Below are 57,671 nucleotides of genomic sequence, written 5' to 3'. Positions count from 1 at the left end.
CTGGATTGGGTGTAGATCGTTTTTTCCATGACAATTATTCCTGAACACCAATAAGATACAGGAGAATTATTCATCAAACTGCTCGCATTTATTCAGCGAATATCGTAACAATGCATGGTATTGTTAGTGGAATAAATCAAATAGACACAGTTTAATAACGGAAACCGGCAGGGAATAATGGATAGAATCGATCGACACATACTTTCAGTACTTCAAAAAGAAGGCCGCTTATCTACCGCCGATTTATCTGAACGCGTTGGGCTTTCCCCCTCCCCTTGTGCAAGGCGATTAAAAAGATTAGAAGATGAAGGCTATATTGAGGATTACCAAGCAAACTTAAGCCGTGAAAAAGTCGGTATTGCGATGAGCTTTTTTGTCGAGGTTAGCTTAAACAACCACCAAGCTGACTCGATAGAAAAGTTTGAGCAAGAATTGGCGAATATGGAAGAAGTGGTCAACGCCCATATTGTGTCGGGTGGCTACGATTACCTTCTTGAAGTCGTTAGCCCCAATTTGGCTGGCTATGAAGCCTTCACCAAAAAGCTTCATCGAATCACCAGTGTTAAAGACATTCATACCCACCTTTCTGTAAGGCAAGTGATCAACAAGAGCCCGCTGCCTATATTTGTGTGACTCTATAGCGCGCTAAAAAGACCAAGCTGGTTACGCTCACAATTCGTTTTTAGGAACAAATTCGATCTGATGTCGAATTTGTTCAATCAATCAAATTCTCCGTTCTTTAAGCTAAACGCATCTACTAAAGGAGAAATTCTAATGACGACTAGATTGGACTATTTCAACGCAGCGCCTGAAGGTATTCAAATTCTATTGGAGCAAGAAAACTACCTGCGAACGCAATTTGAACAACAGCAAACTCTCTCAATTCCTTTGTGGGAACTTGTAAAGTTGCGCGTTTCACAAATCAACCAATGTGCATTTTGTATCGATATGCACAGTAAGGATGCTTTAAAAAACAGCGAATCTGAACATCGTTTAATTGGTTTAAGCGCATGGAGAGACATGCTCCTCTACAGCGAGGAAGAAAGAGCAGCATTACATTGGGCAGAAGTTGTCACAGAAGGTAAAGCAATATCAGAGCAAGACTACACCTCAACGTTAAACACGTTTGGAGAGCAAGGTATCGTTACATTAACGCTCGCTATTAACGTGTACTAATTCAAACCTGATCTGACAGTTACCCACTTTTAGACTTGGTGCCTGTCAGATTATATTTGGGCTAAATTCTTTTCAGCCCAGATTGATTTCCCATCCTCTAATGTCTCTATTGGCGTTCTGCCACAGCACATTTTTCCTTGATGGGTACGATGATTGTTGTAGTAGTCCATCCATTCGTCCAGATCTTTCTGTAACTCTTCTATCGAACCATACAGTTTCTTTCTGAATGTGACTTGGTAGAACTCATTCAATATGGTCTTGTGGAAGCGTTCGCAGATACCATTTGTCTGCGGTGACATCGCTTTCGTTTTCGTGTGGTCGATATCATTGATGGCTAGGTAGAGTTGGTAGTCATGCTGATCAACACGGCCACAGTATTCAGTACCTCGGTCAGTCAAGATTCTCAACATTGGCAGCTTATGATTCTCGAAGAACGGCAGAACCTTGTCATTCAACATATCTGCTGCCGTGATTGGTGTTTTTGTCGTGTAGAGCTTTGCGAACGCTATTTTGCTGTAGGTATCAACGAACGTTTGCTGATAGATACGCCCAACACCTTTAAGGTTACCCACATAGAATGTGTCTTGAGAGCCTAGATAGCCTGGGTGTGCGGTTTCTATCTCACCACAAGCTTCATCATCATGCTTCTTGCGTTCAAGAGCAGCGACTTGCTCTTCCGTTAGAATGATACCGTCCTCAGCAACTTGTTTTTCTAAGGCAATGAGGCGTTTTTTGAAGTTTTCTAGGTCGTTGCGAAGCCAGATTGAGCGCACGCCACTTGGAGAGATAAAGACCCCCAGTTTACGCAGTTCATTGCTTGTTCGAACTTGCCCATGATCAGGGAAGTCGATGGCGTAATTCAGGACGGCTTGTTCAGTTTCACTATCGACTCGGTTCTTTAAGTTTGGTGCTCTTCTGCTCTGATTAATCAGAGCATCAATACCGCCAGTTTCAACCAGTTCTTGATAGCGATAAAACGTGTCTCGAGAGACACCCATAACTTTGCAAGCTCTAGATACATTGCCAAGTTCCTCTGCAAGATTGAGAAGCCCAGCTTTGTGTTTGATGATTGGATTGCTAGTATGAAGCATGAGAGTTACCTCTATTGTCTTTGATTAGTGATTAAGCACCTTTAATCAAAGTGGGTAACTCTCTTCTTTTCAAATTGAAGTGTCAGATCTAGTCTGAACTAATACAATTAACGCAATCAATAGCTGGAATCGCATTGCCAAAATATTCAAACCCGAGATAGGAAGTTTATCCAGCTAGATTTTAGTTAGGGTCTGTTAACCTTTCGTGGTTAAATTTTGTTCGAGTTCTATGCCTTTTAATCGCGACGCAAGGTGTGTAGCCTAGTCACTCTAAGCAAATACCTTGTAACAAAGAGTAAATGGCATAGAAGCGAACCCTTTGGGCAGCATTTGTGGCTTATTTCTACTGCGTTATCGCTCATTGATGTAGAGCGACTACACCGAATAAGCTCTGCCTTGTATAAATCACCCACAAATTGCTGCAAAAATCATCTCGAAAGGTCAACAGACCCTGATAATCGAGCAAGAATAATAAATGGATTTCGAAATTGTAAAACCCAAACATAAGCTTGCCGACCATGTTCAAGAGATATGGTCGGCTGCCATTGTGAAAGGAAAACATCAAACAACGCTTAAACCATTGCATAGCGACGGTGGCTCGGGAGTGATGTTTGTTTTGCAAGGAAGCGTACGGCTATCTGATTCAGAAATATCACACCCTATTTATCTTCAGCAATACAGTAAAGCAACGCAATTCATAGAGTTCGACGAAGGTACTCAGTTATGTGGTATTCGATTCCACCCCGGTATGATGCCAACCTCACTTCTTGCCCATTCCGCTGCCACGCACGCTCATTCCCAACCTTCAACTTTGTCCAGCCTGTATTCCTTGCTGTTAGAGAAAACAAGCCACAGTAGTCGATTAGCCACAATGTACCGATGGTGTAATGAGAACATCGACCTAAACAACCCAGTAATGAAGAAACGTGCATCGCTAATTAGCCAAGCCATAAGTGGGAAAATAGGTGAACAATTCCAGCACAACCAAAGGCAGGTAGAACGAAACTTTCGTGAGTGGGTAGGTATGAGCCCGAAATACTTCCAACGCTTGCGCCGAGTTTATTCCAGTGTAGCCACATTAAGGGAAAACCCCGACGTTTCACTCAGTGATTTTGCCTACGCACAGGGCTTTTCAGATCAAGCGCATATGACAAGAGAGTTTAAAGCATTTGTGCTAACAACACCGGGGGAGTTGAGTTCACGGCTGAGAGGGAAAGGAAGCCCGAGATACTACAGAAAACTCAACTAAGGTTAAGCACTGATACATGCGGTTGATTTGCTTCCCAAAAATCACTATCCACTCTTTATTAGAAAGTAAATTGGTACTATTTCTCTGACATAATTTAAGAACCACACAACGAAATATAACTTAAGTTACGGTACTTATTTGTTGTGTCTTTCCATAATGATTTCTTCTCTAATTATCATTAATATTCGTCCTAACAAGTTTTTTCCTCGATTCTCTGTGATATCGTATCCCCAGTAAGTATCACACCAAACATTTCCCTCGATCAAATTTTTAGGGTACGTATCCACTAAATAATCTCTTAAAGGTCCATGACTGAATTTTTGCCTCAAAAGCTCTATCATTATATTTGTCTTTATAATATGCCAATCTGCTCTAACGAAACCATATTGTCTCAATTCTTTCGAAACTTGCTTAACTGTACCAGCTCCGAAATCACCTTTGAATAATAATTCCAACCCATCCTTTATATTATACCTTTCATCTCTAGAGTGAAGAATACTTTGAATAGATCGTTGATGATCCTTAGTTAGCTTTATATTTTCGAAGCAAAATTTTGCTCGTAAATATGCGTGTTCAACTGACTTATATATCGTCCCATCATAAACAATTTCACAAGGATGAAAATTTGACAATTCATTTTTTCTGAAATCAGATATAGAGTTAGGATCATCTAGGTTGTAATTCACTTCATTAAAAATACAATCAATAAATGCTTCATATTTATTTTTTTTGACAATTGAATTCGTATTACGTTTTTTACGCTTGTAATACTGTACTAACATATGTTTTTCAGCTATTTCTTTTAAATCTCTTTTTGGGTATCGTCTCTTTGACACAGGAAGAACACTTACAGTACTTGAAAATAAGTCTGGAGAAGCCACGTTTTTTCTATTAGGGCAATCAATATCAACTCTAGTACGAACAAGATCCGCTTCAGCTACAGTGCAATAAATATGGTGACATGAAAATATTTCAGAAAACGCTTTTCTTACTGCCTCTATAGTACTCCCTGTTGACGAATTATCATCAACTATGATGACACTTTCCATATTATTATCTTCACCAACAATCATTTTTATATTTCGATTGGCCAGCTTATTACTATCAACTTCTTCGCTATAGTCATTCTTCATTGAATGAAAAGATATCGGTATTAGTAATAGGCTTGGGTTTGAGTTAAACCAGCGGTAGATACATTTCAATAAACAAGCCAATTCAGTCCCTCCAGAAGGCATGCCAACTACCGCATCTGGCGAATTTTTATGGCTTGAAACTATACTGTAAGCTGCTGAGGCCATGACTATCGGATGCGCAGCTTCAGGCCTAACTAACGTCCTTGAAGAAAGACTGAAATTTTTATATTCACTTTCTAACATTTTCAAGACATCAGTTAGAAATAAGTATTTTGAAATCTTGAAAGAAGAAATATCAGTTTTTTCGAGGATACCTAAAATTGACTTATAATATAAGTCAACAGATTCAACCATTATTTTTTGAAGTTGTTTTCTTAGTCTCCAATATTCAATCTGTACAATCCGATCAAATCTATGTGTTTTTTCAGATTGAACAAAGCAGTTAAAAATTGTTACAATTGCATTTTTTAAATAATCTAACATTGGAGACAACTCTAAAGTTTGGTTAGATATTTCTTCAAGTTTCACTTTCTTTAGAATTAATGCGGAATCAAATATATCATCTCGATATATTGAAATCTTGTCTAAGAACTCAACTGATGGATCAATGGCAACAATATATCTTGGTCCTCTTAAATTATATTCATTTTTATTTTCTTTCTTATTTTTCTTCTTAAAAAACCTACCTTCCCTTAAAGTAAGAAATTCCTTTGACTTACCGATATCGTCTAAATTATCAACTATCAATCCACCGCTAAAATGGAATTTAAAAGGTTCTAGTTTCTCTATATATGATGCAAGCTTAGGTTCTCTGTATAAGTCTGAAATGTTTTCATTTAACCTAGCCCTTACGATATCTTCATATTCCGATAAAGACATCAATGTTTTCTTATCCATAGAAAGCATAATTTCCTCCTTTCACGACAAAAATCAATTTACATATTTTAACTTTTTAATTACATTTAAATAAAAATTGATATTGTTAATATTTAAAAACCATAACAAATAAAATATGTAAGTTTATAAAATAAAAAACATTGCATAACCGTACAAAAACAGAGCGGAAAAATATATAAGATAAATAATATAAATCTTATATATTTTGTTTTTTCGTATCATTTCAAGTTATATATGCAACAATATTAATTTCTTTGCATACATAGCTATCTCTAGAGCTGGATTGCAAGCGAGGTGTTTTCAACACGTAACATTTCTATTCGAAAGAAGCCTATAGTCTGTTCAAACTAGTGTGACGATTTAATATTCGGCACCCTCAATTCATTACAGATACGTGATCCTCCATTGATTCCTGCGCAAGATCACTTTCTCTTCACATAAAATCTAACATTTAATCTCTCTTGATTATGTCATTTATGGAAAAATACAATGTTATTTATTCCAATAATGCAATAATAAAAAATCATTAACCTATTGATTTAAAATGCATCCGAAGTTTTAACAAACATATTTAAATCGCATTTTTGGAAATTATGCGAAGCGCGCTTCTGGTTCGTATTGGGATTCGAATTTAAGATGAGTGCATAACAATGATTAACAAGCCGATCACAAGGACGCTATGAGTACCCAAGAGCTAATTAACACATTCACCGAAATTGTCGGGCACGAACACGTTTTAACTCAGGAAAAGAAAACGGAGTATTACCGCTCTGGTTTTCGCTCTGGTAAAGGCAAAGCGCTAGCGGTGCTTTTTCCGGGTACGCTAGTAGAGCAATGGCGCTTGTTAAAAGCGGCAGTGGCAGCGAACTGTATCGTCATTATGCAAGCTGCAAAGACTGGTCTTACTGAAGGTTCCGCCCCCAGCGGTGAAGACTACGATCGTGAAGTGGTGATCATCAATATCATGCGCATGAATGCTTTGCACTTAATAGACAATGGCAAGCAAGTCGTGAGCTTACCCGGTGTTAGTTTGCATCAGTTGGACAAAACATTGAAAACGGTTAACCGAGCCCCCCACTCTGTGATTGGTTCCTCCTCTATTGGTGCGACAGTGGTCGGTGGTATTGCGAATAATTCGGGGGGTGCACTCGTCAAGCGAGGCCCTGCGTACACAGAACTATCTTTATTTGGGCAAGTAACCAAAGACGGTGAACTCGTACTGGTTAATCACTTGGGGATAGAGGGGCTTGGCGATACGCCGGAGGAAATCCTGACCAATGTCGAACAAGGCAACTTTGACCCAAGCAAGATTACCCATAATGATGCAATGGCATCGGACAGAGAATACGACGAGCGAGTACGAGATGTAGATGCAGTAACCCCTTCTCGCTTTAACGCAGATTCTCGTCGCCTATACGAAGCGAGTGGTTGTGCGGGCAAACTGGCAGTATTTGCCGTGCGTGTAGACAGTTACCCCGTACCTGAAAAAGAGCAAATTTTTTACATCGGTTGTAACGATCCTGCCAAGCTCACTATGTTGCGACGAGAGATGCTAAGCAATTTTAAGCATCTACCGGAAATGGGCGAATACATGCACCGCGATATCTTTAACCTATCCGAAACGTATGGCAAAGATGTGTTCCTTTCAATCCATCACTTAGGAACGGATAAGTTACCCAAATTTTTTGCTTTGAAAGCGAAAGTCGAAGCAACGTTAAAACGCATTCCTTTTGTTTCAAAAGATTTACCCGACATTTTGATGTACTGGGCAACCAAATTATTCCCACAACACCTCCCTCAGCGCATGCTCCAATTTAGGGATAAGTATGAGCATCATTTGATTTTAAAAATGAGTGATGGCGGCATTGAAGAAGCCAAACAGTATCTTGAAAACGTTTGGTCGAAACAAGAAGAGTGCGAGCACTTTGAATGCACTCCGGATGAAGGAAAAAAAGCTCTGTTAAACCGGTTTGCAGCAGCAGGCGCTGCCATTCGATATGAAACCATCCATTCTAAAGAAGTAGAAGACATCTTAGCTCTGGATATCGCATTGCGCCGCAACGATATTGATTGGGTTGAGCAACTGCCAGAAGAAATCACCAAAGATATGGTTATGGCACTCTACTACGGTCATTTCATGTGTCATGTATTCCACCAAGATTACGTCTTCAAGAAAGGGGCAGACACGAAGAAAATCAAAGCCAAAATGTTAGAGCTTCTGACCCAAAAAGGGGCGAAATACCCTGCCGAACACAATGTTGGGCATTTGTATGAAGCTGAGCAGCAACTCCAAGCCTTTTACCACTCATTGGATCCCACCAATACATTCAATCCAGGTATTGGCAAAATGAGTAAGTACAAGCGCAATTGCAGTTGTTGTGGGTGATTCACTCAATTCATATATGCAACAAAAACCAACATGAAAATCAGCCAGAAATTAGAGTCTGGCTGATTTATTTTCAAACAAGCCATATTGACTTAAATGCTTATAAATAAATAAGTTACGAACAAAATTCAATCACAGAAAAACAGGAGTGAAGTACTAACTGCGACAATCAAAAAGTTATATAGATTTTTAAACGCCGCGAAATTAAAAAACAATCCACCATATATCCAGCACCATACTGTTTAATTCCCTACAAAAGCAGAATTATGCAGCAAAAAAGCGTTTTTAAATGACTCCTTCCAGTAAATAGCAGAAGTGTTTGACAGCTCATACTTTCCGACAGACATGTTGCGAACATGTTATAGGGGTGAATAATACGCTCCTGACTACGCCTATAAAAACACAACATAAAAAACACAACATATAAAAACTCTAAATCTCAATAAGTCTTTTTGACAGGAAGGAAACTTATGGACAAACGAATTCCACTTGCCTTATTGGCAAGTACCACAGCATGCAATGCTGCTGCCTCAAACCTTGATGACAAAATCAATGAAATCGTCGCACCGATCGTTAACCCTTTTGTAGGAATGATCTTTTCGAGCATTCCTTTCCCTTTTACTGACGTACAGGTGCCGTGGATTGTTCTTTGGTTAGTTGTTGCAGCGATCTTTTTTACTGTTTACCTTGGCTTCATCAACGTTCGTGGATTCAAACACGCGTTGCAGTTGGTTTCGGGCAAATTCTCCGATCCAAAAGCCAAAGAGGAGGGTGAGGTTTCCCACTTTCAGGCATTAACCACAGCGCTTTCTGGTACGGTTGGCTTGGGTAACATTGCGGGTGTTGCTGTTGCTGTCTCTATTGGTGGTGCGGGTGCAACCTTCTGGATGATTCTTGCAGGCTTACTTGGTATGTCGAGTAAGTTTGTAGAATGTTCTTTGGGTGTGAAGTACAGAAACACCAACCCTGATGGGTCGGTTTCTGGTGGTCCGATGTACTACCTCAGCAAAGGCCTAACAAAACGCGGCAATGCGGCTCTTGGTCGCACGTTGGCAGTATTGTTCTCTATCTTTGCGATCGGTGGTGCGCTGGGCGGCGGTAACATGTTCCAAGCGAACCAAGCATTTAAACAAGTTGTTGGCGTAACAGGCGGCGACGCTTCGTTCCTAGCAGATAAAGGCTGGTTGTTTGGTCTTATTCTGGCAGTCATCGTAGGTATCGTGATCATCGGTGGTATCAAGTCCATCGCTAAAGTGACCGAGAAAGTGGTTCCGTTCATGGCGGCTATCTACGTTGGTGCAGCACTTATCATCATCCTGCTTAACTTCGACCGTATCGACGATGCATTTGGCGCTATCTTCAATGGTGCATTTACTGGCGAAGGCGTAACTGGTGGTGTTATTGGTGTTCTAATTCAGGGCTTCAAGCGTGCGGCGTTCTCGAACGAAGCCGGTGTGGGTTCTGCCGCTATTGCTCACGCAGCAGTTAAAACGAAAGAACCTATGTCTGAAGGTTTTGTATCGCTTCTAGAACCGTTCATCGATACTGTCGTAATTTGTACAATGACAGCGTTGGTTATCATTATCACGGGTTACCTAGACACAGATACTGGTTTAGCGGGCGTTGAATTGACTTCTGCTGCCTTTGGTAGCGCCATTGGTTGGTTCCCGTACATTCTTGCCATTGCCGTTGTTCTGTTCGCGTTCTCAACTATGATTTCTTGGTCTTACTACGGCTTAAAAGCATGGACTTACCTATTTGGTGAAAGCAAAACAGCAGAACTTATCTTTAAGTTTATTTTCTGTACCTTCGTTGTCATTGGCGCAGCAATGAACCTAGGCCCTGTTATCGACTTCTCTGATGCGATGATCTTTGCAATGGCATTGGTGAACATTGTTGGTCTATATATTCTGGTTCCTGAAGTGAAACGCGATCTAGCGGATTACCTAGAGCGCTTCCAAGCAGGTAAAGTATACAAAGTGCAAGACAACGCTGCTCAAGACTAAGCAGCCTTAGGCGAGTCAATTCAAAACAGCAGGCTTCGGTCTGCTGTTTTTCGTTTCTATACCTCTGTTTTTTCATTTCAATACCGTTGTTTTTTATTTCTATACCGCTGTTTTCTATTTCTATACTAAAGGCGCCTCAAGATGTTCGGGGATATGTGTATCTATCTCAACTCAATCCCTGTTAGGATAAGACGTGCCACAGTATTCCATTCAAGGATTGATAGGAGATAACGGTATGACAGAAAAAAGAAAGGTGCCTAAGTTTGCCGCAAATTTAACCCTACTCTTTACAGAAGAACCCTTTCTCGACCGATTTGCACAAGCTCAAGCGTCTGGATTTCACGCTGTGGAGTGTTTATTCCCGTATGCTCACCCACCACAAGACATCGCAGAAAAGCTTGAAAAGCACCAACTTGAGTTAGCTTTGTTCAACCTGCCGCCCGGAAACTGGTCACACGGAGAAAGAGGATTAGCCGCTCTGCCGGATCGCGAACAAGAGTTTCGAAATAGTGTTGAACTGGCTCTGAAGTACGCTTTGGAGCTTCGATGTAAGAAAGTACATGTTATGGCAGGCATTGTTGAATCGTGTTTTTCTCGCCAACAACACATCGCCACTTTCATCAAGAATCTGCGATACGCTGCCGACGCTTTTTCGCCATACGGTATTGACGTTATGATTGAGCCTTTGAACAGCCGCGATATGCCTGGTTATCTAATTTCACACCAAAAAGAAGCGGTTGAACTCATCAATCAAATCGACCGCCAAAACGTTAAGCTGCAGTTCGATATTTACCACGCTCAAATCATGGATGGCGACATCACCACCCTACTTCGTAGATGCGCACGTCATATTGGACACGTTCAAATCGCCTCCGTGCCCGACCGCAACGAACCCAACTTAGGCGAGCTTAATTTGCCTTACTTGCTCGATGTATTAGACGAGGTTGGCTACCACGGCTGGATAGGCTGCGAATATCGCCCCAAAACCAATTCCTATGACGGGTTGGATTGGTTGAAGCGATATCATTGCCCTACATAAGTTCACGCTTGATTGATCTGTTTACCGCTTTCACTTTTGAGATAGCCTAGCCAATCATCAACAGGTAATGGTTTGGCGAAGTAATAACCTTGAGCGCAGCGGCAACCGATTTGCAACAGCGTATCGACATGGCTTTTGGTTTCTACCCCTTCCGCTATCACCGCTAAATCCAGAACCTGTGCCATTTTGAGAACAGCACTGGTGATTTCATAATCGAGCTTGGATGAATTCACATCTTGAATAAAGCCTCTGTCGAGCTTAATGCAGTCTGCAGATAGGTTTTTGAGAACAGAGAGTGAGGAATACCCTGTTCCAAAGTCGTCGATGGCAATCTTATAACCTCGCGCTCTCAACGTTTCAATGGTGCGTACGCAGGTTTCAAAATCACGCATCATGTCTCGTTCGGTTATTTCCAACAGCAATTGATGCGGCTTGCACTCCGTTTCGTCGAGAATACTTTGTAACTGTTCGGCTAAGTCCGTCATGTAGAACATTCTCGCTGAGAAGTTTACCGAGAATATGATGCCGTCTAAATTCGTTCCTTCGTTTTGCCATTCAGATATCAAACTGGCTACTTCCCTGAATACCCACTTGTCGATATCAATAATCAGGTCCGTTTTCTCTGCCACTTCGAGGAAATCGATAGGCGGAAGTAATCCCAGCCTTGGATGTTGCCAGCGCACCAAAGCTTCCGCTCCGATGACTTTTTGAGAATGTAAGTCAATCTTGGGTTGGAAATAAACGACCAGCTCATCATTCTTAATCGCTTGGTGTAAACCGACATTGGTTTCAATCAAGTCGGTTACTTCTAAGGTCATCTTATCCGCATACACTCGGTACTGATCCCGACCGTTTCGTTTGGCGTGGTACATAGCCGTGTCTGCATTTCGAATGAGAGTTTCACCATCGGCACCATGATTAGGGAATTGACAAACCCCAATACTGGCCGAAACAAACACCGTTTTATCTTGGATGTAATAGGGTTTTCTTAACGCTTTGTTGATGCGGTCGGCTAGGACTTCACCACTCGATAAACTGTCTACTTTGGTCAGAACCACCATGAATTCATCCCCTCCCATTCGAGCGACAAATCCAATTTCTGAAATCAACTGGTCAAGAATTTCAGCAATGCTCGCCAACAAGTTATCGCCAGAAGCGTGACCTAATGAGTCGTTGATCGTTTTAAACTCATCAACATCTAAGTAAAGCAGTAGAAATGAAGTCTCTTCTTCGGTCGCTTTAGCAATTTCCTCATCCAGCCTTTTGGTCGCCAGTAGCCTGTTTGCCAAACCGGTAAGGGGATCGTGATGAGCCAAGAAGTCGAAATTTTTCTTCTCTTCATTCAAATCAGAATACGCTTGGGACAGGCGAACAGCCATCTTGTTAAACGCGTTCTCTATGTGGCTCCATTCATCTGTTCTTCCTAGGTTGATCGGTTTATTCGCGCCTTGAGACTCGAGACCTTCAAACCCTTCTTTTAAGTCATCAAGCGGTTTTCGAATGTGTCGTTTCACAACTTGGCTGATCAGTAGCAAGGAGGTAAGAAACGCAAGAATACTGATGATGATGGCATTAAATCTGGACTGGCTAATTTCATGCTCTAGCTGCTGGGTAAGTTGCAGAGCTTGCTTTTGAACGCGTGCTTCTGTTCTTTCCACCATATCGAGCAATTCATTTTGCGCGCTCACCAACGCTTGCATCACTACCCAACGCTGTTCTAAATTCGCGCTAATGCGTCTCAGTGCCGCGTTGTAACGCCTTACGGTGCGCTTCATTCGTTTTTTTTGCGCTTTGACTTCAGTGGTGTCGATGTCGACATTTTCCAAATGCAGTAAAAAGATATCGAGTTCTTTTTGAATCTCGATTATTAACACTTTTTCTGTTTCTGGTGTGATACGGCTGTGAATGCTACCAACCATTTTACCCACAGTGAGAAACACTTCGCGCAACATGTTCACCAAATCGAGTTCATTGTTGTAACGAATATAGTTTGGCTCGCGAATGTGAGTGAGTTTGCTGTCGGCAACAACTAATTCAAGTTGATCAAGCTGTTCGGCTAAAGAGTCGTCAATTTCTTGGGTCTGTTTCAGGATTCGATTCAGCGCCAATGAACTCCCCAAAAAACGGTGAAAGTTATCGATAAATGAGTCCATTTTTTTCGAGAAATCTCGGTTAGTCGATAGATCTCTCAAACGCTGCAATTGAAGATCGATATTGAATGCTTCCTCGGACAACGTGGTTTCACTGAACAGAAACGTTTGCTCTAGCAATTTCACTCTTGAAGTCAGGGCGAAAACTCGGCGGCTGATTTCCGAATTCACCGTCAGCACAGAAACGTGTTCGGATGCTTCCGTTTTTAGTGTGGATTCAACGTAATATAACGAACGAATAACGGTGAACAAGGCGATACTAAGAATGGCCAATAGTAATAGATTGGAGAATATAATGCGCTGAGTAATACTGGCTTGATTTAATTTCATCGACCCTTCCATATTTTTAGGTAGGCGTCACGGTAACCATTTTGGGGGTCATAAATACCCGTATCTTCCTGATTGATAAGTTCCGCTACGTTTTCCGGTGTCACTAAGTGTACGGGTGCCGAATACCCACTTGGTGGCATGCCATGAAAAGCCCGGTTTAGCTCATCAACTGTCTGCCAACCTTGTAGGTAAAGAGGCTCTGGAACGGTGGCTAACTGGAAATAATCTTGATCAATGCGCTTATACGCCGCTTTACTTCCATCACCCGCAGAAATATTGTCTGAAACGGGCTTCCCTTTCTCTATATTGGACTCTAGTGATGGGATTGCGTAGTCGATGTATAAGTCATTAATAGCCAAAATGTGAGTGATCTGTTCTTCATGTTTATCCCAAAGGTACTCGAAGGTTTCTGGCATCTCCTCGGCTATTTTATCCAACGGTAGCGGTTGTACTTCCAACAGAGTACAAGTTTGACAACGCGTAATGGTATCTGCCATCACGTTGGCTTTTATGGTGGCAATCTCGTAGTTAGGGTCCGTGAATACCACAGCATTAACATTGCCGTTAGAATTCACAATTGCCAGTAGCGCCGCCACTTCAGCCACATCGATCGGATCGGTCGTAATGTTCATATACAACCCAAGCTCTTCGTTTCCACCAGCCCGCTCGGTTGCATGCCAACCAATCACCACAATGCCTAGGCTTTCTGCAAGCTTTAGGGTTTCTCGGTGACGTTGCGCATCTATCCCTCCAAGAACGATAGCATCCGGTTCAAAACCAATGGCTTTTCGCAATGCTGCTCCCTGCCTCACTTCAGATCCCAATCCATCGATGAAGCGGAGATGCCAATCTAACTTGGAAATAGCTTGTGACATTCCCCTTGCCACGCCATACACGCCTCCATTTCTTAAATCGGAAGCAATAAAGATGATGTTCTTCTCGTGGACCATTTTCGGTCCATCTGTAGGGCCATCCCAATTCAGGTCGCTCGCCACTGCTTTTGCAACTTTTTCACGCGCATAAGCGAGAAAATCCCCATCAAAAGTATTGGCTATACTGTATGAGCTATAAGCAACTATGAACCAAGAAACGGACCAGCGTATGATTTTCTTCATATATTTGTATATTTAATTATTTTTTTGTAAGCATTTTTATATAGATTAACAATAATGTTAATACATAATTAAACAATTGGTAACAGTGATGGGTGACCAGATTTATAAATTTTTTCTTGCTGCAATATTCATAGCTCTAGCTACTATGCCAATGGAAGGCTTAACCAAAGACAACAAGGGCGAGAACTCTTATACACATCAAGTAGATGCAAACAAACTAGACAGTTTTCAAGTTACGGTCAGCGCCAACCCTGAACCGCTGACTAAAAAGCTGAATAAACCCGTTCGCATTGCAATTATTTATCCAAGTGCTGACATCTCTGATTTTTGGGTACGTAACTTCATGGCAATGACAAAACGCTTGGAAGCGCTAAACCTCCCTTTTGAAATCGATGAGTTTGCCTCAAAGCAGATAGAGCACTCGTTGCAAACACAATATACTGAAACGGTTCTCAATTCAGACATTCCATACGATTTTGTCATTTTCGGACCATCTGAGCTTGGTATACAAGCCGAAAATATTCAAAAATTATCTGCATCTAGGGATTTCCAAACCTTTATTTGGGCATTTCATACACCCAATTCCGAGTGGAGTCATCAGCCAGACGCTTGGTTCGATTTTTCTAGTGAGATGGGAGCTGAGGTACTTTGTGACTACGTAATCAAGGAGTTAGGTAAAGGCATCGAGTTTGCTGCTAATCGTGGTATTCCCGGAATCACCGACACTCAGCGCTCTCAAGGTTTTATTGACTGTGTAGAAGAGAAAGGCGACTGGCTTAGTCTTTACGAACATTTCGGACAGTATCAGAAGCTCGGGGGAGCTGATGGTGTTCGTTTAGTGTTAGATAATTTTCCTGAAGTTTCTATGATTCACAATGCCAATACTGCGATGACTATGGGTGCCGTTGACGCATTAGATGAAGCCAACAAACATGATGATATTTTTGTGACTGGTTGGGGCGGGACGGCCAAGGAGATCGACAAATTAAAGCGCGATGAATTGGATGCCACACCCATGCGTATGAGCGATGATTTGGGCGTAGCGACCGCTGAAGCAATCAAGTTTTATGTTGAAAAACGCGCAGCAGAAGTCCCGCATATCTATCTCGGTCGTATTACTGTGGCTCACAGTGGCATGAGTGATGTAGAGCTGAATACACTCACACGTGAGGCTTTTCGTTACTCCGGTCAATAAGCGACTTGCACAATTCGTTTTTGTTATTGCGAATTACAATTCATTTAAACCTAAACGCCCTCTCATTGAGCAGGGCGTTTTTATTTAGGCTTTCTCCTAATGTGGTGCAGTTTCCCCAATCTTGGACAACATATCGCGCGATCCCGCTTCATTCAAAATCGAGTAATGGTCTCCATTAACTTCATAAATATTGATATCAGGAAGAATGGATAACCACGATTCTGTGACATCGATTTTCTCAGTTGGAGAATGCTCCGACGCCACAAACAACCAAGCTTGCTTAACGTGAACTTTGCTAGGTTTGTATTGCCTCAACGCATTGGCATTCTTCTGGCAAGCAGAAACAACGCGCTCCAAATACTGGCGTGCCTCACTACCATTTGTATGCATGGCATCGACAATGTCATTCACTGAACTGTGCTCGTTCAATCGCCCTTTAAGTTCAGGGTATTGTTGCAATACCTCTTTAACAAAAACCGAATTGGCAAGCTGAGGAAGATGCTGCGCAGATTGGTTAAGCGCAGGAGGGTCTATCAAAACCAGCTCTACATCGTCACCTAATTGCTTCACCATTTCCTGCGCCACTACTGCCCCAAAAGACCAACCAATCACGCGTTTTACTCGATGAGGAGAAATTTGAGCGCAATACTCTTGAGCGCACATATGAATCGTGTTCAATGACGCCCCTCCTTCCAATAAAGGATCTCGAATAGCGATCAGTTCTCTGCTTTTCGGATAACACTCTCGCCACTTTCGGTAACCCGACACATCACCGCCAACCGGATGAATCAGTACATCCACGTGCCGGCTTTTTTTTAACTCTCCATTTTTTTCTATCTGCTCATATTTCTCTGAGTAAAAACCAGCTTCCAAATGAAGAGTAAGCGAATCAATAGAGACATTCTGATTCAGTTGCACCAAGGTAAAAGCATCGGGAAATAACTCGTTTAGTGCATCCAACAAATCGAGCACAGTTAACGAATCACCGCCTAAATCGTAAAAGCAAACATCGGGGTCGATGTCACTCTCTTCCATCCCCAACACTTCTGAAAATAACGCTGTTAGCTTAAGGCGAATGTCTAAATTATTGTTCGCATCCTCGACAAACGAATTCTTTGAATATCCGCTTTGCTCGGCGCTGTTTTTATCATTACGAGTACGGACGTCCCGATGATTGAGCGAATGAAAGAAATCGCGTGCATCGCCCTGATTTAAAGGCGACACATACAAACAGCCTTCGAATAGACTATGTATCACCCTATCAAAAACCATTAGCCCCTCTTGTGGCGTTATCGCAAAATCTGTTTTATTGATGTCTTTTGCCATGCCTGTTTGCAGCCATGTCGGGAAATTAACCGAAATCATTCGTGTTGTTGAACCCCCTCGACAGGAAGACATCTGATTCAGAAACGCATTTGCTGCGTTGTAATCGGTTTGCCCAGCCACAGGATAAATGGAAGACATCGACGAGCAATACAAAACAAACTCCGGCTTCAGCGTATCGATCGAATGTGCTAGTTGAATGGCTCCTAGCACTTTAGCACCCACGTTTTGTTGGAGAGTATCGGCATTGAGCGTATGTATCATCGCAGCACCAGCTAGCCCAGCGGCGTGAACAATGCCTTTTATACAGCCAAAAGTTTGGTGAATTTGTTCCACCAGCGATTGCCATTGCGCACCATTTGAGATGTCGCACTGGATGTGTTGTTCCCTCACACCTTGCTGAATACTTTCTTGCTTTGCTGATCGAGATAATCCTATCACCACGTTTTGGCTATCTTGCGCTAAAAGGTGCTGGGTTAAATGCCGTCCAATGCCTCCTTTCGAACCCGTAACAATATACACGTTGGATTCGCTGCTCTGTTTACGCAGATCTTGCTCTTTCGGCCAAGCAAACTTTGTTGACTCAATAGGCGATTCTACAAATAATCGCTGCCATAAATAGCCATGGCGCAAAGCGAAAAAGGGCTCATTCGGTTGACTAGAACTGGCGCTCGATGAACTGAATAGATGGGTCAAAGAAGCCGCTAAATCGGATGACGACTCACTTTCACTCACATCCAAACAATAGCCATTCATACTTGGGTTTTCTATGGTCATGGTTTTAACCAAACCATTCATTAAAGCACTATCAGGATTTACCGGCTCGTTTCCCAACACCTCTGCTGAGTCTGAGTTTAAGAAAATTACTTGGATGTCAGTGGTTGAACTGCAAGATTGCAAGGCTTGAACCAACTCAACTCGTTGCCACAGAGGTTGTATAGAGCCACTTTCTGAATGATCACTTTGGCTAAATACGACTACATTTCGCTGCGCAACCTCGTTGGATTCAATGTTCAACCATGCTTGCAAGTCTGCGGAGTTAGAAACGTAAGTGGCTTGGTTACCTTGCTGCTGATAATGGGCTATGACCTCATCACGAAACTCACTTTTTTTGCCAATAAAGAGGGTTTGATTGTTTACCCCTTTAACCATTTTTACCCGAAGAAGCCGCTGCCAGCTTTCTTCCAAAAACCACTGTTCAAATGGCACTCGAATTCGCTCTGTCGTGTGCTGAAGTTCACTGGTTTTAATAGGTTTTGCGTAATACGGACTCAAGTACGATTTAGTATTGAATGTGGTTGGTGGCTTATCCCATTTTAGAGCGCCATTAATGACGTCATCGAAAGCTCCAAGAATCACATGCGCGTTTGTGCCACCCATCCCAAAACTGCTGACGCCAGCGAATCTATTCCGACCTTCCCAAGCACGGGCTTGCGTGCTCAAAGCAAACCCAGCCGCTTTAAAATCAATGGCTTCATTTAGGCTGCCCGACCAAAGCGTTGGCGGGTAATGTTGGCGATATAGGCACAAAGCCGTACGAATGAACCCTGCCACTCCAGCCGCACTGCCTAAATGTCCCATCTGACTTTTAAGGGATCCTAGCTGACATAACCCATTGGTGTCTGGTGACTTTCGGTTCGCGTCAAACGCGGCAGATAAAGCTTCCACTTCAATGGGATCACCCAATGGAGTACCAGTGCCATGCGCTTCTACATACTGTACTTGCTCAGAAAATATTAGGGCATTTCGCTGGGCTTGTACGATAACATCGCGCTGACCATGAACAGACGGAGCATAAAAGCTGACTTTGTTTCCACCGTCGTTGTTTACGGCACTGCCTTTCACCACACAGTAAATACGGTCGCCATCTTGCTTTGCTAAGTCCAGCCTTTTGAGTACAACCGCTCCTATTCCATTGGCTGGAACCGTACCGCTCGCCTGATTGGAAAAAGGTTTGCAATGCCCATCTTCCGATAAAATCATCCCTTTCCTGAATGGGTAGCCATCTAAAGTCTCTAGATCAGCGTTCACACCGCCAGCCAACGCGATATCGCAATCCCCCAATTGAATTTGCTGGCAAGCCTGATGAATCGCAACCAAAGAACTAGAACAAGCCGTTTGAGCAGTAATAGCTGGGCCAGAAAGATTAAGGTGGTACGCAATACGTGTGGCAATGAAATCTTTCTCGTTCAACAGCGATAGATGGTATGGGTCGATTTTCTCTCCGCCATGTTTAGCAATGGCTGGACCATAAGTATTGTCACTCGCACTCATGAAAACGCCAATCTTTCGAATGTCTTCCGATAGAGAAGAATGGGGTTCCATATCGGATCCATTCGAATCAACCTTTGTTTCTAAATCTTTATTCTCTATGCCTGCATTCTCTAGAGCATGGACGGCAGTCATTAATGCATGTCGCTGCTGGGGATCCATCAACTTTGCGTCGTGCTCGGAAATACCAAAGTAAGCAGGGTCGAAATCTGTTACACCTAACATACTGGAACGGACAGAGACCCAATTTTCCTCATCAAACTTTTCGCTGTTTTTGTCTAATGGAATGCGCTCAATACACTCCTTGCCATTTTTAATGACTTCCCAAAACTCCGATAAATCACTCGCCGCTGGCAAGTTCACAGCCATACCAATAACCGCAATATCGTGGCTTTTTTCTATCTCACGGTTAACGGCTTTGCTGCTTTCTTTGGTTTGAGTACTTCCTTTACGCTCATTACGTTCATTACTTTCGAACTCACCGCAAGAAGCCTCTTCTTGCCTTAGAAATTCTGCCAATTTACGGATACTAGGATAAGCAAAAAGATCGACCAGATTAATCGGGGAGAATTGAGAACAAAGCCATTCGTCTTGCAATAATTGGCTATGCATTTTCATGAGATTTAAAGAGTTAAAACCCGATTCAAAAAATGGGGTATCTGGATGAATCTGAGTACCATTTTGTTGGCTGAACATCGAAATCAAATGATTAACTAAAGGCGATTCTGAATGTGCTTTCTCTGCTTCACCATTATTGATTTTTGTTGCCAAATCGGGAATTGGAAGCGCATCGCGATCCAGCTTGCCATTTGGTGTTTCCGGCAAAGTATCCACCGAACAAAGGTGGCTTGGTATCATGTGGTTGGGTAGCTGTTTAGCCAACACATCCATTACAACTTGCTGCTTGTTCGCAAGCTGACTTTCACTGAGTTCGACATACGCCACCAGCATTGCGTTTTCGCTTTGTTTTAACGCCACAGCACTGCGCACATTAGGCAAAACGAGCGCTAATGCGGCTTCGATGTCACCTAATTCAATTCGATAGCCATTAAGCTTAATTTGATCGTCTTCTCGCCCGCAGAATATGAGTTCCCCATTAGTGTTCCAGTAACCAAAATCACCCGTTTTATAACAACGCTGAATAGCGCCATTAATATCCAAATGAACGAAACGCTCTCGGGTCTTTTCAGCTTGATTCAAGTACCCCAATGCGACGCCACTTCCACTAATGTGTATTTCACCAATCACGTTCTGGGCACAGAGCTGCGCGTGTCGATTTAAGACATGAAGATTTACCCCACAAATAGGATGACCGATCGGCAAAGCCGCATCATGATATTGATTCATTTGAGGCGGATATACATAGGTAGAGCAACCGACCGTCGCTTCAGTTGGGCCATATTCATTGATCAACTTTGCGGAAGGAAGCCACTGCTGACATTGCTTTGCAGTAGCGGTATCAAATGCTTCACCACCGACTACGAAGCGATGTGCCAGTTCTAATTGCTCTTTTCCCAAGTAATGATTCAGGGCTTTTAGGTGGGTGGGCGTTAATTTGAATACCATCGGCTCCGTAGCATTTTTGATGGTACTGGCTAGCGAGTGAACATCATTCCCGTCTTGCGGTATCAGCTTCACCGTTTTACCCGCCATTAAAGGCGCGATTAAAGTGGTTACTGTTGCATCAAAATTTACCGAAGAAGACACCACGCCAGCGCTCAATTGCGCGTCTTCAAAATAATGATTTACGCAATGATCGAGGTAATTCAGTAATGCATCGTGTGGTATCTCTACCCCTTTCGGAACACCGGTAGAACCCGAAGTGTAAATAACATAGGCTCTGTCGCTGCCCTGCTTTTCAATCACCTCTGGCGGTGCAGTAACATCTATATGTTCTGAGCTTTGCTGGGACTCTTTGTGCGATTCTTTTTGAGTGAATGGCTTCAACTCAAAACTCGAACTCAGACAATAAATTGGGCTAGAAACCGAATCGGCTTCGCCTTTATTAGAGGTGCTATTGCGAACAAAGCTATTTAAATTGCCCTCTTTCGTTAACAGCAAATCGAGGTTTGCTAACTCACACATAGTGTTTAAACGCTGCTTCGGGTAATCAGGGTCGAGGGGAAGATACGCTGCCCCCGACTTTAAAATAGCCATGATCGCCACTACGAGCTCAATACCGCGATAAAAGCTCAGCCCGACAATCGTCTCACTTGGAGCTCGTTGATATTGGGTACGCAAGGCAACAGCAAGCTTTTCACTTTGCGCCTCCAATGCTTGATAACTGAGCTGCTGCCCTTCCATCTCCACCGCAATATTGTGGGGCGAAACGGAAGCTTGGTAAGCAAACCAATCCTCGACGCGGTGCCAAGGTAAAGAAGGCGATCTCGATCTATGCTCCTGCAATTGAGGTTTCGAGAATTCAGCAACTCGTGCCAACTGAGATGGCGACAAATGGGGTACCTGTTGAATCGCTCGATCTAATGATTGGAATAAATGGGTTGAAAGGGTCATAAATGAAGACACTATGGCATTGGCTGCCTCATTCGATATCTTTTTACCCTGATATTCCAATACCAATTCCGCATTGTCACCGCAGTCGGTCACGAACAAAGTAATGGGAAATTTTGCTTCACCACTAAACAACGTTTGTGCGTTTATCTCCGCCCCTTTGATGGCGAGGATACTAGGATCGGTATTTTCCAAAACCAACATACTTTCAATAACATCATCGCTAATACCACTTACAGATCGCTGTTGCACTAAGCTGGCGACTTCTGCAAAATCCACCTGTTGATGCTTCTGAATTTGCGTAACGTTATGATGCGTTTTGTTTAGAAACTTGCTGACTTCTAACCCTATTGGCATCTCAATGTTAAAAAGGCAGGTATTTGCACACATACCCACCAAGTTTTCAAAATTGCCACCTTCTCGATTTGCCACTGGGGACGCTATCGCCACGCGATCTTGATGAAAATACCGATTTAGCGTTAAGCCCCAAACGCCAAGTAATGCACTGAACAGCGACATACCTCTATTTTGGGCATTACTTTTTAGTGCATTCCACTCTTTTGGCCTGAGCGTTTTTTTCACCACACCATCAGGTTCAACTTGCTTGCTCACCAAAGATAGTGACGAAAACAAACTCGGCACGGTGTTCAACGGCTGACTTCGCCAAAACTCGATATGCTTTTGATAAGAACTTGCGGCAATAGTCGCTTGTCTTTGCTGGCTAAAATGACGGTATTTTGAAACTTTTCTATCTACTTTAAGCGCCTGATTCGATGTGCATGCTTCATACGCACAGCTCAAATCGTTCAGGAGAACATTGATACTCCACCCATCAACAATTAAATGATGAAAACAAAGAACGAGATGATAAGTAGCTTGCTCCTGACTCCCATCCACTTCGATTAAATCGGACGTAAACAGCGGGGCAGCTTCAATGTTAAAGCGTTGAGTCACACGAGCATTAATGGCTTCATTGACTGAGTGTTCTGGCAGAAGTTGGTATCGTAAGGAACCCACTTCATCTTGGAAATCGCATTCCTCGACTTTGACTCCTGTACTCGATGTGGAAAATTGACTTCTCAATGCACCATGTTGTTTTACAACACTTATCCACGCCTTCTGCAATGCTTCAACATCCACATTTCCAGTCAGTGTGAAAACAAAAGGGGCATTGTAAGCCGTTGAATCGGTATTTAAATATTGCAGTAACGCCAAACGGCTTTGTTCTGGCGAGGCTGAATAGACATTCGATTGAGTTTCCGAACTCGACTCCAAGCCACTTTCTGGGCTTTTTTCAGATTCCGATTCAAATTCAGATAACGCAGCATATTGCTGTTCTATATCGGTCGCCAGCTGAATCAAACTTGTGCTCGCCATAAAGTCGCCGACACTGAGCTCTAGACTCCCCGATAATTGCTTTCTCAAACGAGCAATGATTCGCATGGCTTTCAGCGAATCGCCACCATTTTCGACCAAGCTGTTTTCTAAAAAGCTACTTTCTAAAAAGCGGCTATTTTGGTTGGGGCTGCTTTCTAACTTCAACATCTCACGAACGACGGAAACAAATAGCTTACCGACAGTCGGGGCAAGCACGTCAATCTGATCGCTAAATTGTGCAGTGCTTTGCTCACTAACGAGTTCAACGTGCTCCATATCTCTGAGCCGACGTTTGTCTAACTTGCCGTTTTTATTGAGAGGCGCTTGAGAGATAGTAAAAAAACGATGCGGCACCATGTAACTGGGTAAATACTGGCGGATGTGTTGCCTCAACGCCTCTTTAGACACTTGTGAATGCAGAGATAAATACGCGTAAATATCCGTTTCTTGCCCTTTTACAGAAACACAAGAAGCATGCAGCACATCCGGATGAGACTGAATACATTGCTCGATTTCAGATAATTCAATCCGATGCCCTCGAACTTTGACTTGTTGATCCGCCCGCCCTAAGAACTCGATGTCGCCTTGCTCGTTTAGCATACCCAGATCGCCACTAAGGTAAACGTGTTCCTTTAACCAAGGCAAATACACAAACCGTTCTGCGCTTCGGGTTTCATCGCCGTAATATCCTTGCGCCAGAGCAGGACCCGCAATAGCGATCTCGCCCACCTCACCAGATAGAGCTAGCCTATTTTGTTCCACCACAACATAGACTTGAGTGCGATTAATGCCCTTACCTATTGGCACTCTCGCATCACGAATGTACTGTTTGACATTTTCGGGTTGCAGGCGATGGCATGCACTAAACGTCGTGCATTCAGTAGGACCATACACGTTGTATAACGCGGGATAATCGCTACCTTCAAACCCATCACTCGTTGCAGCGTCGAAAAACGGGGCGGCATTACTGGCGACAAACGCTTCACCACCAACGAGTAGATGCTTGATGTGCACAAGGCTTTGTGGGAACTCCAACACCATAAGATTGAACAGCCCCGTCGTCATAAATGCAACATCCAACGCAGACTGCTCTATTTTGCGTGCCAAAGCTTGAGGATCGTTGATCTCTTCTTGCGTGAATACCACCGCAGTCGCACCGTTTAGCAAAGCACCCCAAACTTCAAACGTTAATGCATCAAATGAAGGATTCGCGAAATTACCGACGCGTTTTCCAGATGTCAGCGGCACGTAATTGGGTTGATGAACCACACTTTTAATGCCGGAATTTAGAACGGAAACACCTTTCGGCAACCCCGTTGAACCTGATGTAAAAAATAAGCAAGCCAGCGTATCGGGGGAAGCTATAAATGCTTTAAATTCAAATATTTCCCCGCTTTTAGCTTGCGATAAGGCGTGATTAAACTCAGCCTTGAAGTCGAACAATTCTGCGACACTGTTCTCCGCTTCTTCATGACGCCATAATTCTATTTGCTCGCTATAACTCAATACAGTTCGAATATCGCATTGCTCAAACAGTGCTTGTCTTCGGCTAACGGGCATACTCGGTTCAATAGGTACATAACAAGCACCTAGTTTGATCACCGCGACCATGGTTGCGATCAATTCTGCGGAGCGAGGCAAACACAAGCCTACATGCCCCCCTTCATGAATGCCTATGTTCGCCAAAGATGACGCTAACGCATTAGAAATCGAGTCCAGTTCTGAATAACTAAGGCTCAGGTTCCCATCTTCAACCGCGATTTGATTACCCTGTTCTGCCACCACCTGCATGAATTGCTCAATCATGTGAAAGCTCCTTCTCGATCATACGGGCGACGGAATCAATATATGGCGGCTCCAGCAACGTCGAGTGATCACCCTGAATGGTTTCCACTTGGATGGTCGCGGCGACTTTAGCTGACCAAAAATCTCGCATTAACTGCAGGTGTTCCTCGTCTTTATCATCGGTTGCCAATACTAGGATCGTTGGGGCGCTAGACACATCAAGAGTCAGTTTTTTTAATGTATCCAGATGGTGGTTATACAGGCGGTGATAGCGTTCAATTTGTTGGTCTTTAATACCAGGGTACATGCCGTTGTAAGTAACGAGTTTCTGACGAAATACTTCATTCGAAACAGGTTGAATTTTGGCAAGTGCCGCTCTATTTTCAGTAGCTTCACTGTCGAGAACCACCGCCGTCGAGAACGAACATCCTCGCGCTTTCATTACCCTCGCCATCTCAAAAGACACAATTCCACCATAGGAAGCGCCAACAAATACATGGGGCTTGTCTAACAGCGATTTAACTTGGTCTAAATAGTAGTGAGCCATGGCTTGTACATCAGGCAAAAAATCTTCATCCGTATCAACACCCTTCGCTTGAATTCCATAAACCCCATATTCTTCAGGCATGGCTTTAGCGAAAGAAAGGTAACCAAATGCCGTACCACCCGCAGGGTGAATACAGATAACATTCTTACCATTTTGACTGGGTCGAAACTCGATCACACCATGGGGCCAATTCGACGACGGCTGCCGTTGATTGGACAACTGACACTGATTGGATGCCTCAGCACGAACCAATCCGCCTAATGCCTCAATGGTTGGGTGATTAATAAGTTCCGACACTGGGATACGTACTGCGAACTGCTTATCAATAAAGTGCATCACTTTGATCGCAGCGATTGAAGAGCCCCCGACATCGAAAAAGTTATCGCGTATTCCGATTTCTTTCTCGAGCAAAATCTCTCGCCATATCCGGTATAGCGCCATTTCCACATCGTCTCTTGGCGCACCGGTATTCACTTGTTTCTGATTGCTGTTTTCGGCCAATGTAGCTAACGATTTAGCGTCTACTTTTCCATTGGGTGTTAGTGGCATTTCTTCCACGGTAACCCAAAGTGTAGGCACCATAAAATTGGGTAATATGGATCCTAAAATCTCTTTAAGTTGCGTTAGTTTTGTTTCGGAATCTTCAGCGTTTGCAAATTGAACCGCTGCATAAAGTTGTTTTTCTGTACCTCGATTTAGAGTGCCAACATACGCTGCCTCTACACTGTCGCTCGCTAATATTCGCAGTTGAACCTCAGAAAGTTCGAGTCTTTGCCCCCGAATTTTGACTTGATGATCGACACGCGAAACAAATTCCAGTTGACCTTCTTGGTTGTAACGCACCAAATCACCTGTTCTGTATAGACGTTCTATGTGGTTGGCACCAAGCTGTTGATGAACAAAGCGTTCAGCAGTTAAATCACTTCGACCAAAATAGCCTTTTGCCAATCCTTTCCCACCTACGTACAGCTCCCCCATTTGCCCTAATGGAACCAACTGTTGGCGATGATTTAATACATACGCAGTGGAATTCGCTGTTGCACGACCCATGGGGTAATCAGAACGAAGCTCGGTGATCTCGTAAGTAGAACATATCGTGGAGTTTTCCGCAGGTCCGTAAACGTTTACAAGGTGCTTAGGTTTTCCGTATTCAAATATCGATTCAATAGTTTTCCCATTAACGGCTTCACCACCAAAAAGAAGATACTCTACGTTCGCAAACAAATTCGGTTTAAGCTCCACTAATTGATTCATCAACGCGGTCGCCATACAGAATACCTTGATGTTGTGAGTTGATATCTGCTCGGATAATCGGTTCACGTCCTGTACTTCGTCGTCTTTTAACACCACGACAGTAGCACCATTGATGAGCGCCCCCCAGATATCAAAACTAGAAGCATCGAAAGAAAAGTTACTCACTTGCCCCACTGTTGTATCAGGAGTAATCGACACAAAATTCGTGTTTTTCAATAAGCGGACCACGCCACTATGTGGCACTTCCACACCCTTTGGTTGCCCCGTAGAACCCGATGTAAAGATCACCATCGCACTGTCACCGAGGTCGCGTTTGACACTGTAAAAGCGGCTAGGCTGTTCCCATTCATTCATGTGTTGTGGGGAAATATCGATGACCTGGTAGCGCGAATTGCTTGAGAGAAATTCCGCCTTGCCATCCGTTAGAATGCATTGTGTTTCTGACAACGAAACCAATAGTTCAATGCGTTCTCTTGGGTATTTCGCGTCCATCGGCACATACAAAGCCCCGAGCTTTAATACTGCCAATACAGCCAAAACCATCTCTGCTGAGCGTTCAACGCATACACCAACGCGATCGTTTTCTTGAATGCCCTTGGATTGCAAATGATGGGCAACCCTATCCGAAGCCAGATTTAACTCGTGATATGTCCAGTGCCTGTCGCCTTCAATTAATGCGGTTTTATTGGGTATGCTCGCTGCAAAATATTCCACCCACCCATGAATCGATTGCGTCGGGATCTCAGTTTGTGTGTTATTCAACTCGCGTAACAGGTAATACTGCTCTTGCTCACCCAACATTGGAACGTCTCGCAATGCGGAGTGCGAATTACCTGAAAAGGCACGCAACACGTTTTCTAAATGTGTAACCAACTGCCGCATCTGCCAATCAGTAAACTTGCTGCAATCGTAAGTTGCGGACAATTCCAACTGGGAGGTTTTATTGTTTGCATTATCTGTAGCAGTAGATTTGTACGCTTGAAGCGAAATGCCATAGTTGGTGTGCTCTATCGATTCGACTGCGGAGATTTGCCAACTTCCATCATGCTGAGCATTCCTTGCTTCATTGCTCACAGGGTAGTTTTCAACCACCAAAATGCTGTCAAATAAGGCTTGAGAAGCACTGCCTGCTTGCGCTTGAATCTCGAATAAAGGCAAAAAACTAAACTCTTCAGACTGTGCATTTTGAACGTGCAACGTTTGTAGCCAGAGGTTTAATGAAGCTGAGAGATCAACATCAACCACTACAGGCACCGTGTTGATGAATAGCCCTACCATGGTTTCAGAACCAGCCAATGATGCCGGTCGACCAGAAACCGTCGAGCCAAATACCACCTGTTCGCGCCCAGAATAGGTCGACAGCAATAATGCCCACGCACCTTGAAGTACGGTATTTAAAGTGCATCCCGATTCTCTTGCTAGTTGTTCTAACCCTTGGGTTTGCAGCGAAGACAACGACAGCGGCAGTGTTTTGAATCTTTGCTCGCCCTTGTTAGCACCTAAAGACTCGTTAGCGTGTTCCGAGAACGACTTTAAAGGCAGCGGTGTAGGTTCTTCAAAACGAGAGAGTTGATCTCGCCAATACTGCCGAGCAAGTTGATGATCTTGATTTTGTAACCAATCAATGTAGCGGCGATAAGGCTTGGTAGATGGCAATGCCAGCGTAGAAGCGTTCTCGCAAGCCGTATAGCAAGCTCGAAGCTCGCTCACAATTATAGGCAGACACCAACCATCCAACAGTGCATGGTGGGTAGACCAAATCAGTTTTCCCTGACCCTTTGAAAGTTGTAACCAATGAAACTTAGTGAGCGTTGGTGACGACACATCAAAACCTTCCCACTTTTCTTGATGCGCAATGGCGTCCACTTGGTCTTGTAATTCACCGGCGCTGTTTTGCGCATCACAACCGTTTCCTGCATCAAGACTGGTTAGATTCGTTTGCTGCCAGCGCAGTATCCCCTCTTTTGTAACGCGCTGATATCGCGTTCCTTCTTCTGAGAGCGCGAACGACGTTTTTAAAATATCGTGTCGATTGATAACAGCCTGCCATGCCAATTTGAGAATATCGGGATCAACGTTATCCAATGTGAGGGTGAGCTGGGTAACATACGCATCTTTTTCTAGCTCACTATGGAACAGCAAGCCTTGCTGCATCCCCGTTGCCGGATATACATCAATCAAAGAAAGAGATGCGTTTGTATGGGCAGCTTCCCAAGCGTCGATGTCTATTTGATGTAAATCAGGTACGCGGAAATCGGAAGGAGTGCGGCAAGTCGTTTCTTGCTCTACACAGTGATCAATAAGCTGCGTGAGTCGTTTTTGAAACTGAACGGAAAACGCGCTGACCTGTTCGTAAGAAAGACAGCCCGTATCGTAGTCCAAATCGAACGACAGAACCCCGTTCCTTACCCGGCAGTTAAACGCCATCGCACGTGGCGTCATGTTCCCTTTCGAGCCGTCTTCGACTCTAAATCCCGATACGACTGAAAAGACTGTCTGGTTTTTTTCAATTGAATCTGGTGCTGTATCGCCACCAAACTGACCAAGAAAGTTAAACAATATGTCTGGCTGAGCGGCGTTTTTATCGAGCGAGTCCGTGTACGATTTTAGCCAACTGTAGCCCACACCTTTGTCTGGCACGCTGCGAACTTGCTCTTTTATCGAGCAAATCAGATCGGATATTTGGGCACTATTCCCTGACAAATTCATCGGGTATATGGACGTAAACCACCCGACTGTTTCGCTTAAGTCGGCATCTTTTCCATTTAGACAAAGGTGCTCGGCATGTCGTCCGTGCGTCTCTAAGGCCATAGAAAGGGACGTATTTTTTCTCTTATCTACATTGCCTCCTTCTCCAATATTATTTTCTCCCCATTCAGTATCGCTGCCCAAACTGAGAAGCAAGGCAACCAGAAGAATATCTTGAGTATTGGTTCCGTAAGCGCGGTGGGCAGATTGGGTCAGTTTTTGCGTTTGGCTCGCCCCAATATCGAATTCAATATGCGCCATCACTGGATTTTGTGTAGAGCTGAAACGTGGCTTAATCGAGGCTTCAACCTTTCTCCAATATGGAATTGCTTTCGCCCCTGCATCACCAGTAATCCATTCGAGATTACGCTGCGACCAAGCAGAAAACGACAAGGTTTTAGTACGCCGGAAATCGTCAGGATGGAGCAACAACGCTTGCAAGTCGTCCAATAGAATACGCCAAGACACCCCATCAATAATCAAGTGATGCGCGACCACAAACAGCTTGTTTGTTTGCGTGGATCGGTCGGTGATTTTTACAAACCGGAACAACGGACCTTGTGTGATATCCAGCTCATCAACAACACGATCGCACACAGCGGCAAGTTCGCTTTGGCTCTGAACCGCGATATCGCTTAACGCCTGTTGTAACCACTCATCGGTTATTTCTTGATGGGTGGCTCGCCATACTTCTGCATTTTCACTCTTCGAATTGTCATCATCCAAATGAAAAGAAAGCCTCAGCGCATCGTGTTTGTTGACTAACGATTTCACCACCGAAACGTAATGTTCATCGGTTATCGCTTGATGTAACTCAAGCAGAATAGACTGGTTGAATCGATGAGGGCTCTCTGCATTCTTGGCGTGGAAAAAGAATTCTTTTTGAACGGGTAGTAGCGGCATTTCACCACTAACAGAAAGAGATGAGGTTGTATGTGAAAATTCGCCTTCTAACGGATTATCATCATGGACAGAAACAATATCCGCCAATGCAGCGACCGTCGGCGCTTCAAATAACTGACGCACTGTGTAGCGAACGCCCTCCGAAGAACAGCGCGACACACTTTGCATAGCAACGATAGAATCGCCCCCGAGTGCAAAAAAGTTGTCATTCACATCGATGTTTTCCAACCCAAGCAGCCTTTGCCATACTTGGGCTATAACCTGTTCCACCCGTGTTTTAAGGGAGGAACTTTGAGCAGCATCATTTGACGATAAAGAGTGAGAAGCCCGCTGAATCGGTTTGGCGCTTGGTAATGCGGTTTGATCAATTTTCCCATTAGGGGTAAGAGGCCAAACATCCACGAATGCCCAAGCACTGGGCATCATATAGTCAGGTAATGTATGTTCTAACTGGTTTCTTACAGAGAATAAGAGCTCTGCGCTTATATCTTGCGTTGACTCCATCTCAGAGTTCATCGCTTTTAAACTCCTATCCCACTGAATGTAAGCGTTTAAAACCAGCGTGCCTCTGTCATTTTTTTCTGCCAGCACTTTGGCCGACTTCACGCCTGAAACTCGTGAGATACAATGCTCGATTTCACCCAGCTCTACGCGGTGCCCACGAATTTTCACTTGATTGTCAGATCGCCCAAAGAATTCGAGCTCTCCCCGAACATTCAGCCGAACCACATCACCACTGTCGTAATAAACGGTGTCGCTGTTTTCCAATTTCCTGAACTTATCTTTTGTCAGCTCAGGCTTACCTACATACCCTCGCGCAACACCGGCTCCACTCAAATACAAGCGCCCTTTTGCCCCTTGCGGTACAGGGAGATAAAAATCATCCAATAGTGCGTAACCAACGCCTGCGATCGGTTTCCCTATCACATTCGCGACATCGCCTTTTTCATACCGATGAACGGTAGAACATACGCTGTTTTCCGTCGGTCCGTATTCATTGAAAAGCTGTGTTCGATTAACTAATGAATGAATAAGATCGGCATCTGTTGCCTCCCCCGACACCACCATTCGTGGAATCAATTCCCCCTGCCCAGATACATCCAGCTCTTTTAGCAACGCTGGAGGAATGTACGCCACGGCATAACGCTCTGGTTGATAGAGTTTGGCTTGCAGCTTATCGATATCAAAGCGCTCTGCTTCCGAGACGATATGCAGCGGGCGACCACTGGCAAGGGCTCCCCAAATACTGGCTACCGACGTATCGAACGCAAAATTGGTTAAGTAAAGAAAACCAGCGGAGTCGCTTATATCCGATTCGCTCAGGTTTAAGTACTCATTTTGGTTTTGAATGTAATTCGCCACACCTTGGTGCTCGACCATCACCCCTTTCGGTTGCCCTGTCGACCCCGAGGTATAAATGACGTACGCCAGCTGTTTAGGGGACAATTGTTTATGAGGTAATTGTTTAGAAGATAATCGACTAATCTGCTCGCCCAAAAGCGATTCTGACTCGATGGGTATCAACCTTTCATCCGACAGTTCAGACAAGGTGGTTTTCGCAAGCTTTATCGACGTCAGAACAAATTGTGCTCCGCTGTCTTTAATAATTTGGATAAGTCTTTGACTCGGCTGGTTGCTGTCCAGCGGTACATACGCGCCACCAGCTTTTACAACACCAAGCATGGCAATGATCATCTCTGGCGAGCGGTCTAGCACAATGGCTATCGGTTCTTCCGGCTTCACACCTTTGCTAGCCAGCATATTCGCTAGCCGATTCGCCAGTGCATCCAAACGATCAAAACTGATCTCACGCTCTTCACACACAAGCGCGATACCCTTTGGATGACGCGCTACTTGTTTGTCGAACAATGCCAATAATGTCGTAGATTGGTCGTTTGATTTTACGTTATCGGCTTCTATGTCGAACACGCTCCAATCAGCAAGGGCGTGTGTTTTCACCTCGGATTTAGGTTCTGCAACAAGCTTGGAAATCAATGTTTCAAAACTCACGGCCATGGACTCTATCGTCGCCTGCTCAAAAATATCACTGGAGAAATTCCAAGAGAGTGCAATCCCATCTGAGGATTGTCTAACACCCAACGTTAAATCAAACCTAGCCTCAGTAGAATTTGGGGACACTGCCGCTGCCTGAGTGAAACCAAAATCAATGGTCTCATGGCTTTCTTGCTCCATTGAAAGCATAACTTGGAAGATTGGAGGGCAATTGAGCTGACGGCGATGATTAACCAGCGAGATGATGTGTTCAAATGGCAAAGATTGATGCTCAAAATCTTGCAAAATGTGTTGATGATTTCGCTTGAGTAAGGACTCAAAACTATCGGATGGTTCCACCTTTGCGCGAAGCGGCAGGTTGTTCACAAAAAAGCCGACCAAGTCGTCTAACTCTTTTCGCTCACGGTTTGCAACGGGCGTCCCTATAACGATCTCTTCAACTCCAGAGTAGCGTGTCAGCAAAAGAGAGAAAGCACTGTAAATAACGTTAAACAACGTCGTGCTGTGTTGCTTAGCTGAGGAGGTGAGATTCTCCGACAATTCCTCCCCCAAGGAACGTTTGAACGCTTTGCCTTGGTAAGTTGGTGTTTCTGGGCGCGCAAAATCGAGTGGCAAAGCGTGCTGTTCGGGGGAGTCTTTTAGCCGTTGATCCCAATAGGCTTCTAAACGATGTCGAAGACAGCTTTCACTGCCATATTGTTCCCGTTGCCAAGCCGCATAATCGCGGTATTGCAAGGGTAACGGCTTCAAATTTTCGCTCGAATGGTTAGAACAAAGTGAAAGATAGTAATGCTGAAGTTCGTTGAGCAGTATCGATAAAGATAAGCCGTCTGTCGCGATATGGTGAACCACTATAAATAAGCGACTCTTACGCTCTCCTAGCTTAGCTAACCCAACTCTGAATACTTCGCCTTTAGCCAATTCAAAAGGCGTATCAACCATTTTCCTTTCGAACTCACCTAGCGCTTTCTCTTTGTTCAGCTCGGTTTGCTTAGTAACATCTTCAGTAAAAAATTGGAATGCATCTTCGCCCATCGTGATTTGTTCAGCACTCGAAGCTCCGTTTGAACCTTCGACCACTTGATACCCTGTTTGGAGTATTTGATGGCGTTGAATCAAAGCCAGACAGGCTTGATAAAGTGCCTGATGATTTATGTTTTCGTCTACATCATAAATTAAAGGTACCGCGTAAAATCGCCCTTTTGCTTCAAGTAAATCTAACGCCCATAAGCGTTGCTGAGAGTATGACAGTGGCGCAACACTCTTGGTCGCAGCTCTCGGAATAATGGGTATATGACCATTACTCTCTTGCTCTGACGAGTTGATAAGTTGCTCATCGAGAACCTCTGCCATTTGTTCAATTGTGGGGGCGTCAAACAACACTTTAAGTGACAAACGAACACCAAAATGCTCCTGAATTTGGCTGATCATTTTGATCGCAAGAATAGAATGCCCTCCTAATGAAAAGAAGCTTGCCTCTATATTCTGGATATCTTGTTCGAGTAATTCCGACCATATCGCACAAAGCGAACGCTCGGTATCCGATGTGGGTACCTTGCTTTCGGATTGCAGGTGAAACGCCGGAAGAGGCAGTGCGCGCCGATCTACTTTACGGTTGTCCGTTAGTGGGAATTCAGGCAATACCATAATGAAATTCGGCATCATGTACCTTGGAAGCGCCCGTTCCAACCTTGATTTCAATGCTTCTTCTAGCTCAAGACTATCGGCTTGGCTTTTGATGTAGGCAACCAATATCTGCGGCTCACCTATTGACGGTTCACTGCCCGTTATCCGGCTTTTAGGTATTGCAGTCACTAGGCTTTGTTCAACGTCTGAGTGCTGCCTTATTTGATGTTCAATATCACCCAGCTCAATTCGAAATCCATTCACTTTTACTTGGAAATCTTTACGCCCAACGATTTCGATGGTCCCATCTGGCAACCATCTTCCCAAATCACCCGTTTGGTATAAGCGATGCTTTTCTTTTAGAAAAGGATCAATGCGGTATTTTTCAGTCGTGAGTTCTGGCTGCCCTAGATACCCTCTTGTGACGTTGTCACCAGAAAGGTACACTTCGCCAATGCAACCAATAGGGCGGTGTTGATGAAAATCATCCAGAACATAGTAATGGTTGTTCGGAAATGCACGCCCAACGTGGATGCGTGGGTTATCAAGAAACGCTTCGTTGCCGGAACAATAGACCGTGGTTTCCGTTGGTCCGTACAAGTTGTAAAATCGAGCCGTGCTTCCACTGCTCAATAGCTTATCGTGAAGTTGCCTGCCAAGTGCATCACCACCCGTCAGCATTTTCAAACCATTGTATGGCTGCCAACCGTCGTCGATTAGCATTTGCCATGTTGAAGGCGTACCCTGCATCATGCTTATGCTGTGTTGCTGCTGGCATTGTGCGATAGAAGAAGGAGCGCGCGTTTGCTCCCAATTCAGCAGCACCACTTTTGCTCCCAACATTAGCGGTAAATACATTTCCGTTACGTGGATATCAAACGCGGGTGGCGCAATGGACGCGACGACATCCGTTGATTCCAACTCGACCGTGTCTTGCAATGAAAACAGAAAGTTCGAAACGTTTTTGTGTTCAACCATCACGCCTTTTGGAACACCAGTGGAGCCGGACGTATAGATCACATACGCAAGATGGTCTGGCTGCGACGCGATTCCCCGTTCACTAGGATTTGTATGCGCAAGCGGGTCTGACTGTGAAGCTGGGGAAAGCTCGACCCAAAAATCGGGCTCACTTAAATCCACCACTGTATGAACGGATTGAGCTGTTGCTCTATCTAATTCAAAGGAACCTGCCATCAGCAGCACTTCGACAGACGCCAAAGACAATATTTGATTCAAGCGCTGCTCTGGGTGATTAGGATCCAGCGGTAAATACGCTGCACCACTTTTTAATATCCCCAAAATACCAACCAAAGACGTATGCGACCAAGCATCAATCAGGCCGACACATTGATCGTATTTCACACCTTTATCTATCAAGTAGTTCGCAAGGCGGTTGGCCTTTTCGTTTAACGCGTGATAACTGAGGCTTTCAACACCTCCATTAGCATTAGACCATTCGCACGCAACGCTATCGGGGGTTTTGGCAGCTTGTTCTTCAAATAGCGTGACAAACGTTTTGTCTAACGGGTAGTCCCTACCAGTTTGGTTCCAAGACGCGATGGTTTGCTCGGTTTTCAGCGAAATCAACTGTAATTGATGAATGTCGGATTCAGGTTCAGCCAATACACCTTGAATCAGTGCATTCAACGCTTCTTGCAGCGATGTGATGGTACTTTCATGGAAAAGGTTATCAGCAAACACCCACGTCGCCTCCAACACCTCCCCTTTGTCCATGATGTGAAGTTCAAGTTCGAAGTTGATGTTGCTGCGCTCAACCACCACGTTTTCACACGGAATACCATCGATATCGAGTTGAAACTCTCCTTCCTCGTGCAACGCAAACAGTACTTGTAAAATGGGTGAAAAGCCGCTTCTTCTCTCATGTCCTAGCTGTTGAACAATGCGCTCGAATGGCACGTCTTGATGTCGAAACGCTTCCGCTATTTTGGTTTTTGAATGCTTGAGTAAACTCAGAAAAGTATGATCATCGGCGAGATTAAAACGAAGGGCTAAGGTGTTAACAAAAAAGCCAATAAGTTGTTCTGAACCGGACACTTGACGCCCAGCGACAGGCGTACCCGTTACAACATCGGATCGCTCTGTCCAACGCCCAATCAATAGTGAGAAAAACGTTTGAAGTAACGTAAATAACGAAACCCCTTGTTGCTGGGCAAAGGCTCTGAGTGTCGCGGTTAAATGTTTATCCAGAATTTGTCGGCTAATCGTGCCCGAAAACTCAGGCGTATCGGGGCGCGGAAAATCAGGGGTTAAGCTGTTGAGCTCTTCAACGCCTTTCATTTGCTTAAACCAATACGCTTCTCCGGCTTTTAAAGCCGTATTACCCTCAGTTTGTTGCCAAGCGGCATAATCGCCGTATTGATAATCTACAACTTGTTCAATCTTCCCTGTAGACAAATACTCATTAAGGGCATTGAAAAAAAGTCGGTAAGACAAACCGTCAAACACAATATGATGGAATACAAACAGGATCAGAGTGCTATTCGAGTTTGAACTGGCTTTTGTGCTAACCCTGAATAAAGGGGCTTCAGATAAGATAAATGGTCGGCTTGCCTCTTCCGCCATCCATTCCTCATCTGTTACAGCATTGGAAATGCTTGGTGTATCAGGACATTCAGAGATAGTAAATAGAACGTCTGGCGATATCACCTGTTCAGGTATTCCATCCATAATCTGGAATTGCGTTTTGAGTACCTGATGCTTTTCGATAATGGCATTAATGGCGTTTTCCAGCTTCTCAATGCTTGGCTTACCACTCATTCGAAACGCTGTCGCCATATTGTAAGGTGCTTTATCTCCGTATAACGTTTCTAAGTAAAATAGTCGTTGCTGCGCAGACGTTAAGGGAAATCGCAACCTGTTGGCTTCTTTCTTTGGGATACTGGTGCTTTGCTTTGTATGTTGCTGCAAAAACGCAATTACTTCGGATTTACTGCTGCGCAATGCCGTGGCTAATTCTTTGCTCAGGCCATTTTTGGCTTTATATTTTAAGGCGCCGTTATCTAAGTAAAGGTGTACACCTTGCGATTTCGCTAACCGAATCAATTCGTGAGCCATTAGATTTCACCCTCTTCCAAGAATTCGGAATCGGATCCTTCACCTTCAATCTCACCCCCACTTCCAGAGATGCTAGAGAACCCGTCGTCTTGAACCGCAAGAATACTCTCGATGTAACTCGCCAATTCACGCACCGTGCTGAATTCAAAAAAGTCACTCATTTGGAGCTCGACCCCTTGCTCCATTCGGATACGAGCAATAATCCGCATAGCCAAAAGCGAATGCCCTCCAATCGAGAAAAAGTTGTCGGTAACACTGAGCGAAGGCAGCTCTAAACATTCCAGCCAGATAGCGAGAATGGCTTCTTCCATAACGCCGCTGGCACTCTCAAAGGTGGTTTCTTCTTCAAACGGTGAAGGCAAACGACGTTTATCAAGCTTGCCTTGTTCGGTAAGTGGAAGGGAATCTATGATCAGAGTGGCACTGGGGCGCATGTATTCAGGTAGAGTCTTTTTAAGAGACACGCGTACTTTTCTTGCTAGCTGGCGTTCATACTTGGTGCTGTTACTTTTCCATGCAATCGCCTCATGATCCGTTAAGGTTACATAAGCGTATATTGCGCCTTGCCTAACAACCACGGTAGCTTGCGCCACCTCTTCAAGTTGTAAAAGTTGAGCGCTAATTTCCCCTAAAGAAACACGATAACCCCGAACTTTAACTTCATCATTCAACCGCCCGAGATATTCAAGTTCACCGCTAGGTAACCAGCGAACCAAATCCCCTGTTTTGTACCAACGAATATCCGAAGCAAACGACGAAACATCCCCTAGGGAAAAGCGTTCTTGGGTTAATTCCGCTTGATTAAGATAACCATTGGCTATGCCAGCGCCCCCCATGAACAATTCTCCGGGAACGCCAATAGGTGCTATATCGCCATCGATAATCACTGCCGCAAAAGCATTGGCGATAGGGCGCCCTATCGGCGGTGCTAGCGACTCTGATCCATCATCGCCCCTTGTTTTAGGAGTAAGCTTGGCGAACGTCGCGTCGATGGTGGTTTCTGTAGGGCCATACAGATTGTAAAAGCTGGCGTCAAACCCTTCTGGAAACACAACATTACCGAGAGCATCCCCACCAACTAGTAGGTTTTCAAGCGAGCTTGGCCATTTAAACTGGCTGGCACAAGCGGCTTCAAGTAACCCTGTTGGTAAACAGCTATGAGTGACGTTGTGACTATTCATGCAATCGGATAACGCGGTGAGGTTATCTCGATCTTTATCTTCAATCAAAACCACGTGCCCTGCGGACATAAGCAAAGGAAAAACCTCCGCCAAAAAGGCATCAAACCCAGCAAAAGCAAGGCTCGTTCCGATACTATCTTCGTTCAATTTGAATTGGTCGATGTGCCAGCAACATTCATTGTGAAGCGACGATTGCGTCACCTCGACGCCTTTTGGAACGCCAGTAGAGCCAGATGTGTACAACACATAAGCGCTGAGATTGTCTTCAAAAATAGGGGTTCGCCAAACACGGCTGGTACTATCAATCCCAAAGCACTGGGCAATGTCCAGCGTGAGTGGTGCTAACGATCCAACGGCTTCATTGTTGTCTTGATGAACCGAATCACGTCCATCAAATAGCAGTATCGAAATATTGGCATCTTGCGCCATAAATACATGACGCTGACGCGGTAAACTCGGGTCTATAACCACCGCACAACCGCCTAACTTAAACACCGCAAGCATGGATGCCACCAGCTCAATGGATCGACCTGCTGAAATACCAACTCGATCACCAGGCGCAATACCCAGAGCATCCATATCAATGGCAATTTGGCTTGCCGTTCTATCCAGTTCAGCGTAGGTAATTTTTTGATTATTCGTACTCAGTGCCACTTTTTGTGGGAAGTTCTGAACACCCTTTTCAATCAGAGCGGCGATGCTCGATTTGGCGTATTTGTGTCGAACAGGGTGAGATAGCGCACCGCCAACACCCCAGTCCTCAACCAAGCACTTAGATTGATTAGGTGTTATCGCCGATACAGAAGATAAAGGCTGTGATGCCATGGATTCATAGCTTTCACTCAGCTGTAAAAACAAGCCATGGAAGCTTTCCAAAAATACGGCGATTTCTTCGGGTGAATACACATCGCTCCGATATTCCCACAAAAAATGAACCTCACCGTCTTGATTGAACGACTCGCCACGCGGCACAACCAAACAATCTAAGTCGAACTTGGAGGTTTCCGAAATCATGGTTTCATCTTTGTACCAGTCCAGATCAGGTATGGCATCAACATCGATAGGTGTATCGTGAAAGCCCAAAAGAACATTAAAAAACGGATTACTGACGGAAGATCTATCTGGGTTTAACGCTTCCACTATTTTTGTGAACGGCAGCTCTTGGTTGTCTTGCGCCTCATCAATCACACGTTGGGTCTCGGCAAGAAAGTCAGAGACGCACTGCGTCGAATCCATCGCCTGTCGAAGCACCAATGTGTTCACCAACATGCCGAGGGTACCGTGAGAATCTCGCCAATTTCGGTTAGCAAAAGCAGAGCCAAATGTGAGGTCTTGTTGACCTGAATATCGCCACATACAAAGATAAAGCACAGCGGAAGTAAAAGCGAATGGCGTCATGCCGAGCTGCTGACATCGATGTTCCATTGATGCCCACTGGGCTTTGGTAAACACCATTTTTTGATGCCCACCAGAAAAACCGAGGGAATGGGATTGCTTGCCAAATAGCGCGACACCTTGAGGGCTACCTTCTAGCTTACCTTTCCAGTAATCCAGCTGTTCGGTTGCTTCTTTCGACTCTAACCATGCCTGTTGCGCCATATGGAAATCATAATATTGCGCGACAGGTTCTGGCGTCCATTTGGTATCACTAGATTCCTTACAATTTGAGTAAGCGCGGTACGCTTCCATCATTTCCCGAGTAAATTCGCTGCCGCTCCAACCGTCGTGAATAATATGATGCTCTTGGTGCAACAGCACGTGATCGTTAGGGCTAAATCGGATTAATACGAACTCGGCAAGAGGTAGCGTTGAAAGATCGGAAATACCTGGCAGTTCTTGAGTCAACACACGGTCAATAACGGCTTTTTTATCTAGGACTATGTTGCAATTTGAGCCAGCTTCAGCGCGCTCTATGACCGCTTCGGCTTCAATTACCCTAAGTTTCATTTCGAAACTGGGCAGCACAGTTTGCATAGGCTCACCAGATTCATCTTTGAAAATGGTTCGATAGATGTCATGACGAGCAAACAAGGCGTTGAGCGATTTTTCCAACGCATGAAAGTTCAATTCACCCGAAAAGTGAATCGCCGCTTCAGCGAGGTAGGCTTTGCTCTCCGGTTGCTGCTTGGACATATACCAAGCCACTAATTGTTGGCTTGATAAATCAAACATTTCTGGTCTGTTTTGGTGTTGAACTAAGGCTTTTGAGATAGCATCGGTTTTTGAAGTAGCACCAGTTTTTGAATTGGCATCGGCTATAGAAGTTAAACCCTTCGCAGAGATAAGATTCTCAATCCCTGAAATGGTTGGGTTTTCCCTAAACTCGCGCATGCTCAAGTTGCAATTGAAAACCCGGTTTATTTGGTTGATCAACCGAATGGATGCAATCGAGTCGCCCCCTTTCTGATAGAAATGAGCATCATCGGCTAAATCTCCCCCCCCAAGTTCTGATAAAAATAATGCTTTCAGAACATTATCACTCTGCGTGACAGCCTTTTTTGAATCTGTAAGATGAATATTTTGAATAGCCAAGCGGTCGACTTTCAAGTTTGCCGTTAGTGGCATGGAATCCAGCCATTGAAACACTCTTGGTAAATGGCTTTCAGGCAACATTTCGGTTAGTTGCTGGCGCACATGATCGGTTTCATCACCTGTGACTTTTTCGTCTCCGGAGATAAACGCCGCCAGATACTTATTGCCACCTGCGTCTTGCTTGACCACAACACACGCGTTTTCTACCGTTTGAAGCGACTTGAGGCTTTGCTCGATCTCTTCCAGTTCCACTCGATTGCCACGAATTTTAACTTGATGATCTTTTCGCCCAACAAAATGCAGCTCTCCCTTTGAGTCCAACTTCACTAAGTCGCCGGTTTTATACCAAGTCCTTCCATCTTGACGTTGTTCAAACGACTTGGCGGTCTGACTTGGGTTATTTATATAGCCTAAAGATAGCCCCACCCCAGTTGCCCAGAGCTCGCCTACTTCATCCGTATCAACGGGAGCGCCACTATCCCCAACAACCAAAACCTCGGTTCGGTCAATTGGCTTGCCCAAGGTGATTGGCTCGGCATCCAGCACTGAATGTAACGAGGTACAAATTGACATTTCCATCGGACCATAGCCATTAAACACGCTGCACTTTTGGGTCCATTGCCACAACAAGCTTGGGTCGGCAACATCTCCAACAGATGCCATGGCTTTTAATACGTATGAACGGTTGATGTCCAAGTAGGGCAACATAGTTGAAGGAAAAATAGCGTGCGTGACCTGCTTTCGAGCTACAAATTCTGCCAACGCATCCGGTGCTGTGCGGTCATCTTCTGGAATGATCACCAATTGAGCGCCGTTAGTCAGAGCCAGCAGCCATTCAAGTGTCGCAGAATCAAACCCTAACGATGCGTAATGGAGGACAGTGGAAGTGGCATCAAGCCTCATCTTTTCGCTGAGTGAAAAACTGGTATTGAGTAAACCAAGGTGCGTTAATGCTGCGCCTTTTGGTACTCCTGTTGATCCAGAAGTATGAAGAATGCACGCCACATCATGAACTTTTGGAGAACGAGCATCTGCAGACGAAGGGGCTTCTGTAACTCTTAAGTTTTTAATTAATCCTCTTTTCACATATGGGTCATCGCAGTGATTGGAGAGGTCACTAAATGTATTGTCTTCATCGCAAATCAGATAGTCGCAGTTCGCGTTTTCATACATATAACGCTTTCTGTCTGCTGGCTGGTTGGGGTCGATAGGTACATAGATTGCCCCAGCTTTAAGGACACCGAGCATGGCAATGATCATGTCATTTCCACGCTCAAGTGAAATACCAACAGACAACACAGAAGCCGACGATTCGTTTTGTATCAAGCTAATGTGATAGGCAACTTTGTTGCTAAGAACATCAACCTGTGCATAGGTTAAAAATTCAACATTATCATCTAAGGCAGGGGAATCAGGAGAAAGACGTACGTTATCTGTAAATTTACTTATAATTGAGTCAGTTATGGGTTTTTTGTTTTTTTTATCTTTTGAAGTCATCTGCCACTGCCTATCTTTTTGATACAAAAATTTACATATTCTTATACAATATCCCGAAGTTTGTAAACGACTTGTTAAAGTTTATAATGGTTTGCTCATAAAACTAATTTTTGTCTTACATCACCTGATTCATTTCAATATAAAACAAGAAGTTAAATGAATTTTTCGGAGTAATAATATGCAATCGAGCACATTCTGGTTCGACTATTTTGAAGAGAATCCTTTGGCAGATGACTTGGCGGATGACATCAGACATAACGGGGCAAGCAGCCGATTTTCTCGTCCTGATTGGCATTTGCTGATGACACCTATCGTATATCCCAACGATGTGATTAAAAAACAGACAAATATGCTAAGCCAATTGTTCGGCATTATTGAGAACCTCCCTAAGATTGCTTTTGACGGTAATGTGCGAGATTTTTTAGCTGCTGCGGGGTTTCGTGACGAAACAGTCATTTCCTTGGCAGAGCGGTTATCCTCTCGAACTGGTTTGATTCCTTGTCGATGGGATATTTTAGACAATGGAACCGATTGGAAAGTCATGGAAGTAAACGTAGGCGGAGCCATCGGTGGTTTTGCTTACGATGGCATTCAAACGCTATACGATGAGGCATTAGCTCAAGAAAAACAGGACACACCTTCAGTGGTTATTGAAGAGTATTGGCGATCGCCCTACTCCCACATTACACCCAAAATTGAAGACAAACTGGCAGAGCTCGAAAAGCCACTGCTGATAGTTGTCGACGACGCGCTTCAGTTTCAAGAAAGCCCTCTAGTGGCAAACAGTGCGTCTGGAGCATTAAGTACACGGCTCAACCAAGACATCATCGCCATTCCCCATACAAAACTTAGTGATGTCATCGATTCACATGATGGCTGCGTATTGGTCTTCGAAGTGTTTACGTTAAGTGATATTGCACGTTCATCCGACGACAGCTATGCGCCGTATTTGGACGGATTAGATAGTGGGAAAGTTCATTCCGTTATTCACCCTTTAAGCGAAGTCTTCATGAGTAAAGCCATTCTAGGGTTACTTAGGGAAGAGCGTGTTCAGACAAAGCTCACTAAGGAGCAAAACAACACAGTTGAAACCTTGATCCCCAATACGTTTATTGTATCTGAGGAAAATCTCAACCACCTTCTCGACTTGAACCAAAATGACTGGGTAATTAAAGACGCCATTGGCTACGGTGGACACGGCGTCTTTTGCGGTTGGGAGTGTAACCGTGAAGAGTGGGTCGCATTACTAAATAAAGCGACGCTGGCAGAATCACCGACAGCCATTATGCAGCAAAGAATACAAGGCAAACGCGAAGCTGCCATTTCAATGACCCCCAAAGGTGTTTTTGTTGAATCGGACGAAGCTTCGGTGTTAGGCGTATTTATGTTAGGGGAAGAATTTGGCGGGGGTTGTGTACGCCAATCTCTATCTGGAAAAGGCGTAGTATGCACCGCCAATCAAGCTGCGCTCGGTGTTATGAGAGTTCAGAAATGAAGCAGGGGCAACGTTCTTACGTTGCCGCGTTTGCTGGTTCAGAAGCTTGGTTAAGCATAGGGCTTTTGTAAAAGAACAATGCCCCGATGGCAAGCACAATGCAAATAAGCCATATATTCACTAATCCGATGTAATCCGCACCAAAACCACACATAAGCGATCCAATTACCCCTCCGATTCTCATCACCAAAGAATTGAGCGAGTCTACCGTGGAGCGTACACTGTCATTTGTGGAGTGATGCAGCAGCTGGTTGTATGCAGACTTGCCGAGATGATTGGTAAAGTCGTAACAGATAAAAAGAAGTACAAACATCACAACGTTGCCAGACAACGCAAAAATAGTGGCCGCGATAAGGCGAATAGCGACACTGACCATAAGCACCTTACCCATTTGCTGATCAAACTTATCGGATAACCAATTCGTCATTACAGCCGCTAGACTTCCTAAGTAAAAAGTGACGGCATACGTTAATCCATATACCCATTCTAATGGCTGTCCATCTGACAATTCTTCAAACCTAACTGGCCAAAACTTCTCGATGGCACTGGCGATGGGAATGGTAAGAAACATCGCGAACAATATTCGCCAAAGCACTGGGTGTTTCGCCGCATCAATCCCACTTTTCATTTGAGTCGGCACACTTGTAAGCAATGCAAATGAAAAAGGCTTAAACTCTCGCTGCTCTTTAATCCAAAGTAATGCGATAACGAACACCAATGCTAAACAGACCAATCCAGCCCACAAAGACACATCGTAAAGTTGCCGCGCCTCATAACCGAACTCAACGCCACCATACATAATGCCAGCACCGATTAAAGCGCCGGTGGCTGCAAAAAAGCTGCTTCTAGCACTCACTCTCGCAAAACCCGCTTGCAGGGTAATATCCCCTTCACTTTCATTAAAGGATTCAACAAACCAGGCTGTAAGTGTGCCAGAGCTAATGGCGATACTGGCTCCCCACAAAAACATCGAAACAACCCCACCAATAAAGCTTGGGATAAACAGCAGCACAAGATAAGACAGCATGCTAAACAGAATCGAGATCAGGAATACTTTCTTACGCCCAACTTGATCGGCTAAACCGCCCGTTGGCAATTCAAGCACCATGACTGTAATCCCCATGGTCGCCATGATCACTCCGATTTGAGGGATGCTCATCCCAAACCCCAAAAGCAGCGGTGTCATTATTGGAATCACCAAAAACTGGGAGATAAAAAATAGCCCCATAAAGAGACCATATCGATGACTAAGCTGAATTCGATTCATCCACGTATCCGTAAATTATTGGCATTTTCCGCTCACTTTGCCCTACTGGTAATTGGAGAAAAGTGGCATTTAAAGTTTTGATGATGAAGGTAATTACAGTTAAAAATACAAAGTAACGCCACTAGAGAATAACGCTTTGATCACAGTTAAAACAACATCAATTATCATTTCATTAAAAAAGGTATAACATTTCCAGCGATTAAAATTGAACCGTTTTCGATCAAATGAGACGAATTCCTCACCTTATTGGAGCCAGTATTTATGGATACAGCAGAGAAAATAGCGGAAGAACACGTTTTCAAACACGTTCCAGGTATGGACTCGGCTCAGAATATTGAAACGGTTTATGCAGACAGTCTGACTCCTAAAGCGTTTTACTCTCAATACGTTGCCCAAAACAGACCTTGTCTAATTAAGGGAGCGATAAAGCATTGGCCGGCGATGGAAAAATGGTGCAGCCCCGAGTACTTACTTGAAAAATGTCACGATGTCCCTACTCCTCACTATCCTCATATGAACTACGAAAGCCCAGAGCGAATGGGAGAAGGACGAGAAGTAAAGCCTTTCCATGAAGTGCTAGAAATGCTGCAATCAAGTGACACAGGAATTCTGAGTGCGCCTTCGGTCGTATTGAGCGAAAAACCCTTTGATGTATTGTCTACCGACACCGATGGCTATCCTTTTCTACCCAACCCAAAGCCTCCTATTGCTTACCCAAAATCGAGAGCATTCATGTATAAGGGGGCAGGAACAGGCTGGCATTTTCATGTAACGGATGAAACCCTCATGAGCCAAGTAGTTGGTACTAAGAAGGTCGGTTTGCTACCGCCAGATAAACTCACCGATGATCTTGTGTTTGATGCTTTTAAAGCCGATGCCTACCTTGAAAATGGTACCTGTTTTGATGCCAGTGGAGCTTCTCAATTGAAACCGTATACAGCAATGGTAGAGCCTGGTGATGCTATGTATATTCCACCCTTTTGGTGGCATGGTATTGAACCAACTGACGATAATTTTGGTATTACCGTCGCGCAATGCTGGCGCTCTCCCCTGCATGTGATGGGCGATCTGTCTTACCCGACGGTGAGAAAAATATGGAAGAAAGGTTACACCGAATTAGGAAAAGTGACCTTTCTTATTACGGGGTTGGGCATCGCCAGCTTGTTTGCCCAAGCATGGCGATTCATCAGTAAACCTTTTCGAACTTAGAAATTTGGTTCTGTTGATTTACGCAGTGACAGGTTCTTCAATCTTAGGTTGGTTAAGCACTCTACTTTTGTAGATCAACAACGCACCTGCTGAAATAACGACGCAAACAAGCCACACGTTTGTTAAACCAATATGTTCTGAAGCAAAGCCACAAAGCAAAGACCCAACAACGCCACCAAATCTCATTGTCAGTGAAGAGACCGAATCGATAGTAGATCGGATTTCGTTGTCGGCTGATTGATGCAATAACTCACTGTATGCCGAACCACCCAATTGATGAAACAACTCGTAGCACATGAGAAAAGCGATAAACAAGTAGAGGTTCCCGCTTAAAGCAAACGCCGATGCAGCGATCATCCTTAGCAAAACACTCACAAATAGTACTTTACCCAATTGATGGCTAAGTTTCTCTGACAACCAATTAGTCATCATCGCCGCCAAACTCCCTAAGCACAATATGGCAGTATAGGTTAAGCCATACGCCCACTCTAACGGGTTGTTACCTGACAGCGCTTCAAATTGAATAGGCCAGAATTTCTCGATTCCACTTGCAACAGGAACCGTAAGAAAGAGTGCCAATAGAATTCGCCACAGTACTGGGTGCTTTACGGCTTTCACACCACTGGTAATCTGATTAGGTAACTGGGCAAAAACTTTCACAGAAAGAGAATCGAAGTTTCGATCTTCTTTAATCCAAATTTGAGTAATCACGATGACAGCAAAAATAATGATCATCGCCAGCATGATCAAAAAGTTGTAAAGCGTGATAGCACTGTATCCAAGCTTCTCACCCACGAACATAACGGCCGAACCCGATAACGCCCCTAATGCACCTAGCAAGCTTGAATGGAAACTCACACGCGCAAAGCCTTTTTGCAGAGTCATCGTCCCTTCAGCTTTGTTAAATTGTTCGACAAACCATGCGTTTAAAGTGCCTGAATTAAGTGCAATGCTCGTTCCCCAGAGAAACATGCCTATCACCCCGCCAATAAAACCCTGAAACATCAGCAAGCAAAGATAAGCAAGAACACAAAACCACATCGAAAACGTGAACACTTTACGTCGTCCAATTTGATCGGCTAAGCCACCTGTCGGTAATTCAAGCAGAATAACGGTCATGCCCATGGTCGCCATGATAATGCCGATTTCCGGCAGGCTCATGCCAAAAGCCATTAATAAAGGAGTGAGTATCGGGATAAAAAGAAACAGCGAAAACAGGAAAAGCCCCGTAAACAACCCCATAAAGTGGCTTAGTTGCGATTTATTCATTGAGATTCCATTCTGAGAGAGGAAGACATCCACAAATCTCCCTCTGAACGAGGTAATTTATGAGATAGAACACATAACAGTGAGGCAATTTTATACCCCCACCTCTTAATATCCAACTGATTTTATAAAGAACTTTCTTATTTGATTTCGTACGTAAGCGAGTGAAGTTTTTCACCAAAAATCCGCCAGTTAGGAGAGGTAATGGTGGGTTATACCCAAGTGGTCTATAGATAAAGGTTGCAGAAAAAACAAAAGCCCTCTGATCTCTCAGAGGGCTTCAAATATGATCGATTAACTTACAGGAAGTGAATCGTAGCGTTCAGCGTAAATGAACCGATTGAATCAATGTTGTTCTCATCGAATTTGAACTGCTGGTATGAACCACCTACAGACAGCATATCGATAACAAAATACTCAACACCAACACCGTACATCAACTTTGTGCCGTCGCCAGCTTTGGTGCCGTTGTTGTCCAGTTTGAAGTTGTGCAAGCCGCCTTTCGCATAGACATGCAAAGGACCAAAATCGATGCTTGGTTTTAGAGCGGCGTAAACAGAATTTGCTTCTGTACCACCATCAAATTTACCGTGGTTCCAAAAACCAGCTTCTACGCCAATAATTGGAAGAATACCCGTACCCACATGGGCACTTACCGCGGTTGCTGTGTTGCCATCGAGATCAGATTGACCAGCGTTAATGCCGCCGTACAACCATGAATCCGCGTTTGCAGTCGTTGCTGCGCCCATTAGTGCTAAAGCTAAAAGTGTTTTTTTCATTTCGTACAACTTTAATTAAGATCGTGCAAGCCTTCCCGCTACACACGCTTTTGATTACAACCATGATTCATCATGAACCACAAAAACATACCCAAAAAACCTATAAAAAGTCGTTTGAATATAGTTCTTCGTTAAGAAGATACTCAATAGTATCTGAGGCGGGCTTATTCTAAGATTAACAACAGGATTTCGCCATACTAAGATGTAAAACTTTTTAAATAATCTCTGTATTTTACATAGATATATGCCCTTCTTAGTGAACATATAGAGGGCTAAATAAAAATGCCAACCTAAGGCTGGCATTTTACATAATTGCGTTACTTTCCTGTGCGGATTAAGCTTCTTTTACAGGAAGTGGAACGTTGCTGTAACAGTAAACGAAGTAATGTCGTTAAAGTTGTCGCCACGGTTGAATGATTGCCATGAACCACCAAGAGACAAATTGTCGACGAGGAAATATTCTGCCCCCACTCCGTACATCAACCCAGTACCATCTCCGCCATTATCGCGGTCCCATGAATGCAGGCCACCTTTGGCGTAAACATGAAGAGGACCAAAATCGATACTTGGTTTTGCTGCAACAAATAGTGAGCGAGTATCGTTTCCGTGGCTCCAGTATCCGCCTTCTAGACCTAAGATCGGCAATATGCCGGTACCCACGTGGAAACCATATGCCGTTTCTTTGTCGGTGCCGCTGCCGAAATCAGACTGACCGAAATTACCACCAGCATAGAAAAAAGAATCCGCGCTGGCTGTTGCCGCAATGCTCGCTAAACCTAGAGCCAACAATGTTTTTTTCATTTCCATTCCCTCAAATACATGATCAGAGAATAACGATTTATCCCCGGTGAATTGACGCAACACATTAAAACAACAGTCGTATTTACGTCAGCTTAATCATTGTCCTGCAAATAATAGACCAGAAATAAGATTTCTGGTCAAAATTAATACGCTTCGGTCGAACATTGTCCTCACACGAGATCAACATTCTGAACTAGGTCAACATTCAGAAATTGCGTTTTTCACTCGCTTGTCTGATACCGGGTATGGCGTACCCAGTTGCTGTGCAAAGAAGCTTACTCGCAACTCTTCAATCATCCAGCGGACTTCTTTAACGTTATCTGGAACCGCAACCCCCTTAGGGATCTTGTTCAGCAGTTCTTTGTAGTCGTTCGTTACCGACTCAATCTTCAACATGTGCAGTCGGTCCTTATTCGGATCTATCGGCAACTTCTCCATTCTGCGTTCTATCGCTTTCATGTAACGCAAAATATCGGGAAGCTTTTTCCAACCACACTCAGTTGCAAAGCCTTTAAATATCAAACCTTCTACTTGAGCTTTAATATCTGAAAGCGCAAAGGCCATCGTAAAATCAATTTTGCCTTTTAGCTTCTTGTTGATATTGAACGCCGTGGTAAGAATCGTTTCAACCTGCTGAGCAATATCCACCACTGTATCGTCTAGCTCTGCTCTTACGTGCTCTTTAAGTGCATCGAACTTATCAGATTCCCAAACCAAGCCGCCCTGCTCTTCAATCAGCTTATCAACACCACAGGCAATGCAATCATCAATCAGGTCTAATACCTTACCATACGGGTTGAAGTACAGACCAAGCTTTGACTTGTTCGGTAGGTTGCTGTGCAAGTATTTAATCGGAGAAGGCACGTTGAGCAAGACCAAACGGCGCTGACCTGCGCGCATCGCCGAGATTTGTTCTTGCTCGGTTTCAAACAGTTTGATTTCAACGCTGTCTTTAGAGTCCACAATAGCGGGGAAGGCTTTCACATCGTAACCGCCTCGCTTCTGCTGGTAGACTTTTGGCAACTCGCCAAAGCTCCACGTATGCAGACCTTGTTGCTCAATATCGTCATCAGCAACTTTAGAAAGAGTCTCTTGAACTTTGTCCTTCAAGCTCTCTTTCAGCTCGTGAAGATCGCGATTCTCTTTTAACTTGCGATTTCGATGGTCGACCGCGCGGAATGTCACTTTTAGGTGGTCTGGCACCTGCTCCAAGTTCCAATCATCGCGCAATACCTCAACGCCCGTCATACGTCTCAGCTCTTTTTCTAACGAATCGAGCAATGGCGCTTCCATTGCGGTAGCACGCGCTAAGAATGCGTCGGCATAGTTAGGAGCAGGTACGAAGTTTTTACGCAACGTTTTCGGCAACGCTTTAATTAGGCTAACAATCAATTCATGCCTTAAACCGAGGATCTGCCAATCAAAGCCTGCAGGCTCAATTTGGTTAAGAATCGGCAGTGGAACATGCACGGTTACCCCGTCGCTGTCTTCGCCCGGCTCAAACTGGTAGCTCAACTTGAGCTTAAGCCCATTTTGGTGCCAGAAGTTTGGGTAATCCAAATCGGTAATATGGCTTGCATCGCCTTTGAACAACATCTCTTTTTCAAAGTTGAGCAGCTCTTTATTTTCAGCCGACGCTTTTTTCCACCACGTATCGAAATGACGTCCCGACACAACTTCGGTTCCAACACGCTGATCATAAAAATCAAACAGCTCATCGTCATCGACCAATATATCTCGACGTCGCGATTTGTGTTCCAACTCTTCCACTTCTTGAAGCAGTTTTCGGTTTTGCTTGAAGAATGCGTGTTTGGTTTCCCACTCACCTTCTACAAGTGCGCTTCGAATAAAGATCTCGCGGCTAATCACGCTGTCTATATTGCTGTAGTTCACCAAACGTTTAGGCACGATAGGCACGCCGTAAAGCATGACTTTTTCATGAGCCATTACCGCCGCACGTTTCTTCGACCAGTGCGGTTCACTATAGCTTCGCTTGATCAGGTGTTTGGCTAATGGTTCAATCCATTCAGGCTGAATCTTGGCAATAATACGCCCCCAGAGTTTGGAGGTTTCAACCAGCTCTGCCGACATGATCCACTTAGGTTGCTTTTTAAATAGACCCGATGCAGGGAAAATGTGGAATCGGGCGTTGCGCGCGCCTTGGTATTCGCTCTTTTCCTGATCTTTTACGCCAATATGAGAAAGCAAACCAACCAAAATGGCGCTGTGAACCGATTGGTAGTTTCCAGGTTCGTCATTCAGTTTGAAATCCATTTCGCGCATGGCTTGATGGATTTGGAAGTACACATCTTGCCACTCACGCACTCGTAAGTAGTTCAGGAAATCTTGCTTACACTGTTTACGGAATTGATTGCCCGTCAAAGCCTTTTGCTGCTTTTGGATGTAATCCCAAAGATTCACAAAGGTCAAAAAGTCCGACTCTTCATGGAAGAAGCGACGATGTTTGTCATCAGACGATTGTTGTTTTTCCGATGGGCGCTCACGCGGGTCTTGAATCGATAAGGCAGAAGCAATGACCATCACTTCTTTCAAACAGCCATACTTAGGTGCTTCTAGGACCATTCGAGCCAAACGTGGATCGATCGGCAACCGAGCAAGCTGACGACCAGACGCCGTTAAGCGCTTCTTGGGATCGTTCGCTTTATCGTTTATCGCACCCAGTTCTTCAAGTAACCTTACACCGTCTTGAATGTTGCGTTTATCTGGCGCTTCAACGAACGGGAATGCTTGAATATCACCTAACCCCAGCGCCGTCATTTGAAGGATAACAGACGCTAGATTCGTTCTTAGGATTTCCGGATCGGTGAATTCAGGACGAGACTCAAAATCCTCCTCCGAATACAGGCGAATACAGATACCTTCTTCAACACGACCACATCGACCTTTACGTTGGTTTGCACTTGCTTGCGAAACCGGTTCGATAGGAAGCCTCTGTACCTTAGTTCGGTAACTGTATCGGCTAATACGCGCGGTGCCCGGGTCGATAACGTATTTTATGCCCGGCACGGTTAATGATGTTTCTGCAACGTTGGTTGCCAACACAATTCTGCGGCCAGCATGAGGTTGAAATATCTTGTTCTGCTCACCTGCCGACAATCGCGCATACAAAGGAACAATTTCTGTATCACGCAAATTACGTTTGCCTAACGCATCAGCCGTATCGCGAATTTCGCGCTCGCCGTTCATGAAGATTAGGATATCGCCCAACCCCTCATCGCAGAGCTCGTCTACAGCTTCAAATATGCCTTCAAGTTGGTCGCGGTCGTTTTCATCATCGCCTGAAAGTGGACGATAACGCGTGTCTACCGGATACGTTCGTCCAGATACCTCGACAATAGGCGCACCATTGAAGTGGTTAGAAAAACGTTCAGGATCGATGGTCGCAGACGTAATAATTACTTTCAGGTCAGGGCGACGTGGGAGCAATTCCTTGAGATAGCCCAAGATGAAATCGATATTCAGGCTTCGCTCGTGCGCTTCATCGATAATGATGGTGTCATATTGATTCAAGAATCGGTCGTGCTGAATCTCCGCCAGCAAGATACCGTCTGTCATCAGCTTAACTTGAGTATTCTCGGAGATTTGATCGTTAAATCGAACCTTATATCCGACAAATTCTCCCAGCTTGGTTTCCATTTCTTCCGCGATTCGGTTTGCGACTGAGCGTGCAGCGAGTCGCCTAGGCTGGGTGTGACCAATCAAGCCATACTTTCCACGGCCAAGCTCTGCACAGATTTTGGGAAGCTGCGTGGTTTTGCCCGATCCCGTTTCACCCGCCACGATCACCACTTGGTTTTCTGAAATCGCTTTTGCAATCACATCTTTCTTTTGGCTAACGGGCAGGATTTCTGGGTATTCGATTGTCGGTTGTTGCGAACATCTTTGCTGCACCGTCATCATGGACTTCGCAATGTTAAGTGCGATGTCGTCTAACGCAGCGTTTCGTGATTCTTCTTTTTTGATTTTGCTGGCACCCTGAATTCGTCGGCTAAAACGAAAACGGTCTTTAATCATGCATTCTTTTAATGCAGCTCTTAACTTAGATGGGCTGTTAGGCGCATGATTTTCGGCAGCATTTTGCTGTGACGAGGTCAAAGCGATACCTTCTTTATTTATTGTCTTTCAAAACTGGCGCGATTGTATCACATGAGTAAGACAATGCTCTAAATGAGGAAGCTAGACATAACAAACAAGAGAAAATGCGATTGATCGATCGCTTAATTTGACGGGTTTCCTACCCTATATTCAACGCAGTTTCACTGTAAAACCTTGGAATTAAAATCAAACTTGACCCTCCAAACTCCTTCAAAAAAATTGAACGACTTCATCGTTAACGCAGCATTATCTTAGCCTTAGCAATCTCCTAAAGTGAACTTATTCCCGTTACCTAAAACGAAAATAGATAAATAAAGGACAAAAAAATGGCTCAAGTACTGATTCTTAAATCAAGCATTCTAGGCGCTTACTCTCAATCAAATGCGCTGATTGACGTTATCGCAAAAAACGCAACTGAAACAAATGTGGTTATTCGCGACTTGGCGGAAAACCCGTTACCCATTCTCGATCACAATGTATTATCGGCATTCGGTGGAGGCGAAGACTTAACGGAAGAACAACAAAACATCTTGGCGACCTCAAACCAATTAATTGAAGAGATTAAACAAGCAGACAAATTGATCATCGCTGCGCCAATGTACAACTTTACTGTACCGACCCAGCTTAAAAACTGGATTGACCTGATTGCTCGCGCTGGTGTGACGTTCCAATATTCTGAAAATGGACCGGAAGGTTTGCTGACCAACGTAAAAGAAACCACGGTGATTACGACTCGCGGTGGTGTGCACAAAGACACAGAAAACGACATCGTCACCAGCTACCTAAAAACGACGCTCGGATTTGTCGGCATCCACAACGTCAACTTTGTCTATGCCGAAGCGCTAAGCATGGGTGAGGAACTCGCAAGCCAAGAGTTAACCAACGCAAAAGAGCAGCTTCCAACATTGTAATCCCCTATATAAGTTCCATTAATAAACCTTGTCTTTGCCCACTTTTAAGTGGGCTTTTTTTGTGTCTATTAACTCACCATTAACCCTCCCCGATGTACCTTCACATCCAAACAAGACAAAATGCACTGTACACCTAAGTCGCTACTTCTGTTCTTTTCTCGTTTCACTGCTTAGGGTCATGAATATGAGCTTCACCAAACAAGACATAGAAACCATCGAGAGCACTCTCTCCCCATTTAACGACAACAACGAATTGGCGATCGCGAAAATAGCGCACGGTCACGTCGATTTTTATGGTGCTAAGAAGCAAAATGGAACGGTAGTACCCGCTATAAATCAGAATTCCGTCTTTGAGATTGGGTCTATCACCAAAGTTTTCACCAGCTACTTACTCTGCGACATGATATTAAGAGGTGATGTTCAGATTGATGATGCGATCAATTCAGCGATACCTGTTCCATTTAAAAACGGTGCCACAATTACCTATAAAGCGCTCGCATCACACACATCTGGGCTACCAAGATTGCCACCTGGGTTAATTTGGAGCGCTCTATTTAAAAACCCTCAAGACCCTTACAAAGAGTATCAAGAACCTCAACTGCTGAATTACCTAGAAAATAAGCTTAAGCTCAGTGCTAAAATAAAGCATGTGTATTCAAACCTCGGGGCCGGACTTTTAGGGTATACCTTGTCTCGTGTGGCAGAAACATCGTATGAAGACCTGCTTCAAAGAGCGTTGTTTGAACCGCTAAAAATGACGCGCTCTACCACTAATTTGACTGCTTTGAAGCCATGGCTGGTTCAGGGATTAGATGGAAAGGGTCGACCCGTTTCAAACTGGGATCTTGGCATTCTATCTGGTGCTGGCGCGGTTCTTTCTACCGTAGAAGACCTTTCTGCGTTCGCACTCTCTTGTTTTGATCCGAGCAACTCAGTGTTTCAGTTCCAAAAACAGCCGGTTTTTAAAGATGCCAATGCGTCCCATGCATTAGGGTGGGTTGTCTTGAATTTGAAAGAGAAAGGCGAACATTTCTACTTTCATAACGGGGGCACCGGAGGATACAGCTCGTGTATGTTGCTGGACACTCAAAACCAAGTCGGCTTCGTGGCGCTATCTAACATTACAGGTATGTCGAAATTCAAGGAACCCGCTATGGATAAGCTGGTTTTTGATTTGATGGAAGACACGATTTCTCAGTAACAATTTAGTGAAAAGGTAAGGGAAAATAAATTCACCTTACCTTTTTGCCTAAGTGAAAGTCACTTTAGCGTAACAGTCTTCACTTCGAGGATTGCCCATAGTAGGCATTTTTTCCATGTTTTCTTAAATAGTGTTTGTCTAACAATGGTTTCTGCATCGAACTGAGTTGAGGCGTTAGCTGGCGCGAGAATAGCCCCATGTATGCGACTTCTTCTAATACAACAGCATTATGAACGGCACTGTTTGCGTCTTTCCCCCAAACGAAAGGCGCATGAGCATTCACCAATACCGCTGGCATTTGGTTCGGGTTCAATTGACGGTTTTTAAACGTTTCAATGATCACCTCCCCTGTCTCCCACTCATAATCTCTCTTTATTTCTTCTTCAGACATCTCACGCGTGCAAGGGATTGAACCATAAAAGTAATCCGCATGAGTCGTGCCCCAGGCCGGAATATCAAGACCTGCTTGAGACCAAATAGTGGCATGACGTGAATGAGTGTGTACGACGCCACCGATATCAGGAAAAGCGCGATATAAACACAGGTGTGTAGGCGTGTCCGATGATGGGTTCTTGTCGCCTTCAACAACAGATCCCGTTTCCAAATCGACGATCACAATATCATTGGCTTTCATCACATCGTATTCAACCCCTGAAGGTTTAATCGCAATGACACCAAGCTGGCGGTCAATGGCACTCACGTTTCCCCATGTAAACGTCACGAGCCCGTGCTTCGGAAGTGCCAAATTAGCTTCAAGGACTTCCTCTTTTAATGCTTTATACATTCCATCCTCCTTGCACCATTTTGTCTTCTATCCAGCGTCGAGCATTAATCAATTCGCTCACTGGCTCATCGGCTTTTTCTGTCCACATTTCGATTAAGAAGCTGCCGCGATAATTCATGCGTTTTAGCGTCTTGAATACCCCGACAAAATCAACGCAGCCCTCTCCGAAAGGAATGTCCCTAAATTGACCTGCGCATGTATCGGTCACCGCCAGCGTATCTTTAAGATGTAACGCAGCTATCTGATTCATGCCTAATTCCAGTTCCGCATCCACATCGTTTCCCCAAGCAGAGAGATTTCCGACATCGGGATAAACCGTAAACCACGGGGAGTCGATTTTCTGTTGCCATGCTTTCCACTTAGTGATTGAACTCATGAAAGGGGTATCCATGATCTCAACAGACAGCATTACTTGGGATTTGGCGGCTAAATCAACCGCCCACTTTAACCCTTCTTCAAAATGAGCGAGCGTGCTCTCATCTTGTGTTTCATAGTAAACATCGTAACCCGCCAGCTGTATGGTTCTTATCCCCAAATCTTGGGCAAGTACAATGGCTTTTTCCATGATGGAATAAGCTTGCTGGCGAACGTCTGAGTCGTGGCTTCCAAAGGGAAACCGACGGTGACCAGATAAGCACATAGACGGAATACGGATACCACTTTCAATAATCGCACTCGCCAGTGCTTTGCGTTCTTCCTTTGTCCAGTCTAGGCGAGCAAGCCTTTCATCCGTTTCATCAACCGACATTTCGACAAAATCAAAACCACAGGCTTTGGCTAACGCCAGCCTTTCCGGCCAAGTCAGTTGCGCAGGCAAAGCCTTTTCATAAATGCCAATTGGGTGCGAGCGTGAGGAGTCAACGTAAGTCATGCTATTTTCTCCAAAGTGAATTCAGTGTTTCTTTGAATGAGATGGCGGCTTTTTGCGGGTCAGGTGCAGACAAAAGTGCTCGACCAGCAATAAAGGTATTAATGGGTAGATGCTGGAATATGGGTAATAGCTCTGGCGTAATCCCGCCAGTCACTGACATGTTAAATCCCATATCACACATACGTTGCAACCAATCTAAATCTTCTTGGTGCCATGTTTGCCCCTTGGCTTGAGCATCTCTTCCACGGTGATAAATCGCCTGAGTAATACCCAGCTTTCGCCATTCACTCGCTTGCTCAAACGTCCAATCTCCAAACAGTTCAATTTGGATGTCTCCGCCATACTCTTTTGCGACTTCTAATGCGCTTTCCATAGTGGCTAAAGGCGCGGCGCATATGACCGTTAGTAACGTTCCGCCCGACTTAAACGCCATTTCACCTAAATCTCGCCCAGCATCGGCAAGCTTCATATCGACAACCAATGGTTTGTCTGGATGCTGTGTTCGCAGCGAACGGACGACCGACATTCCTTCGGCAAAACAAATCAGGGTTCCGGCCTCTA

27 protein-coding genes (2 of these 27 only partly in view) are annotated in these 57,671 nt (G+C 44.4%); 11 read left to right on the top strand and 16 right to left on the bottom strand.

The features are described 5' to 3' along the window. Positions 1-29 carry the start of a DMT family transporter gene (locus LDO37_RS07925; protein WP_126610267.1) on the bottom strand. It extends 901 nt beyond the left edge of the window, so 29 of the gene's 930 nt are visible here — the first part of the coding sequence; its start codon is at positions 27-29; its stop codon lies beyond the left edge, outside the window. A 148-nt stretch (positions 30-177) separates the two neighbouring features. Here LDO37_RS07925 and LDO37_RS07920 point away from each other — a divergent pair, with 148 nt between their 5' ends. Then, the gene (locus tag LDO37_RS07920; protein WP_101113753.1) at positions 178-633 is read left to right on the top strand and encodes an Lrp/AsnC family transcriptional regulator; all 456 of its coding nucleotides are present in this window, start codon (positions 178-180) and stop codon (positions 631-633) included. A 141-nt stretch (positions 634-774) separates the two neighbouring features. Next, positions 775-1,176 (top strand): carboxymuconolactone decarboxylase family protein, encoded by a 402-nt coding sequence (locus tag LDO37_RS07915; protein ID WP_126610266.1) that lies wholly within the window; start codon positions 775-777, stop codon positions 1,174-1,176. A 50-nt stretch (positions 1,177-1,226) separates the two neighbouring features. Here the strand turns inward: LDO37_RS07915 and LDO37_RS07910 are convergent, their stop codons facing one another. Continuing rightward, positions 1,227-2,267 (bottom strand): IS481 family transposase, encoded by a 1,041-nt coding sequence (locus tag LDO37_RS07910; RefSeq protein ID WP_126610265.1) that lies wholly within the window; start codon positions 2,265-2,267, stop codon positions 1,227-1,229. A gap of 475 nt (positions 2,268-2,742) precedes the next feature. On the opposite strand from LDO37_RS07910, the gene LDO37_RS07905 reads away from it, so the two are divergent. Next, positions 2,743-3,516 (top strand): helix-turn-helix domain-containing protein, encoded by a 774-nt coding sequence (locus LDO37_RS07905; RefSeq protein ID WP_126610263.1) that lies wholly within the window; start codon positions 2,743-2,745, stop codon positions 3,514-3,516. Positions 3,517-3,650: 134 nt separating this feature from the next. Here LDO37_RS07905 and LDO37_RS07900 read toward each other — a convergent pair whose 3' ends face one another. Next, positions 3,651-5,555 carry an NADAR domain-containing protein gene (locus tag LDO37_RS07900; RefSeq protein ID WP_224055399.1) on the bottom strand — a complete coding sequence of 635 codons (1,905 nt, stop codon included), beginning with the start codon at positions 5,553-5,555 and terminating at the stop codon, positions 3,651-3,653. Positions 5,556-6,225: 670 nt separating this feature from the next. On the opposite strand from LDO37_RS07900, the gene dld reads away from it, so the two are divergent. The 3 genes from dld (at position 6,226) to otnI (ending at position 10,977) form a co-directional block, all read left to right on the top strand. Continuing rightward, the gene (gene dld / locus LDO37_RS07895; protein WP_126609852.1) at positions 6,226-7,932 is read left to right on the top strand and encodes a D-lactate dehydrogenase; all 1,707 of its coding nucleotides are present in this window, start codon (positions 6,226-6,228) and stop codon (positions 7,930-7,932) included. Between the two features lie 470 nt (positions 7,933-8,402). Further along, entirely contained in the window at positions 8,403-9,938 is a 1,536-nt protein-coding gene (locus LDO37_RS07890) for an alanine/glycine:cation symporter family protein (RefSeq protein WP_126609851.1), read from the top strand. Between the two features lie 253 nt (positions 9,939-10,191). Beyond that, positions 10,192-10,977, top strand: coding sequence for a 2-oxo-tetronate isomerase (gene otnI / locus LDO37_RS07885; RefSeq protein WP_126609854.1), 786 nt, complete (start codon positions 10,192-10,194; stop codon positions 10,975-10,977). 2 nt (positions 10,978-10,979) lie between these two features. On the opposite strand, the gene LDO37_RS07880 is transcribed toward otnI, so the two are convergent. After that, entirely contained in the window at positions 10,980-13,457 is a 2,478-nt protein-coding gene (locus tag LDO37_RS07880; RefSeq protein WP_126609850.1) for a putative bifunctional diguanylate cyclase/phosphodiesterase, read from the bottom strand. Next, positions 13,454-14,572: a substrate-binding domain-containing protein gene (locus tag LDO37_RS07875; RefSeq protein ID WP_126609849.1), complete on the bottom strand. Its 1,119-nt coding sequence runs from the start codon at positions 14,570-14,572 to the stop codon at positions 13,454-13,456. Before LDO37_RS07875 ends, LDO37_RS07880 begins: the two co-directional genes overlap by 4 nt. A gap of 145 nt (positions 14,573-14,717) precedes the next feature. On the opposite strand from LDO37_RS07875, the gene LDO37_RS07870 reads away from it, so the two are divergent. Continuing rightward, positions 14,718-15,767: a substrate-binding domain-containing protein gene (locus LDO37_RS07870; protein ID WP_126609853.1), complete on the top strand. Its 1,050-nt coding sequence runs from the start codon at positions 14,718-14,720 to the stop codon at positions 15,765-15,767. Between the two features lie 96 nt (positions 15,768-15,863). On the opposite strand, the gene LDO37_RS07865 is transcribed toward LDO37_RS07870, so the two are convergent. From LDO37_RS07865 to LDO37_RS07855, 3 genes are read right to left on the bottom strand one after another with little or no spacing between them, the layout of a single operon-like run. Then, complete coding sequence (locus LDO37_RS07865; RefSeq protein ID WP_126609848.1) at positions 15,864-25,055, bottom strand: non-ribosomal peptide synthetase; 9,192 nt, start codon at positions 25,053-25,055, stop codon at positions 15,864-15,866. Further along, positions 25,048-37,200, bottom strand: a complete 12,153-nt coding sequence (locus LDO37_RS07860) for a non-ribosomal peptide synthetase (RefSeq protein ID WP_126609847.1) — start codon at positions 37,198-37,200, stop codon at positions 25,048-25,050. The genes LDO37_RS07865 and LDO37_RS07860 overlap by 8 nt, the downstream gene beginning before the upstream one ends. After that, positions 37,200-42,410, bottom strand: a complete 5,211-nt coding sequence (locus LDO37_RS07855) for a non-ribosomal peptide synthetase (protein ID WP_126609846.1) — start codon at positions 42,408-42,410, stop codon at positions 37,200-37,202. Before LDO37_RS07855 ends, LDO37_RS07860 begins: the two co-directional genes overlap by 1 nt. A 178-nt stretch (positions 42,411-42,588) precedes the next feature. Between LDO37_RS07855 and LDO37_RS07850 the strand changes: the two genes are divergently transcribed. Further along, the gene (locus LDO37_RS07850; protein WP_126610314.1) at positions 42,589-43,905 is read left to right on the top strand and encodes a hypothetical protein; all 1,317 of its coding nucleotides are present in this window, start codon (positions 42,589-42,591) and stop codon (positions 43,903-43,905) included. Between the two features lie 16 nt (positions 43,906-43,921). Here the strand turns inward: LDO37_RS07850 and LDO37_RS07845 are convergent, their stop codons facing one another. Then, complete coding sequence (locus LDO37_RS07845) at positions 43,922-45,172, bottom strand: MFS transporter (RefSeq protein ID WP_126610312.1); 1,251 nt, start codon at positions 45,170-45,172, stop codon at positions 43,922-43,924. 261 nt (positions 45,173-45,433) lie between these two features. Between LDO37_RS07845 and LDO37_RS07840 the strand changes: the two genes are divergently transcribed. Then, positions 45,434-46,381, top strand: a complete 948-nt coding sequence (locus tag LDO37_RS07840; protein ID WP_126610310.1) for a cupin-like domain-containing protein — start codon at positions 45,434-45,436, stop codon at positions 46,379-46,381. Positions 46,382-46,399: 18 nt separating this feature from the next. Here LDO37_RS07840 and LDO37_RS07835 read toward each other — a convergent pair whose 3' ends face one another. From LDO37_RS07835 to hrpA, 4 genes are all read right to left on the bottom strand, one after another. After that, positions 46,400-47,650: an MFS transporter gene (locus LDO37_RS07835; RefSeq protein ID WP_126610309.1), complete on the bottom strand. Its 1,251-nt coding sequence runs from the start codon at positions 47,648-47,650 to the stop codon at positions 46,400-46,402. Positions 47,651-47,946: 296 nt separating this feature from the next. Continuing rightward, positions 47,947-48,426, bottom strand: coding sequence for an outer membrane beta-barrel protein (locus LDO37_RS07830; protein ID WP_101113728.1), 480 nt, complete (start codon positions 48,424-48,426; stop codon positions 47,947-47,949). Between the two features lie 345 nt (positions 48,427-48,771). Continuing rightward, positions 48,772-49,227, bottom strand: a complete 456-nt coding sequence (locus LDO37_RS07825) for a porin family protein (protein WP_101113726.1) — start codon at positions 49,225-49,227, stop codon at positions 48,772-48,774. Between the two features lie 198 nt (positions 49,228-49,425). Further along, entirely contained in the window at positions 49,426-53,343 is a 3,918-nt protein-coding gene (gene hrpA / locus LDO37_RS07820; protein ID WP_126610308.1) for an ATP-dependent RNA helicase HrpA, read from the bottom strand. A 326-nt stretch (positions 53,344-53,669) separates the two neighbouring features. Here hrpA and LDO37_RS07815 point away from each other — a divergent pair, with 326 nt between their 5' ends. Together LDO37_RS07815 and LDO37_RS07810 are read left to right on the top strand one after the other, a co-directional pair. Beyond that, a complete protein-coding gene (locus LDO37_RS07815) occupies positions 53,670-54,254 on the top strand; it encodes an NAD(P)H-dependent oxidoreductase (RefSeq protein ID WP_126610307.1) in 585 nt (194 codons plus the stop codon). A 184-nt stretch (positions 54,255-54,438) separates the two neighbouring features. Continuing rightward, positions 54,439-55,455: a serine hydrolase domain-containing protein gene (locus LDO37_RS07810; RefSeq protein WP_185829961.1), complete on the top strand. Its 1,017-nt coding sequence runs from the start codon at positions 54,439-54,441 to the stop codon at positions 55,453-55,455. A gap of 79 nt (positions 55,456-55,534) precedes the next feature. Here the strand turns inward: LDO37_RS07810 and araD are convergent, their stop codons facing one another. The 3 genes in view from araD to LDO37_RS07795 are tightly spaced (at most 1 nt apart) and all read right to left on the bottom strand, a layout consistent with a single transcriptional unit that may run on beyond the window. After that, complete coding sequence (gene araD / locus LDO37_RS07805; RefSeq protein WP_126610303.1) at positions 55,535-56,239, bottom strand: L-ribulose-5-phosphate 4-epimerase; 705 nt, start codon at positions 56,237-56,239, stop codon at positions 55,535-55,537. Next, complete coding sequence (locus LDO37_RS07800) at positions 56,232-57,110, bottom strand: L-ribulose-5-phosphate 3-epimerase (RefSeq protein ID WP_126610302.1); 879 nt, start codon at positions 57,108-57,110, stop codon at positions 56,232-56,234. The genes araD and LDO37_RS07800 overlap by 8 nt, the downstream gene beginning before the upstream one ends. Position 57,111: 1 nt before the next feature. Continuing rightward, positions 57,112-57,671 carry the 3' portion of a 3-dehydro-L-gulonate-6-phosphate decarboxylase gene (locus tag LDO37_RS07795; RefSeq protein ID WP_126610300.1) on the bottom strand. Its footprint extends 91 nt past the window's final position, so only the last 560 of its 651 coding nucleotides appear in the window; its start codon lies off the right edge, out of view; the stop codon is at positions 57,112-57,114.

The organism is Vibrio penaeicida (assembly GCF_019977755.1).
Taxonomy (GTDB): Bacteria; Pseudomonadota; Gammaproteobacteria; order Enterobacterales; family Vibrionaceae; genus Vibrio; species Vibrio penaeicida.
The sequence above is the reverse complement of the archived record's forward strand: the minus strand, read 5'-3'. Positions and strand labels throughout refer to the sequence as shown.

Coding starts and splice junctions, on each gene's coding strand:
- LDO37_RS07890 (WP_126609851.1), top strand. CDS start 8,403: ATGGACAAACGAATTCCACTTGCCTTATTGGCAAGTACCACAGCATGC.
- LDO37_RS07810 (WP_185829961.1), top strand. CDS start 54,439: ATGAGCTTCACCAAACAAGACATAGAAACCATCGAGAGCACTCTCTCC.
- LDO37_RS07825 (WP_101113726.1), bottom strand. CDS start 49,227: ATGAAAAAAACATTGTTGGCTCTAGGTTTAGCGAGCATTGCGGCAACA.
- LDO37_RS07870 (WP_126609853.1), top strand. CDS start 14,718: ATGCCAATGGAAGGCTTAACCAAAGACAACAAGGGCGAGAACTCTTAT.
- LDO37_RS07830 (WP_101113728.1), bottom strand. CDS start 48,426: ATGAAAAAAACACTTTTAGCTTTAGCACTAATGGGCGCAGCAACGACT.
- LDO37_RS07865 (WP_126609848.1), bottom strand. CDS start 25,055: ATGATTGAGCAATTCATGCAGGTGGTGGCAGAACAGGGTAATCAAATC.
- LDO37_RS07840 (WP_126610310.1), top strand. CDS start 45,434: ATGGATACAGCAGAGAAAATAGCGGAAGAACACGTTTTCAAACACGTT.
- LDO37_RS07860 (WP_126609847.1), bottom strand. CDS start 37,200: ATGGCTCACGAATTGATTCGGTTAGCGAAATCGCAAGGTGTACACCTT.
- LDO37_RS07915 (WP_126610266.1), top strand. CDS start 775: ATGACGACTAGATTGGACTATTTCAACGCAGCGCCTGAAGGTATTCAA.
- LDO37_RS07905 (WP_126610263.1), top strand. CDS start 2,743: ATGGATTTCGAAATTGTAAAACCCAAACATAAGCTTGCCGACCATGTT.
- LDO37_RS07845 (WP_126610312.1), bottom strand. CDS start 45,172: ATGAATCGAATTCAGCTTAGTCATCGATATGGTCTCTTTATGGGGCTA.
- LDO37_RS07910 (WP_126610265.1), bottom strand. CDS start 2,267: ATGCTTCATACTAGCAATCCAATCATCAAACACAAAGCTGGGCTTCTC.
- LDO37_RS07920 (WP_101113753.1), top strand. CDS start 178: ATGGATAGAATCGATCGACACATACTTTCAGTACTTCAAAAAGAAGGC.
- LDO37_RS07835 (WP_126610309.1), bottom strand. CDS start 47,650: ATGAATAAATCGCAACTAAGCCACTTTATGGGGTTGTTTACGGGGCTT.
- LDO37_RS07850 (WP_126610314.1), top strand. CDS start 42,589: ATGCAATCGAGCACATTCTGGTTCGACTATTTTGAAGAGAATCCTTTG.
- LDO37_RS07880 (WP_126609850.1), bottom strand. CDS start 13,457: ATGAAATTAAATCAAGCCAGTATTACTCAGCGCATTATATTCTCCAAT.
- LDO37_RS07800 (WP_126610302.1), bottom strand. CDS start 57,110: ATGACTTACGTTGACTCCTCACGCTCGCACCCAATTGGCATTTATGAA.
- araD (WP_126610303.1), bottom strand. CDS start 56,239: ATGTATAAAGCATTAAAAGAGGAAGTCCTTGAAGCTAATTTGGCACTT.
- LDO37_RS07855 (WP_126609846.1), bottom strand. CDS start 42,410: ATGACTTCAAAAGATAAAAAAAACAAAAAACCCATAACTGACTCAATT.
- LDO37_RS07815 (WP_126610307.1), top strand. CDS start 53,670: ATGGCTCAAGTACTGATTCTTAAATCAAGCATTCTAGGCGCTTACTCT.
- LDO37_RS07875 (WP_126609849.1), bottom strand. CDS start 14,572: ATGAAGAAAATCATACGCTGGTCCGTTTCTTGGTTCATAGTTGCTTAT.
- dld (WP_126609852.1), top strand. CDS start 6,226: ATGAGTACCCAAGAGCTAATTAACACATTCACCGAAATTGTCGGGCAC.
- LDO37_RS07900 (WP_224055399.1), bottom strand. CDS start 5,555: ATGCTTTCTATGGATAAGAAAACATTGATGTCTTTATCGGAATATGAA.